Source organism: Bacteroidota bacterium (assembly GCA_016715945.1).
GTDB lineage: Bacteria > Bacteroidota > Bacteroidia > Bacteroidales > F082 > JALNZU01.
The window spans coordinates 692056-749726 of the sequence record JADJXJ010000003.1 but is presented as its reverse complement, the minus strand read 5'-3'; the positions used below and the strand labels follow the sequence as shown (position 1 = coordinate 749726).

54 protein-coding genes (2 of these 54 only partly in view) are annotated in these 57671 nt (G+C 51.3%); 25 read left to right on the top strand and 29 right to left on the bottom strand.

Going from position 1 to position 57671, the window contains the following annotated elements; translation table 11 throughout:
* Window positions 1-1899 carry the 3' portion of a hypothetical protein gene (locus IPM52_13545; GenBank protein MBK9292631.1) on the top strand. The gene continues 576 nt to the left of window position 1, outside the view, so 1899 of the gene's 2475 nt are visible here — the last part of the coding sequence; its start codon lies off the left edge, out of view; its stop codon occupies window positions 1897-1899.
* A gap of 205 nt (window positions 1900-2104) precedes the next feature.
* Here the strand turns inward: IPM52_13545 and IPM52_13540 are convergent, their stop codons facing one another.
* The 3 genes from IPM52_13540 to IPM52_13530 all read right to left on the bottom strand — a co-directional run bounded on the left by IPM52_13540 (window position 2105) and on the right by IPM52_13530 (window position 4085).
* Window positions 2105-2746, bottom strand: coding sequence for a deoxynucleoside kinase (locus IPM52_13540; protein ID MBK9292630.1), 642 nt, complete (start codon window positions 2744-2746; stop codon window positions 2105-2107).
* Window positions 2747-2757: 11 nt separating this feature from the next.
* Window positions 2758-3255, bottom strand: coding sequence for a 2-amino-4-hydroxy-6-hydroxymethyldihydropteridine diphosphokinase (gene folK, locus IPM52_13535; protein ID MBK9292629.1), 498 nt, complete (start codon window positions 3253-3255; stop codon window positions 2758-2760).
* A gap of 74 nt (window positions 3256-3329) precedes the next feature.
* A complete protein-coding gene (locus IPM52_13530; protein MBK9292628.1) occupies window positions 3330-4085 on the bottom strand; it encodes a glucosaminidase domain-containing protein in 756 nt (251 codons plus the stop codon).
* A gap of 253 nt (window positions 4086-4338) precedes the next feature.
* On the opposite strand from IPM52_13530, the gene IPM52_13525 reads away from it, so the two are divergent.
* Complete coding sequence (locus IPM52_13525; GenBank protein ID MBK9292627.1) at window positions 4339-5085, top strand: S49 family peptidase; 747 nt, start codon at window positions 4339-4341, stop codon at window positions 5083-5085.
* Window positions 5086-5111: 26 nt separating this feature from the next.
* Here IPM52_13525 and IPM52_13520 read toward each other — a convergent pair whose 3' ends face one another.
* The 4 genes from IPM52_13520 to tnpB form a co-directional block, all read right to left on the bottom strand.
* Window positions 5112-5402 carry a transposase gene (locus IPM52_13520; protein ID MBK9292626.1) on the bottom strand — a complete coding sequence of 97 codons (291 nt, stop codon included), beginning with the start codon at window positions 5400-5402 and terminating at the stop codon, window positions 5112-5114.
* A 75-nt stretch (window positions 5403-5477) separates the two neighbouring features.
* Window positions 5478-5744 carry a transposase gene (locus IPM52_13515; protein MBK9292625.1) on the bottom strand — a complete coding sequence of 89 codons (267 nt, stop codon included), beginning with the start codon at window positions 5742-5744 and terminating at the stop codon, window positions 5478-5480.
* A complete protein-coding gene (locus IPM52_13510; protein ID MBK9292624.1) occupies window positions 5741-6553 on the bottom strand; it encodes a transposase in 813 nt (270 codons plus the stop codon). The genes IPM52_13515 and IPM52_13510 overlap by 4 nt, the downstream gene beginning before the upstream one ends.
* Before the next feature lie 145 nt (window positions 6554-6698).
* Window positions 6699-7064: an IS66 family insertion sequence element accessory protein TnpB gene (tnpB, locus tag IPM52_13505; protein ID MBK9292623.1), complete on the bottom strand. Its 366-nt coding sequence runs from the start codon at window positions 7062-7064 to the stop codon at window positions 6699-6701.
* Between the two features lie 393 nt (window positions 7065-7457).
* Between tnpB and sppA the strand changes: the two genes are divergently transcribed.
* On the top strand, window positions 7458-8468 hold the full coding sequence (sppA, locus tag IPM52_13500; GenBank protein ID MBK9292622.1) for a signal peptide peptidase SppA: 1011 nt from the start codon (window positions 7458-7460) through the stop codon (window positions 8466-8468).
* Between the two features lie 108 nt (window positions 8469-8576).
* On the opposite strand, the gene IPM52_13495 is transcribed toward sppA, so the two are convergent.
* A complete protein-coding gene (locus tag IPM52_13495) occupies window positions 8577-8915 on the bottom strand; it encodes a hypothetical protein (protein MBK9292621.1) in 339 nt (112 codons plus the stop codon).
* A gap of 36 nt (window positions 8916-8951) precedes the next feature.
* Complete coding sequence (gene nifJ / locus IPM52_13490) at window positions 8952-12485, bottom strand: pyruvate:ferredoxin (flavodoxin) oxidoreductase (GenBank protein ID MBK9292620.1); 3534 nt, start codon at window positions 12483-12485, stop codon at window positions 8952-8954.
* Between the two features lie 232 nt (window positions 12486-12717).
* Between nifJ and IPM52_13485 the strand changes: the two genes are divergently transcribed.
* Window positions 12718-13731 (top strand): dihydroorotate dehydrogenase-like protein, encoded by a 1014-nt coding sequence (locus IPM52_13485; GenBank protein MBK9292619.1) that lies wholly within the window; start codon window positions 12718-12720, stop codon window positions 13729-13731.
* A gap of 53 nt (window positions 13732-13784) precedes the next feature.
* Here IPM52_13485 and IPM52_13480 read toward each other — a convergent pair whose 3' ends face one another.
* The 7 genes from IPM52_13480 to IPM52_13450 all read right to left on the bottom strand — a co-directional run bounded on the left by IPM52_13480 (window position 13785) and on the right by IPM52_13450 (window position 22681).
* Window positions 13785-14246, bottom strand: a complete 462-nt coding sequence (locus IPM52_13480; protein ID MBK9292618.1) for a pyridoxamine 5'-phosphate oxidase family protein — start codon at window positions 14244-14246, stop codon at window positions 13785-13787.
* Window positions 14247-14248: 2 nt separating this feature from the next.
* Window positions 14249-17053 (bottom strand): hypothetical protein, encoded by a 2805-nt coding sequence (locus IPM52_13475; protein ID MBK9292617.1) that lies wholly within the window; start codon window positions 17051-17053, stop codon window positions 14249-14251.
* A gap of 7 nt (window positions 17054-17060) precedes the next feature.
* Entirely contained in the window at window positions 17061-18308 is a 1248-nt protein-coding gene (locus IPM52_13470; protein MBK9292616.1) for a 3-phosphoshikimate 1-carboxyvinyltransferase, read from the bottom strand.
* A 26-nt stretch (window positions 18309-18334) separates the two neighbouring features.
* Window positions 18335-19372, bottom strand: a complete 1038-nt coding sequence (aroB, locus tag IPM52_13465) for a 3-dehydroquinate synthase (protein MBK9292615.1) — start codon at window positions 19370-19372, stop codon at window positions 18335-18337.
* Between the two features lie 82 nt (window positions 19373-19454).
* Window positions 19455-20675: an alanine dehydrogenase gene (locus IPM52_13460; protein ID MBK9292614.1), complete on the bottom strand. Its 1221-nt coding sequence runs from the start codon at window positions 20673-20675 to the stop codon at window positions 19455-19457.
* A 9-nt stretch (window positions 20676-20684) separates the two neighbouring features.
* Window positions 20685-21071, bottom strand: coding sequence for a tRNA (adenosine(37)-N6)-threonylcarbamoyltransferase complex ATPase subunit type 1 TsaE (tsaE, locus tag IPM52_13455; protein MBK9292613.1), 387 nt, complete (start codon window positions 21069-21071; stop codon window positions 20685-20687).
* Between the two features lie 53 nt (window positions 21072-21124).
* Complete coding sequence (locus tag IPM52_13450; protein MBK9292612.1) at window positions 21125-22681, bottom strand: PglZ domain-containing protein; 1557 nt, start codon at window positions 22679-22681, stop codon at window positions 21125-21127.
* Window positions 22682-22822: 141 nt separating this feature from the next.
* On the opposite strand from IPM52_13450, the gene IPM52_13445 reads away from it, so the two are divergent.
* Window positions 22823-24058 (top strand): HD domain-containing protein, encoded by a 1236-nt coding sequence (locus IPM52_13445; GenBank protein MBK9292611.1) that lies wholly within the window; start codon window positions 22823-22825, stop codon window positions 24056-24058.
* A gap of 50 nt (window positions 24059-24108) precedes the next feature.
* Here the strand turns inward: IPM52_13445 and IPM52_13440 are convergent, their stop codons facing one another.
* Window positions 24109-25026, bottom strand: coding sequence for a TIGR01777 family protein (locus tag IPM52_13440; GenBank protein MBK9292610.1), 918 nt, complete (start codon window positions 25024-25026; stop codon window positions 24109-24111).
* Window positions 25027-25152: 126 nt separating this feature from the next.
* Between IPM52_13440 and IPM52_13435 the strand changes: the two genes are divergently transcribed.
* Entirely contained in the window at window positions 25153-26484 is a 1332-nt protein-coding gene (locus IPM52_13435; protein ID MBK9292609.1) for an MATE family efflux transporter, read from the top strand.
* Here the strand turns inward: IPM52_13435 and IPM52_13430 are convergent.
* From IPM52_13430 to IPM52_13410, 5 genes are all read right to left on the bottom strand, one after another.
* Entirely contained in the window at window positions 26477-29002 is a 2526-nt protein-coding gene (locus IPM52_13430; GenBank protein MBK9292608.1) for a hypothetical protein, read from the bottom strand. The two genes, IPM52_13435 and IPM52_13430, sit on opposite strands and share 8 nt — an antisense overlap.
* Before the next feature lie 63 nt (window positions 29003-29065).
* Entirely contained in the window at window positions 29066-29665 is a 600-nt protein-coding gene (locus tag IPM52_13425) for a ribonuclease HII (protein MBK9292607.1), read from the bottom strand.
* Window positions 29658-30647 carry a hypothetical protein gene (locus IPM52_13420; protein ID MBK9292606.1) on the bottom strand — a complete coding sequence of 330 codons (990 nt, stop codon included), beginning with the start codon at window positions 30645-30647 and terminating at the stop codon, window positions 29658-29660. The genes IPM52_13425 and IPM52_13420 overlap by 8 nt, the downstream gene beginning before the upstream one ends.
* 3 nt (window positions 30648-30650) lie before the next feature.
* Complete coding sequence (gene purD, locus IPM52_13415; protein ID MBK9292605.1) at window positions 30651-31943, bottom strand: phosphoribosylamine--glycine ligase; 1293 nt, start codon at window positions 31941-31943, stop codon at window positions 30651-30653.
* A complete protein-coding gene (locus IPM52_13410; protein MBK9292604.1) occupies window positions 31940-33079 on the bottom strand; it encodes a glycosyltransferase family 4 protein in 1140 nt (379 codons plus the stop codon). Before IPM52_13410 ends, purD begins: the two co-directional genes overlap by 4 nt.
* Window positions 33080-33141: 62 nt before the next feature.
* On the opposite strand from IPM52_13410, the gene IPM52_13405 reads away from it, so the two are divergent.
* The 5 genes from IPM52_13405 (at window position 33142) to IPM52_13385 (ending at window position 39055) form a co-directional block, all read left to right on the top strand.
* The gene (locus IPM52_13405; protein MBK9292603.1) at window positions 33142-33897 is read left to right on the top strand and encodes an FkbM family methyltransferase; all 756 of its coding nucleotides are present in this window, start codon (window positions 33142-33144) and stop codon (window positions 33895-33897) included.
* Between the two features lie 4 nt (window positions 33898-33901).
* Entirely contained in the window at window positions 33902-35401 is a 1500-nt protein-coding gene (locus tag IPM52_13400; GenBank protein MBK9292602.1) for an oligosaccharide flippase family protein, read from the top strand.
* A gap of 70 nt (window positions 35402-35471) precedes the next feature.
* Window positions 35472-36545 carry a hypothetical protein gene (locus IPM52_13395; protein ID MBK9292601.1) on the top strand — a complete coding sequence of 358 codons (1074 nt, stop codon included), beginning with the start codon at window positions 35472-35474 and terminating at the stop codon, window positions 36543-36545.
* Between the two features lie 62 nt (window positions 36546-36607).
* Window positions 36608-37573, top strand: coding sequence for a hypothetical protein (locus IPM52_13390; protein MBK9292600.1), 966 nt, complete (start codon window positions 36608-36610; stop codon window positions 37571-37573).
* Window positions 37574-37585: 12 nt separating this feature from the next.
* A complete protein-coding gene (locus IPM52_13385; protein MBK9292599.1) occupies window positions 37586-39055 on the top strand; it encodes an O-antigen ligase family protein in 1470 nt (489 codons plus the stop codon).
* On the opposite strand, the gene IPM52_13380 is transcribed toward IPM52_13385, so the two are convergent.
* Window positions 39052-41448: a response regulator gene (locus tag IPM52_13380; GenBank protein MBK9292598.1), complete on the bottom strand. Its 2397-nt coding sequence runs from the start codon at window positions 41446-41448 to the stop codon at window positions 39052-39054. The genes IPM52_13385 and IPM52_13380 overlap by 4 nt on opposite strands.
* Window positions 41449-41830: 382 nt before the next feature.
* Between IPM52_13380 and IPM52_13375 the strand changes: the two genes are divergently transcribed.
* Both IPM52_13375 and IPM52_13370 read left to right on the top strand, forming a co-directional pair.
* Window positions 41831-44740: a PAS domain-containing protein gene (locus tag IPM52_13375; GenBank protein MBK9292597.1), complete on the top strand. Its 2910-nt coding sequence runs from the start codon at window positions 41831-41833 to the stop codon at window positions 44738-44740.
* Window positions 44741-44804: 64 nt separating this feature from the next.
* The gene (locus IPM52_13370; protein ID MBK9292596.1) at window positions 44805-45035 is read left to right on the top strand and encodes a hypothetical protein; all 231 of its coding nucleotides are present in this window, start codon (window positions 44805-44807) and stop codon (window positions 45033-45035) included.
* A gap of 509 nt (window positions 45036-45544) precedes the next feature.
* On the opposite strand, the gene IPM52_13365 is transcribed toward IPM52_13370, so the two are convergent.
* Window positions 45545-45952: a helix-turn-helix transcriptional regulator gene (locus IPM52_13365; protein ID MBK9292595.1), complete on the bottom strand. Its 408-nt coding sequence runs from the start codon at window positions 45950-45952 to the stop codon at window positions 45545-45547.
* 318 nt (window positions 45953-46270) lie between these two features.
* Here IPM52_13365 and IPM52_13360 point away from each other — a divergent pair, with 318 nt between their 5' ends.
* From IPM52_13360 to IPM52_13305, 12 genes are all read left to right on the top strand, one after another.
* On the top strand, window positions 46271-48343 hold the full coding sequence (locus IPM52_13360) for a hypothetical protein (protein ID MBK9292594.1): 2073 nt from the start codon (window positions 46271-46273) through the stop codon (window positions 48341-48343).
* Between the two features lie 12 nt (window positions 48344-48355).
* Entirely contained in the window at window positions 48356-49339 is a 984-nt protein-coding gene (locus IPM52_13355) for an ATP-binding protein (protein MBK9292593.1), read from the top strand.
* On the top strand, window positions 49314-49934 hold the full coding sequence (locus IPM52_13350; GenBank protein MBK9292592.1) for a hypothetical protein: 621 nt from the start codon (window positions 49314-49316) through the stop codon (window positions 49932-49934). The genes IPM52_13355 and IPM52_13350 overlap by 26 nt, the downstream gene beginning before the upstream one ends.
* Window positions 49931-50335, top strand: a complete 405-nt coding sequence (locus tag IPM52_13345) for a hypothetical protein (protein ID MBK9292591.1) — start codon at window positions 49931-49933, stop codon at window positions 50333-50335. Before IPM52_13350 ends, IPM52_13345 begins: the two co-directional genes overlap by 4 nt.
* Entirely contained in the window at window positions 50332-50583 is a 252-nt protein-coding gene (locus IPM52_13340) for a hypothetical protein (GenBank protein ID MBK9292590.1), read from the top strand. The genes IPM52_13345 and IPM52_13340 overlap by 4 nt, the downstream gene beginning before the upstream one ends.
* A 6-nt stretch (window positions 50584-50589) precedes the next feature.
* Window positions 50590-51246 (top strand): DUF3164 family protein, encoded by a 657-nt coding sequence (locus IPM52_13335; GenBank protein MBK9292589.1) that lies wholly within the window; start codon window positions 50590-50592, stop codon window positions 51244-51246.
* Window positions 51243-51482 carry a hypothetical protein gene (locus IPM52_13330; protein ID MBK9292588.1) on the top strand — a complete coding sequence of 80 codons (240 nt, stop codon included), beginning with the start codon at window positions 51243-51245 and terminating at the stop codon, window positions 51480-51482. The genes IPM52_13335 and IPM52_13330 overlap by 4 nt, the downstream gene beginning before the upstream one ends.
* Window positions 51479-51865 carry a hypothetical protein gene (locus IPM52_13325; GenBank protein ID MBK9292587.1) on the top strand — a complete coding sequence of 129 codons (387 nt, stop codon included), beginning with the start codon at window positions 51479-51481 and terminating at the stop codon, window positions 51863-51865. Before IPM52_13330 ends, IPM52_13325 begins: the two co-directional genes overlap by 4 nt.
* Window positions 51866-51958: 93 nt before the next feature.
* Entirely contained in the window at window positions 51959-52375 is a 417-nt protein-coding gene (locus IPM52_13320; protein MBK9292586.1) for a hypothetical protein, read from the top strand.
* On the top strand, window positions 52372-52791 hold the full coding sequence (locus tag IPM52_13315) for a hypothetical protein (GenBank protein MBK9292585.1): 420 nt from the start codon (window positions 52372-52374) through the stop codon (window positions 52789-52791). The genes IPM52_13320 and IPM52_13315 overlap by 4 nt, the downstream gene beginning before the upstream one ends.
* The gene (locus tag IPM52_13310) at window positions 52779-53159 is read left to right on the top strand and encodes a hypothetical protein (protein ID MBK9292584.1); all 381 of its coding nucleotides are present in this window, start codon (window positions 52779-52781) and stop codon (window positions 53157-53159) included. The genes IPM52_13315 and IPM52_13310 overlap by 13 nt, the downstream gene beginning before the upstream one ends.
* A 165-nt stretch (window positions 53160-53324) precedes the next feature.
* Window positions 53325-53582: a hypothetical protein gene (locus IPM52_13305; GenBank protein ID MBK9292583.1), complete on the top strand. Its 258-nt coding sequence runs from the start codon at window positions 53325-53327 to the stop codon at window positions 53580-53582.
* A 64-nt stretch (window positions 53583-53646) separates the two neighbouring features.
* On the opposite strand, the gene IPM52_13300 is transcribed toward IPM52_13305, so the two are convergent.
* The 5 genes from IPM52_13300 to IPM52_13280 all read right to left on the bottom strand — a co-directional run.
* On the bottom strand, window positions 53647-54174 hold the full coding sequence (locus IPM52_13300; GenBank protein MBK9292582.1) for a hypothetical protein: 528 nt from the start codon (window positions 54172-54174) through the stop codon (window positions 53647-53649).
* Window positions 54175-54705, bottom strand: coding sequence for a phage virion morphogenesis protein (locus tag IPM52_13295; protein MBK9292581.1), 531 nt, complete (start codon window positions 54703-54705; stop codon window positions 54175-54177).
* Window positions 54706-54854: 149 nt separating this feature from the next.
* A complete protein-coding gene (locus IPM52_13290) occupies window positions 54855-55763 on the bottom strand; it encodes a minor capsid protein (GenBank protein MBK9292580.1) in 909 nt (302 codons plus the stop codon).
* 353 nt (window positions 55764-56116) lie between these two features.
* The gene (locus IPM52_13285; GenBank protein MBK9292579.1) at window positions 56117-57316 is read right to left on the bottom strand and encodes a DUF935 family protein; all 1200 of its coding nucleotides are present in this window, start codon (window positions 57314-57316) and stop codon (window positions 56117-56119) included.
* A 17-nt stretch (window positions 57317-57333) separates the two neighbouring features.
* Window positions 57334-57671 carry the 3' portion of a DUF1320 family protein gene (locus IPM52_13280; protein ID MBK9292578.1) on the bottom strand. Its footprint extends 85 nt past the window's final position, so the window shows 338 of its 423 coding nt (coding positions 86-423); the start codon falls outside the window, past its right edge; its stop codon occupies window positions 57334-57336.

The window sequence follows — 57671 nt, the reverse complement described above, 5'->3', positions numbered from 1 at the left end:
TTTAACTTTAGGGTTACCGAAAAGACAGATATCTACGCCAATTACACCTTCAACTTCGTGGACAGCGACCGCATGGACGCGTTCAGAGATACTGATTTTGGTCAGCGCCGTGAAGGCACAGTTGAAAACGATATGTTTGCACACTTCAACGTGGGTTTGCGCTACAAATTCATCAGCAACAGTGTGAAAAGCATGGTGAACAACTTTGGCCAGGTAAGCCTCGAAACCATGCCGAATCCGCTGGAAGAGCGCGGCGACTCGGTTGAAATTACCATCAAAGGCACCTTCCCTCCGAAATACTTCCGCAAGAATGCCGCAATGAACTTTACTCCTGTGCTTACTTACGACGGTGGTTCGGTGGCACTCAAGCCCATCAACTTCAAGGGTGAGTCGGTGATCGGCGAAGGACAGCTGATCAGCTGGGCCAATGGCGGCAGCTTCACTTACAAAGACAAGATTCCATACGACCCCAAGATGAACGTCAGCGAGCTGGTAGTCGCCCCGCTTATCTATCCTGCCAAAACCATCGTACACACCTCCCGCGAACAGGTGATGCAAAACGAAAAATTCTTCGCCGCCCCGCAGGTTAAACTCGCCGATGGTGTAGTTTACACTTCCAAACGCATTGAAGATAAGCCACGTACACTGGTTGCAAAAGACCGTTACGAAAAAGTGACCATCGTTTCCGATGTTGCACACATTTACTATCAGGTAAATCTGTTCAACCTCAACTGGAACCTGCCTCTCAACCGCAAGGAAGAAAACCGCAAAGCTTTAAGTGAAGTGACTCAGCATATACAAAAAGGATGGGAGGTGAAAGACATCACCATCGCCGGCTGGGCATCGCCTGAAGGTGAAGAAACCTTCAACAATAACCTTTCAGCCAACCGCGCTCGTACCGCCAGGGAACACATGGAAGGGGTTATTCGTCAGCTCCTGCGCAACCGCAACCATGGCATGGCTTTCAATAATCTGAACGAGCTAAAATTTGAAACCAGCGCCAACGGCCCCGACTGGAATGGCTTCATGGCTGCTGTAGAGGCATCGAACCTCAAAGACAAGAATGCCATCCTCAACGTCATCCGTTCGGCAGCTCCCGAACAGCGCGAACAGGAAATCCGCAATATGATCCTCATCTATCCTGAGATCGAAAACGAGATCCTGCAGCCCCTGCGCCGCAGCATCATCACCATCAATACTTTCGAACCTAAGAAAACTGATGAGGAAATTGCCCGTCTGTCCACTGCCGATCCGGCACAGCTGACCCTCGAAGAACTGCTTTATGCAGCCACCCTCACCAACGACCTGAAAACAAGGAAAATGATCTACACCAGTGGCATGGAACTCCATCCTAAATGCGCCCGCGTGGTCATGAACCTGGCTGAGATCGAATTCCAACTGGGTAACTATGCCGAATCCAAAAAACTGCTCGAGAAAGCAATGCCAATGGCCCAAAAGTCGCCAATCGTTTACAACAACATGGCTGTGCTGAACATTGTTGAGCGCAACTTTGCCGAAGCAGAAAAGAACCTGAAAAAGGCAAAAGACCTCGGAGCTGATGTGGATTACAACATGGGAATTGTGAATATCTACAAAGGCGATTATGCCAGGGCCATCAGCCTGATGAGCGCAAAAAAGTGTGACTATAACCTCGGACTTGCCCAGCTGCTCAACAAGGATTATGCAGCCGCCAAGGCCACCCTCGATTGTGCTCCGGCTTCGGCAAGCGCCTCGTACCTAAAAGCCATCATCGGTGCACGCACCAACGACAGCGCTTATCTGTACAGCAACCTCATGAAGGCCATTGAACAGGATGGCAGCTACAAGAACACAGCCAAATGGGATCGTGAATTCATCAAGTTCTTCAACGAACCTGATTTCCAGGCAATCGTGAAGTAATAACAACCTTTGATAACAAAAAGAGGCTGTCTCAGAAGTGAGGCAGCCTTTTTTGTTTTGGCATCTCATCAATTCCGGCCATCAACGGTCAGGGAGGCATTCCCGCAGGGTAACTATTGGGCGCAGGATAAGGTGGGAGAACAGGCTCGCTTTTGCCCCGATAAGGTACAGGAACTCTTCTATTGAAAGCCTCATACTATGCCGCCTAAAATGTAAACCGATGAATGCCGGCAGGATACTTCCTGAAAATGACATCAACGATTGCCTGATAATGATGTTCGTTGGCCACAAAATCGAGCTTGCTCGTATCCAGGAGCAAAATGCGCATATCAGTTTGCTGGCGGATAAAGTCGAAATATCCGGTTTGGATGCCTTCGAGGTATTCATCCTTGATGTGTTGCTCATAGCTCCGGCCCCGTTTGCGAATATTTTCCTGCAGTTTTTCTACTGGAAGGTAGAGATAGACCAGCAAGTCAGGTCGGGGCAGCGAGGGATTGATGAGGTAGAAGAATCGTTTGAACAGACTGAACTCGTCGGGTTGCAGGGTTTTTTGGGCAAAAACAAGTGACTTGGCAATGTAGTAGTCCGAGATGATAAAGTTTCTGAACAAATCGAGGCTGCCAAGCTGGTCTTTCAGCTGCTGAAAACGCGAGGCCATAAACGACATTTCGAGCGGAAAGGCATACTTCTCGGGTTCGGCATAAAACTTTGGCAAAAAGGCATTGTCCTCGAACTGTTCCAAGATGAGTTTGCCATTGAAGTCGGACGCCATTCGTGTGGCCAGGGAAGTCTTACCAGCACCAATGGTACCTTCGATAGCAATGAAACTGTATGGGATTTCGATCATCGGGACCATTTTTAAGAGTTATGATGTACCCAGACCGGGCTTTGATCGTCGAGTCTGGCCAGTAGCATGTTGTGGGTCAGACCAAGCCGGGGGTGAACCATATTCGGAGCAAGTTCTGCAAGCGGCATAAGCACAAAGCGCCGTAGGTGCAGGCGTGGATGCGGCAGGGTGAGCCTGGGATGGTGCATAACGGTGGTCCCAAAGTAAAGCAGGTCGATATCGATGTTCCGGCTGGTGTATCCTTGTCCGGGCAGGCGAATGCGCCCCATAGCTTTCTCGATATCCAGCGCAATATCCAGTACCTCGAAAGGGGATAAACCGGTAAAAAAAACAAGCAACTGGTTTAGGAAATCAGGCCCGTCAAATCCCCAGCTTTTGGAGGCATAGAGTGCCGATTGCATTTTAGGTTCGCCTAATGCCCTGATCAGCAACTCTTTTGCAGTTTGAATCGCCTCTTCCTTCAGCCCAAGATTTGTGCCCAATAGGATATATGCTTCCTGCAATTTCATCGGGCGCAAATTTAAGGCTAAGCGCCTAAAGCAAACCAGTGCACGGGATGTGAGTTACAAACAAAAGGAGAGATTTAGTCGAAAAGTATGGATGTTTTGCGGCGGACAGGCTCAGGAGTAGCTCCGTCGTAAATCCTGGAAAGCAACAGATCGATTTTTTTGCCATAAAGCGGATCGGTTGCCCATCGGCCGGTGAGCTGATGAAAACTTGGCGCGACACCCCGTTTCACCATGCCAATCCTGCTGGCCACCGGCGGATTGTTAAGATTTTCGGTGGATGCATACGCTTTCAGGTGCTGGATGTGTGCCCTCACCCCTTCTTCGAGCGTGGCAAAGCTCATGCCCGGCTCACCATTACCGGTAGCCCCGAGGCCACAAAAATTGTTCTGGGAAGCTCTGACATCCCCGTCGAAACGCAAAAACCCCGTTTCGAGACACATTTGCACAAAAGCAATATCATGGTTTACACCTTCCTGGGCCGCCTCACGCACATACGCATCGGCCAGACGCTCTGCATACTCCAGTTTAACGGAAGGATTGTGCATCCACAGGAAACTCACCAGCCTGTTTTTGGGCAACTGCCCTTTCGACATGATGTCGCTTGGTTTTTCGAAGCTTTTTGGATTCGGGAATACTTTGGTGTGGTCGATATAATACGTAACCACCGGCTCTGGCTCCGGCAGGTCGAAGCCTGAAGGCAATGCCAGTCCATGACTTACCATGCGTGTCCTGCTGTCGGTTGGCGGATTGTTCAGCCCTGCACCAATATCTGATGGCATTAACGCAATGCAGGCCGCAAGCAAGGCCGAACGCAAAACAAGCTTCGTCATAGGTAAATTTGAGATCAGCTTCGGCCGTCAAAAATCGGTCATTTTTCAAGCAAATTCCAGAACCTGTACGATTATTTTTTCACAGTTTGCTGTTCAATTCACCAGCCTGTCCGTTTTCGTGCATATGCTGTGTCAGATCGTACAGCCAGCATATTGAAAATGATTGTTTAACAATTACAATACCCTGTAAATCAGTTTTGTTTCAATTATTGCACTATTTTTGAAGCTGGTTCACAACACAAATACCAAACCCATGAAACAATTCTTCAAATTTCTGCTTGCCTCGTTCACAGGCACCATCTTATCGTTTTTGTTCCTTTTTTTCGTCTTTGCGGGCATTTTGTCGGCGCTGATATCAACTGCCGAGAAACAAGCCGTAAAACTGAAAGAAAACACTGTGCTTTACATCAGGTTTGATGCACCCATTCCGGACCGAAGCGCAAAAGACCCCTTCCAGAACTTTGACTTTATGTCGTTCAAGCCAACTCAAAGCATTGGCCTGAATGATATTCTTGCCAATATTGACAAAGCTAAAACCGACCCGAACATTGCCGGTATTTTTATGGAGCTTGGCACTGTGGATGCCGGCATGGCAAATCTGGAAGAGATACGCAATAAGCTGCTCGAATTCAAAGAGTCGGGAAAGTTTATTATTAGTTACGGCGAAACCTACAGCCAGTCGGCCTATTACCTGGCCAGCCTTGCCGACGAGGTGTATATGAACCCCGACGGTAGCCTGATGTTCAAAGGCATGATCGCTCAGCTTACTTTTCTGAAGAATATGCTGGCCAAACTGGAAGTGGAGCCACAAATTATCCGTGGTCCGAACAACAAATACAAAAGTGCGGTTGAGCCCCTGATGCTCGATAAGATGAGCGAAGCCAACCGCGAGCAGATGGAGAAGATTCTGGGCACCAACTGGGCCAACTACCTCGAAAAAATCAGCGCCAGCCGGAACATCAGCGTCAACGATCTGAACCGTTATGCGGATGAACTGTAACCCTTCGGCCACGAGCGTGTTGCTTGTTATTTTGGATTTTTTATTGGGAGTAGTTTGTACAGTTGGTTGGCCGGGTGGTCTGGAAGTACCTCGAGGGTATGGCTGAGCCAGCCAAAAGGTTCTACTTCATTGAGTTTGCAAGTGGCTAACAAGGAATAAATCATGGCTGCGCGCTTTGCTCCCTCATGCGAGCCTGCAAACAGATAGTTTTTTCGGCCAAGGGCTACAGGACGTATGGTGTTTTCAATCAGGTTGTTGTCCATTTGATATCGTCCGTCATCGAGGTATCTTATCAGTCTTGGCCAAAGGGTCAACATGTAAGTGATGGCCTGGCCAATGGCGCTTTGGGCAAGACACAGGCATGTTGCTCACTGAGCCACCGATGCAACTGCTCAAGCCACAGGTTGGGCCTGTTGCTGTCTGAGGATTTTTATCTCATCATGGTTCAGGTGATTCTCTTTTGCCATGCGCTCAATCTGGTATAGCTTGCCTATAAGCAACAGGGCAGTTTCAGCCCGTTGGCTGTCGTTATCCAATGCCTTTTCAAAATTGCGTCTGGCATGTGCCATGCAGGCAAGTTGCAAGATATGGCCTTTGAGTCTTAATCCGTTGTATGCTGCATAACCATCGGTTTGAAGCACTCCGCTAAAGTCTTTCAAAAACTTCTCCGGGCCTTCGCGTCCGCGCCCTGTTGGTAGTCGAATACCACAAGGCGCTCCATCGGATCGTGGTACACCCAGAGGTAACCTTTGTGTGTTGAGCCCGGCTTGTCTTTTGTCAATACTGCAATGGGCGTTTCATCGGCCTGAAGGTAGCCCGAGGATTGAACTTTTGCCACAAGGCTATGGTATAGCGGTTCAAGCAACTGACAGCTGGCGCTGAACCATCCGTTGATGGTTGACTCTGACAACTGAAGCTTCTGACGTTTGAACATTTGTACCTGACGGTAAAATGGCAGGTGATCTGCGTATTTACTCACTATCAGGTGAGCCAACATGCTTGCGCCGGCATTACCTTTCTCGATAGGCAGGCTCGGAAGCTCGGCTATGGCTATCTGTGTTTGTTCCTGGTTCTGACCAAGCACATACTTGGGGCGCACAATCTGCCTGACATAGATGCTGCCAGGCTCGTATTCAGGTACCTCCGTGATGGCATTACCAATGAAGCGGGCGCCCTCAGGAAGGTTCTGTGGTTCGATGACCTGCTGTTTGCGTGGCAAATGGGCCGGAAGTTCAAGACGAAGCGGTTGTTGCTTGTCTTTTTGCCCGGCTTTTGTACGGGTGTAGTTTATTTGCTGGGTCTGGGGCTCCGGTTTCTGAGGTTCCGGCAGCTCGAAAAGGGTTAGTTGATTGGGATTGGCAGCCACAAACCGTTCGCTCTTTGCACCAAATAGCATACGCTTGAGCTGGGCAAGTTCATGCTTGAGCAGCTTGAGCTCGACCACCAGCGCATCATATTCCGATACCATGTCCTTATGCCGTGCAAGCTCTGACGAAGCATATTGAGCTCGGCCAGTAAGGCTTGATGTGCTGCTTTGGAAATAGTGATTGTTTCTGTGCTTGCCATAGGGCAAAATTACAGAATCAACCTGCTGGAAATGACCGCCTTAAACCTTAGTTTCCAACAAAATCATGTCGATAAAATCGCTTGTTTTTTCTTGCATTTTCCATTGAAATACCATTGATTATCATCACCAGCTGGCTATAGTCGAGCATCTGGTTTTTCACCCCATCCATACTTTGTTTGGGCAGTTGCAGCCTGCCTTGCTCGAGTCGCTTGTAAACAGTACGAACCCTCCGGGTTCCCACCGAAGCATTTTTGATGCAGTTGCGTGGCTTGTTAATGAAAATGTACAAATCTCCGCTCATGGGGTTTTGGCCAAGCTTGCTTGTGACCAGCCCGCATAAGCCGTCGAAACTTTTACGCATGTCTGTTGGCTCAAGGTAGAGAAAATACCTTGCCGAAGTAATGGAAAACATATCATCACATCCGGATTAAACATTTGAGCAGCGATACAGGGGTAGACAACGGCACATGTAGCTCAATGCCATTGGGATAACGAATCAACAGGTTTGTGCTACATGGCCCATTCAACTGCACAAAGCCTCCAGTTGCCTGCTCCTTTGAACGATACTTATTTACCCAGTAACGAAATGTGTAAAGCTTCATCCCATTTGCCATTGCAAAACGACCTTTGACTTTGACCACTTTGCTCCCACTGCTCAACCAAAAAAAACATTTTGTCTTTGCGCTCTTTACGAATCATATCCCAAAAATTTTAAGCGCAAATATCTGCAACCCAACCCCATCCTAAAATATGCTCGTGGCCGAAGGGTTACGATGAACTTGCCACGGCATCGAACGAAAAGGCTGTGGAACTTGGTTTTGTGGACGGATTGAAGTATAAGGACGAAGTGCTGGCCCTTTTGCGCGAAAAAACCGGAAAAGGCCCGAAAGACAAGATTGAAACCGTGACACTTGCAAAATACACCAATGCGAAAGTTGGCAAATCGTCCATCTCGAAAAACAAACTTGCAGTTGTTTATGCCACAGGAGAAATCTCGGATGGTGAGGGTTCGGAGAATGCCATCGGCTCGGACGACCTCTCTAAACTGATTCGCAAGTTGCGCGAAGACGACAAAGTTAAAGCCATTGTGATGCGGGTGAACTCTCCGGGTGGAAGCGCGCTTGCCTCGGAAGTAATCCGACGCGAGGTGGAGCTGGCCCGCCAGGAAAAGCCCTTCATCGTTTCGATGGGCAATGTGGCTGCCTCGGGCGGCTATTGGATCTCGACCAATGCCGATTTTATCTTTGCCGATCCGGGAACCATTACCGGCAGCATTGGGGTGTTTGGCGTTATTCCAAACTTCAAGGGACTGTTTAACAACAAATTAGGTATTACCTTTGATAAAGTGATGACCAACCGCAATGCCGACCTTATGGATGTGACGGAACCCATCAAACCTTATCAACTGGAAGTCATCAACAGGGAGGTTAGCAGGATTTACGACGATTTTATCACTTTGGTGGCCGACACCCGTGGTTTGCGCAAATCTTATGTGGACAGCATTGCCCAGGGCAGGGTTTGGACAGGCCAGGATGCTCTGGGCATTGGGCTGGTTGATTCGATTGGCGGTTTACAGGCAGCCATTGCCTACGCTGCCCTGAAAGCGAATCTGGGCGAGGACTTCCGGGTGGTGGAACAGCCGGAGCAGATCGATCCCATCCGCCGGCTCATACAGGACATGAGCGGGGTGAACAGTGGTAAACGTGCCCTCAAAGCGCAGCTGGGCGAACACTACCATTTAGTGGAATACATCTCGCAGGTAAGCCGGATGAAAGGGGTGCAGGCCAGGCTGCCCTTTCATTTCTCAATAAACTAACCGGCAGAAACACATCAAAGAAAAGAGGCTGTCTCAAAAGTGAGGCAGCCTTTTTTGTGTAGTATAAAGAAATTTGGGCTTTCTATTGAGTCTTTTCACCTGGTCGCTTCAATCCGGATTCACAAATCTTTCGGGCGGGCCGGATGAGCGTCCGGAGAAGTCGTATTCTTCGATATCCATCTCAGGCTCAGGTTCATAGCGCCAGTACTCATATTGCAACTGCACAGGTGGGGACTCCGGCTCAATTTCCTCCCAGTAAAACGAAGCATATTCCGGAATGCTCCAGAAATCGGGTGCAGGGCGCTGATAAACCGGACTGTCGCCAAAGTAGGTGTCACGGGCGCTCTGCTCATCGTCGCAGGCGGCAATAAGCATGGCTGAAAACAATAAAGCGGAATAAAACCGGAACTTTTTCATGCCACCTGAATCGTGATATACAAAGGTCATAAAAAAACCGGGCTTGCGGCCCGGTTTTTCGGATGATTATTTTGCGTACTCCATTGCTTCGAGACGCTTGTAGTAGTCATAGCGCCATTTGGCATTTTCTTCGGCCAGTTTCGACAGGCGCTGGGCCTCCTGGGGGAAGGTTTTGCGCAGCGAAGCAAAACGCACTTCGTTGTTGATAAAGGCCTGGAATTTGCTCCAATCCGGGGCTTTCGAGTCGAGCTGGAAGGGGTTCTTACCTTCGGCTTCGAGCAGCGGATTGTAGCGGTAAAGCTGCCAGTAGCCCGATTCAACAGCCAGTTCGGCTTCGCGTTGTGCGGTGCCCATACCTGAGCGGATTCCGTGGTTGATGCAAGGCGAATAGGCAATGATAACCGAAGGTCCGGGGTAAGCCTCTGCTTCCTTGAGGGCTTTGAAGAACTGGTTCTGGTTTGCCCCCATTGCTACCTGAGCTACGTAAATGTAACCATAGGTCATAAGCATGGCACCCAGGTCTTTTTTCTTTACCTTTTTGCCCGAGGTGGCAAACTTGGCCACTGCACCCACCGGTGTTGACTTGGACGACTGACCGCCGGTATTGGAATACACTTCCGTATCCATTACCAACACATTGACATCTTCGCCCATGGCAAGCACATGGTCGAGGCCGCCGAATCCGATATCGTAGGCCCAGCCGTCGCCGCCAAAAATCCAGATTGATTTCTTGATAAAATACTGGCGAAGGGCCATGAGTTCTTTTGCCAGGTCGTCGGTAGCTCCGCTGAGCACCTCAATAAGCTTTTTGGAAGCTTCTTCCGACCTTTTGGCGTCATCCATGCTTTCGAGCCACTGGTTGAAAGCTTCGCGGCGGGCTTCGGGCATCTCACCCTTGAGGGCTTCCATCATGCGCTCGGCAATGCGGCGACGCATCTTATTGACACCCAGCGCCATACCAAAACCATATTCGGCATTGTCTTCAAAAAGCGAATTGGCCCAAGCAGGTCCTTTGCCTTCCTCGTTGGCGCAATATGGGGTGCTGGGTGCCGAGCCACCATAGATGGATGAGCAACCGGTGGCATTGGCAACCATCATCCGATCGCCATAGAGCTGGGTGATGGTTTTGATGTAAGGCGTTTCGCCGCAACCGGCGCATGCACCCGAAAACTCGAACAAAGGACGGGCAAACTGGCTGTTTTTGACCGACTGGAACTTGTCCACAATGGTGTCTTTGTAGGTCACCTTGTTTGCAAAGTAATCCCAGCGACCAATTTCGGCCTGTTGTGTTTCGAGGGGCTTCATTACCAGGGCTTTCTCCTTCGAAGGGCACACGTCGGCACAGTTGCCGCAGCCGGTGCAGTCGAGCGGACTTACCTGAATGCGGAATTTATGCGGGGCAAATTTGCCTTTGGTTTCGAGGAGTTCGGTGCCCTCCGGCATGTTGGCTTCTTCCTCGGCATTGACCAGGAAAGGACGGATGGCGGCATGGGGGCACACATAAGAACACTGGTTGCACTGGATGCAATTGTCGGCCTGCCACTCCGGGATATTGACGGCAATACCGCGTTTTTCATAAACTGTAGTTCCTGCCGGGAAGGTGCCATCCTCGCGGTTGAGGAAGGCGCTCACCGGTAGGTCGTCGCCTTTCATGCGGTTGATTGGCATCACCACATCGCGGATGAATTCAGGCAGATGTTCAAGCTCCTGTGCCTGCCCGCCTATTTCGAGCTTCGACCACTCGGCAGGTATGTCCACTTTTACCACCTCGCCTCCGCGGTCAACAGCAGCATAGTTCATCTTGACGATGACTTCGCCTTTGTTGCCGTACGATTTGAGGATGAAGTCCTTCATCTTTTCAACTGCCTTCTCGTAGGGGATGATGTTGGCCACTTTGAAGAAGGCCGATTGCATGATGGTATTGGTGCGACCGCCCAATCCGATTTCTTCGGCAATGCGGGTGGCATTGATGATGTAGAAGTTGATCTGGTTGTCGGCCAGGTACTTTTTAACATCGTTGGGCAGCTTGGCTTTTGTTTCTTCTTCGTCCCAGATGCTGTTGAGGAGGAAAGTTCCACCTTTTTTCAGCCCTTTGAGCATGTCGTATTTGCCCAGGTAGGCCGGTACATGGCAGGCCACAAAATCGGGCGTGCTCACCAGGTAGGTAGCACGGATGGGATGGTCGCCAAAGCGCAGGTGCGAGGTGGTTACGCCGCCCGATTTCTTGGAGTCGTAGGCAAAGTAGGCCTGGGCATATTTGTCGGTGGTTTCTCCAATAATTTTGATGCTGTTCTTGTTGGCGCCCACGGTACCATCAGCTCCGATGCCATAGAACTTGGCTTCGTAGGTACCTTTGGGTGTGATGCTGATTTCGGGAAGCAGGGGCAGCGAAAGGAATTTCACGTCGTCCACGATGCCAACGGTGAATCCTGTTTTGGGCTCATTGAGTTTCAGGTTGTTGTACACCGAGATGATCATGGCCGGTGTAGTATCCTTGCTGCTGAGGCCATAGCGGCCACCCACGATAAGCGGGGCATTTTCGCGGCCGTAGAACACATCTTTCACATCCAGCAGAAGCGGTTCGCCATTGGCGCCGGGCTCTTTGGTGCGGTCGAGCACAGCAATGCGCTTCACTGTCTGAGGGATCACATTGAGCAGGTATTTGGCCGAGAACGGACGGTAGAGGTGAACAGCTACCAGACCAACTTTCTCGCCTTTTTCGCGCAGATAGTCGATGGTTTCGCGTATGGTTTCGGTCACCGAGCCCATGGCAATGATGATGTGCTCGGCTTCGGGATCGCCGTAGTAGGTGAACGGATGATACTCGCGACCGGTCATGGCCGAGATTTTCTGCATGTAATCCTCCACCAGGTCGGGGATAACATCATAGTAGCGGTTGGCTGCCTCACGGGCCTGGAAATAAATATCAGGGTTCTGGGCAGTACCTCTGGTAACAGGGTGTTCCGGATTCAGGGCATTGTCGCGGAAACGCTGAAGGGCTTCCATGTCGAGCAGCGGTCGAAGTTCGTCGGTGCTGAAATATTCCACCTTCTGTATTTCGTGCGAGGTGCGGAAACCGTCGAAGAAGTGCAGAAAAGGCACCCTTGATTTGATGGCAGCCAGGTGGGCAATAGGCGCCAGGTCCATGATTTCCTGCACACTGCCGGTAGCGAGCAAAGCAAAACCGGTCTGGCGGGCGCTCATGACGTCGCTGTGGTCGCCAAAGATGGAAAGGGCCTGAGCTGCAAGGCTGCGGGCACTCACATGGAACACGCCGGGCAACAGCTCGCCGGCAATCTTGTACATATTTGGAATCATCAGGAGCAATCCCTGAGATGCTGTGAATGTGGATGTTAGCGCACCAGCCTGAAGCGAACCGTGCACGGCACCAGCCGCACCACCCTCGCTCTGCATTTCCACCACATGAACCGTTTCGCCAAACATGTTCTTCTTTCCGTTGGCAGCCCATTCATCCACATACTCGGCCATGGTGCTGGAAGGAGTAATGGGATAAATTGCGGCCACTTCGCTGAACATGTAAGCCACATGCGCAGCAGCATAGTTGCCATCGCATGTAATGAACTTCTTATTATTGCTCATATTTATATAGGTAGGTTTGTGTATGTAACTGTTAAAGAATGAACAATTGCCGTGCGAAATTACTCATTAAAGCACAATCCGGCGAGGGGTTTTGCACCCAAGTGGCTTGTAATGAAGTAATTTATAATGATTTTAGATTAGCCGACCTGCTTTGCCCCTTGCAAAAAAGCCGTACTTTTATGAGCGAAAAATGCACCTTGCAATACCAGACAATCATCAAACACCTAAGACAATGAATATCAGCACAAATTATCTTGGTTTAAAGCTTAAGAACCCCATCGTGGTTGGCGCCTGCAACCTGACCTCGGATGTGGAAATGCTTAAAAAACTGGAAGAAGCCGGAGCCGGCGCAATCGTTTACAAATCGTTGTTCGAGGAACAGATTCAACTCGAAAACCTTGAGCTTCACCAACATATGACAGACTATGATCATCGCAATGCAGAGATGACTGATCTGTTTCAGGAAGATTTGTATGAAGCCGGACCGGAAGAATTTCTGATGCACTTTTCAGAGGCCAAAAAAGCGCTGAACATTCCCCTGATTGCCAGCCTCAACTGTGTGTACGACGACACCTGGTACACCTACGCCAAAAAACTTGAGGAAGCCGGAGCCGATGCGCTGGAGGTTAACTTTTATGCCGTACCCACCGACTTCGACGTGGACGGCCGCGGCATTCTGAACGAGGAACTGGACGTGATCGAAGGCATCAAAAAAGTGGTCAGCATTCCTGTTTCGGTCAAGCTGAGTCCGTTCTACACCAATCCGCTTTACACCATAGCCGAAATGGACCGCAGGGGCGCTGCCGGTTTTGTGTTGTTCAACAGGCTGTTCCAACCTGACATTAATATTGAAACCGAAAAACATCACTTCCCTTATAACCTGAGCAACGAAATTGACAACCGCCTGGCATTGCGCTTTGCCGGTCTGCTTTATGGCAACATCAAAGGCACCATCGTGGCCAGCCAGGGCATTTTCACCGGGGCCGACGCCATCAAGATGATTCTTGCCGGAGCCGATGCCGTACAGGTGGTAAGCACCCTTTACAAAAACGGCCCGAAACAGATTACCCGCATGCTTCAGGAAATGCAAGCCTGGATGGAAACCAAGGGCTATCAGTCGCTCGACGATTTCAAAGGCAAGCTGTCGAGCAAACGCAGCTCCGACCCCTTCGCCTACCGCAGGGCACAGTATGTGGATATCCTGATGAAGTCGGGAGAGATCTTCAAGCAATATCCAATGGTTTAATTACTGTTTTAGAGTATTTTACATACATGAAGGCGGCTTAAAAGTCGCCTTTTTCAATAGCCGTAGGCTCTGGCCTCAATTTTTTCGGGCACCAGACGAAAGACGCATACATTCTCGAGTGCCGGACGGCTGTAGTTGAATTCCCCCTGGGCATACTGCCCCATGATGATGTTGAGTGCCGAGGTCTTTTCGTCCAGATCAGTGATAAATTCCACCGTACCTTCGGCCATCACCGAGCGGTATTTCATGCTGTAGCTGCACGCCACAGCTTCGTTCTGCCAGCGCAGCTGATGATCGGTGCTCATCATCAGGCAAACTTCCGGATATTCCTTCAGCAGGTTGATCTTGGTTCCATCGGGGGACGAATGAAAATAAAAAACGCCATCGCGGTATCCGAAATTCATGATGACCACATAAGGACGACCGTCGGGCCGGCTCATGGCCAGACTGCATACCTCGCATTTGCGGATGATGGCCTCTATTTCGGGCCTAAAGTCAATAACCCTTCGCTTCATGACTAATAAATTGAATTCCAGTCTATTCCGAATATGAATTCAGAAACTGCTCTGCCCTCCGGCATGAGGAAGCTCATTCTGAAGCCCATACTTACCGGGGCCTGAAGGCGAAACAGGTGCACATCGGCCCACAGTTCGATGCCCGACGAGCTAAACTGACGGTCCGGGCTTTGAAGAAAGTCGTAAAATAAGTTGGTTCTCAGCCTTTTGGTGTAGATCAGCGGACCCACACGGTGATCAGGGTAAGCCAGTGGGAAAGCGTAATCCAGTTTTGCCGCCCGCATGCTTCTGCCAAACAAGCCTGTGTAGCCCCTTGGCACCGAAATGTAAGAACCAAAATTGTAATAACCTGCCTGTTCCTCATGCATGGCTACGTAAAGCCTGATTCCGTGGTGGTTGGCCAGGCCGGGAAAATAGGCTGTGGCAGAGGCAAAAAACTGGCTCCCCGGATCTTCATCAAAAGGTGTGTGCCTGAAGATGATTCTGGCTATCTGGCCTGTGCGGGGAAAGATGTCGCGCATTTTTTTCCTGTCGAGGTTGTAAGCCAGGAGGTTATAATTAAAAACTGTACTCAGGTTCTGCTTAAACTGCAAACCCACGTCTTTGTCCATCACTCTGTGCAGGAGGTTTACTCCGGCTCCCAGTCTCAGACCTCTTTGCCAGCGGTTTCTGGTGAAGTTGAGCGGCAGCCCGAGCTGCACGCCCGCGCTTGTTTCGTCCCATCGAAGGTCGTACTCCCTGTTTTCAATGTAGGCTTTTCCCCTGCGCCTGCCATTGCTCAGCGAAGCTTCGATTTCGGGGAAAAAGCCATAATAGCTCAGCTTAAAGACGCTTTTCCCGGTGCCTTCGTTCAGGTCGTAGTCGTAGCCAGCAGTGGCCACCATGGTACTGAGGCTGTTTTGCGACATCAGGCTGAAGCCAGGCCGGATGAGCTCGCTAACTGCATCCACATAAAAAGGTGCCCAGCTGTGCAGCCGGAACAGGTTGAGGCCTTTGCGGTAAGGCCTGACAAGATACAGGCTGTCGGGAATGGGCGCCTTATCAATAGTAAAGCGTTCAGGATCAAGGGCAAAGCCAAGCAGACTGTCGCCTGCCGGCTGAGAGAAGTCAGTTCCAGGACTTTCGATAGGGCGGTAAGCCGATTTTGCCAGTTTCCACCCATCGGCAGTGTATGCAGCAAAAATCAGGCTGTCGCCACCGGACGCAAGCACCGGATCGGAGGCTGCAAAGCTGGTCGAAGTGAGGCGCTTGAGTTGTTTGGTAGCAAAGTCGAACATCATTGCTTCATGCCGGCCCGCCCATGTCCCATGGAGAAATACCTGCCCATCGCCTCCCGAAGACAAATGAAAATCGTTGAAAACGAAAGAGGTGTATTGCACCGCATGCTGGCTCCTGACATTGAGCAGCCAGATTGCTTTCCCCCGAGGCCCGGTGCACAGGAATGCAATATGTTCGTCGTCGGCAAGCCATTTGGGTTGGCTCACAAAATAAGTTTCTGAAGACCAGGCTGTCCGGGTCTCTCCGGTTTGGATATCAATAATCAGAATGGCTGATGAGCCGTCGGGCCGCACCTCCGCGACAGCAATTTTGTCGCCTGCATGGTTGAGGTCGGGGGCATAGTAATAACTTTTCCGGCTAAGCTGCCTGATTTTACCGGTATGGATATCGCCAAGCTTGATCACAGAATAGGCCCGGTTGGTCCACCTCAGGTCGGGTTGAAACTCATTCCAGGCCACCAGGTGATTGCGTGCAGAAAAACCTTCAGGGAAGATGTAATATGGGGTGAAGAGCACCTGCTCGCCCGTGGCATCAATTTTCACAATGCGGCTCAGGTCGTCGAACGATGTGCGGAAGGCCACGATGCCATGGGGTGTGCTTTGCGGATAACGGTAATTGGTGTAGTGCCTTCTGTCCGGTGAAAGCTGAATGTGTGTCATGGAATCGACCACAGCTTTGGATGCCCAGTAATTTTTCAGGCTGTCCATTGTTGCCCGGTAGAGCTTGCCTGCACCCATTCCTGTTTGTTGCCGCAGCGCTGCGCTGAAGGGATACACTTTCCAGGGTCGTGTGGCGCTGTGCTGGACGGCATTTTCCCAGAGCTTTTGGCCATGCTGCAGGCTGTTGAATGCAACAATGTGATATCCAAGCTCATAGATGTCGGGGGTAAAATCGCGGAACGAGCCAAACCAGGCTTTTTCGTAGGAATAGGCCCCTTTTTGCAGAAGCTGGGCTTTAAGTCCGGCTTCGAAGGTTGGTGTGCGCCCCCTACCCGTTCGGCTGAGGTAGGTTTCGGCCCAAACGGCATCACCTTCCAGAAACCAGGATGGAAGAAACAATCCGGCCATTGCACCCGTGGCCTGTTGTCCGAACATAAACCGCAGGCCGCGACCAAAGCCGGTTTCGAGCCGGCTGAGTTGTGCCACATGACGCAGCTCGTGCAACACCAGCTGGCTGTTCCAGTCCTGCGAGTATCCGTCCTGGGGGGGCACATGAAAAAAATCCATTCTGCGGGGTGCCCAGGCTACCAGGGCATTCGATATGGAATTCTGGTTATGGAGCACCACATCAGTTCGCAGGCTGCGGGCACCCAATCCGGCATTAACAACAGGATAGGCCGCCTCGAGCAAATTCGCCGTTTGCTGGGCATGCCTGGCATATTCCTCCGGAAAGATCAGGCGGAAATGAGTGGTATTCAGCTGTTTCCATTTCGTGCGTGCAGCATCCTGACCGGTCAGAAAATACTGACTCCTGGCGGCAAAACCGGAGGCAAGCAACACTGCACACAGCAATAGTCTGATCAGCTTCATAGGATGCTCATTCGAGCGCAAATGCTCCGGTGGCCTGCAACTGTTTCCAGTAAGCGGGGTATGATTTTACAACACAATCGGGATCGTCAATCACCAGGGTATTGATTTTCAGTGCAAGGGGCGCAAATGCCATGGCCAACCGGTGATCGGCATACACATTGAACCGGATAGGTTCGCCCTCCTTTGGCAGTTGGGCAGAAGGGTGAAACTGCCAGGTGCTTTCGTTCACCTTGACAAAATCGGCTCCCAGTTTGGCAAATTCACGCGCAATTGAGGCCGTGCGGTTCGACTCCTTGTATTGCAGGTTGTCGAGGCCGGTAAAGGTGGCTTTGCACTGAAGACCGGCGCAGGTAGCCACAAGTGCCGGCAACATATCGGGATGGTCGTGCAGGTCGAAAAAGTGGCGTTCGTCGGGCAGGCCATTTCGCACCAGGCGCAGACCATTTTCAGTTTTTTCGGTTTTCACGCCGAGGCCGGCAAACATTTCCATGGCTTTGCTGTCGCCCTGCAGGCTGTCGGCAAGCAGGCCTGGCAGATAAACTTCTGCGCCCTCGCTCAGGGCAACCATCTGATACCAGAAGGCAGCAGAACTCCAATCGGGCTCAATATCAACTGTTTGCGGTTTGTAAGCTACCGGAAGCACCGATATTTTCCGTCCGGCCACCATCACTTTGGCTCCACATTGCTCCATGAGGCGAATGGTCATTTCGAGGTAAGGCAACGAGTTGAGGCCATCGGTCAGGTCGAGGTCGAGTCCTTTTTGCCAGGTGGGGCCGGCCATAAGTAGCGAGGAGGCAAACTGGCTGCTTTGCTGCATGCTCACCGAAGTTTTTCCGCCTTTCAGCTTTTTTCCGACCACGCGTACCGGAGGGAAACCTTCTTCTTCCGTGTAGTAAATTTCGGCCCCAAGCTGCCTCAGACTTTCGACCAAACCAGCAATTGGCCGCGATTTCATGCGAACGGTACCGGTGAGCATCCAGTTGCCCGGGGTGGTTGCCAGGTAAGTGAGCAGAAAGCGGAAAACTGTGCCCGCATTGCCACAATCCACCACCAGAGGCATGGATGAGTTGATGCAGTTGCGGATATAATCGAGATTCCTGATGAGCATGCCGGTATCATCAGCTTCCGACAAGTTATTGATCTTAAAGGGGATGCCCGAATATGCAGCAATCATCAGGGCGCGGTTGCTCAGGCTTTTGCTTCCGGGAAGCTGAGCCTCAAAAGAAAACTTTTTGGCAAGTGCAGTGATTTTCATCTAAGTAACAATAAGTTCGGTGTGTTTCAGAAGGTGTAAAGATATTCAAGACTTTCGATAATGAGGGCCTCATCTGCAGGCACATCCCACACGGCTCTGCCATCGTGGCCTATCAGCACAAAGAGGATTTGTTGTCCGGCATTTTTCTTGTCGTGCTTCATGCGTTCGATCAGTTGCGTGTTGAGCGATGAATCTATGGGCGGCCTGGTGTATAGCTTGCGGTAAAGCTCCTCATATGAAGTAAGGATATGGGCTGCTGTGTGGTTCAACTGCCGGGAGAGCCACAATTCGGAGAGCATTCCGGCCGCCACTGCTTCGCCATGCAGCAGGTCGAGTTGTTGCGACAAGGCATAGGCTTCGATGGCGTGGCCGACAGTATGCCCAAAATTGAGCACCTTACGGAGGCCTTTTTCGGTTGGATCCTGCTGCACGACCTGCAATTTTGCCTGGGCCGACCGGGCAATGAGTTCGTCCCATTCCGGCGCATCCTTGCCTGACGGCATCTGAGGCACTTCCTGCCCGTTGATCAGGGCATATTTGACAACCTCCGCAAAACCTGCCCTGAGCTGACGTTCGGGCAAGGTTAGCAGAAAGTCTTTGAAAACAAGCACCTGCAGAGGCTGATGAAAAGTTCCGAGATGATTTTTGTAATGCTGAAAATCGATGCCGGTTTTTCCGCCTATGGCCGCATCCACCATCCCGAGCAGGGTGGTGGGCACATGCACAACTTCGATGCCGCGCTTGTAGGTTGAGGCGGCAAATCCGCCAATGTCGGTTACCATGCCCCCTCCCAGGCAGATAAGCAGGGCATCGCGCCCGGCTTTGACATCGGTAAGCCCCTGCCAGATGTGCGACAACACCTCAAGATTTTTGTGCGTTTCACCCGCAGGGATGGTTATCACGGGGAGTTCAGCGCTCAGGCCCTTTAAATGCCTGTGAAAGACCGGCAAACACAGCTGTCGGGTGTTTTCGTCGGTGAGCAACACCACCTGCGCTCCCTTGCTGAGGCGCATTTCAAGGGTTTGCTGCATCCACAATGCAGCATCTTTTCCGTAACGAATCATGCAGATTTGGCGGACTTAGGAAGCAAAAATACAAACTAAGCCCAAAAGGCTCCTGCTGCGCGCGATTTGTGGGATTGAAAGATCAATAAAAGGCTGCCAGGAGCAGGTCGAGGTGTTGAAAAGGCAGGTCGTGGAGCTTGCTGATCTGCTGGCTGGTGAGGGTGCCATTGAAAATATAGGCCCCGCGGGAGAGTCCGCGATTGATTTTCAGGGCATTGCTCACGCCACCCTGCTGGGCTATTTCGAGCAGCAGGGGTGCAAAAAAATTACTGAATGAGGTGGAGGCGGTTTGCGGCACGCGCGAAGCGATGTTGGGCACACAATAGTGAGTAACGCCATACACCTGAAAAACAGGGTTTTGATGATTGGTTGGGCGGGAAGTTGCAAAACATCCACCCTGGTCGATGCTCACATCGATGATGACTGAACCTGGTTTCATCCGGGCCACCATGGTTTCGGGGATAAGGCAGGGCGATACACCTGTGCTGGAGTGTTTGGCAGCAATGACCACATCGGCTGTTTCGAGGGCTTTTGCAATCAGGTGTGGCTGCATGGTGGAAGTGTAGAGGTGCGGACCGATTTTTGCCTGCAGGCTGCGCAGTTTGTACATGGAATTGTCGAACACCTTGACGAGGGCGCCCATGCCGGCAGCCACGCGTGAGGCGTTTTCGGCCACGGTGCCCGCACCTATGATGACTACTTCGGTGGGTGCCACCCCGGGAAATCCGCCCAGCATGATGCCTTTGCCATATTGCGGATGGCAGAGGTATTCGGCAGCTATAAGGATGGTGGTATTGCCGATGATCTCGCTCATGGAGCGCACCAGCGGCAGGGCACCGGTTTTGTCCTGAATGTTTTCGAAGGCAAAGGCGTGCACCTTGCGTGCCATGAGCTGCTGAAAGTAGTCGCGCGTTCGGGTGGGCAGGTTGAGCACCGAGATGATGGTGCGTTTTTTTTCGATGAGCTCGATTTCTTCCCGGATTGGAGGGGCAATTTTCAGGATGATGTCGGCCTGGAAGATGGTTTCGCGCTCGCGCACGATGCGGGCGCCGGCCTCGGCATATTCGTGGTCGGAAAAATGGGCTTTTTCGCCTGCCCGTTCTTCGATAAGTATCTGTTGCCCGTGCTCGGTTAGGAGTTTCACCGCAGCAGGGATGAGCGCAATGCGGCTTTCGTTGGGCGAGAGTTCGCGCGGTATGCCAATGGTCATCTGCGAACCACGCACTGCGGTTTCGAGCAGCTCTTCCTGCGGCATCATCGCGGCAGCTGCGCCAAAGCTCATCCCATGTGGCTGTTCGTTCATAAAGCTGTCCTATTTCGGAACTGGCAAATATACCTCGATTATGCGGTCGTCGGGGAGCGCCCCATGTGTGATTATCACTTTTACGCAATCGTCAGGCAAAAGTTGCCCGATCTTTTCCGGCCATTCAATCAAACAGGGATAACCGCTGAAAAAGTAGTGCTCATATCCGATGTCGAATACCTCGGTCAGGCTTTCAATGCGATAGAAGTCAAAATGATAGACCGGGACAGCTTCTGCGGTTTCATATTCGTTGACCAGGGCAAAGGTGGGACTGTTCACACTTTCGCCCACTCCCCAATGCAGGCAAAGCGCTTTGATGAGGGTGGTTTTGCCTGCCCCCATCGCACCGTAGAAAGCAAAAATGCTGTAGTCCGGCCAGAGCTGCGAAAGGCGCATGGCTACCGGACCAAGTTGTTCTGTGCCTGATATTTCGAAGCGGTCGTGGAGATTCATCTTGCCTTCAGGTAAGCCACCGGCACAAGCATCTCCTGAAGCGAGATGCCTCCGTGCTGGAAGGTATTGCGGTAATAATTCACGTAATAGTTGTAGTTGTTCGGATAGGCAAAGAAGTCGGCCGAGCGGGTAAACACATAGGCAGTGCTCACATTGGGCCGGGGCAGGAAGATGGTTTCGGGGTCTTTCACCTCGAATACTTCCCGCGAATTGTATTTCAGGTTGCGTCCATATTTGTAACGCAGGTTGGTATTCACCGTGCGGTCGCCCAGAATCTTGACCGGATCTTTGACGTAAACCGAACCGTGGTCGGTGGTTACGATGAGGTCGCACTTTCTGGATGCGATAAACTGAATGATGTCGTAGAGCGAGGAATGCCTGAACCACGAACGCATAAGCGAGCGGTAAGCCGGTTCGTCCTCGGCCAGTTCGCGGATCATCTCCATCTCGGTGCGTGCATGCGAGAGCATGTCCACAAAGTTGTACACAATGATGTTGAGCTTATTCACCATGAGGTTGGCCATGCTTTCGGCCAGCTTTTTTCCGGCATTCAGGTTGAGCACCTTGTTGTACGAAAACCGGATGTCCTTGCCATAGCGCCGGAGCTGCTCGGCAAAAAGCTCGGCTTCGTACTGATTTTTGGTACCTTCGTCTTCCTCGTCGGTCCAGTATTTGGGATACAAGCGTCTGATTTCGGAGGGCATCAGGCCGGCAAACAGGGCATTGCGGGCGTATTGGGTTGTTGTAGGCAGGATGCTGTAATACAGCTCGTCGTTCTCCACCCGGAAAAACTCTTCCAGCATGGGCTGAATGGCTTTCCACTGGTCGTAACGAAGGTTGTCGATGAGCACCACAAAGAGTGGCCGGTCCGACTGGTCAACCCTTGGCAGGATGCGGTCGCGCACGAGCGTATGCGATAGCACCGGTTTGTCTGAAGTTTTGCTACGCAGCCAGTCCACATAATTGCCCTCCACAAAACGCGAAAACTGCCGGTTGGCTTCGTCCTGCTGCATGCGAAGCACCTCCATAATGCCCTGGTCCACCGATTGTTCGAGTTCCAGCTCCCAACGCACCAGCTTTCGGTACAGCTCAATCCACTCGTTGTGGCTGAGCTTGTTGGTGAGCTCCATGCCAATGTTTCTGAACTCCTGCTGGTAGGCTATGGTGGTTTTTTCGCTCACCAGTTTACGGTTTTCCAGGTTGCGTTTGAGCGAGAGCAGGATCTGGTTGGGCTTGACAGGTTTGATGAGGTAGTCGGCAATCTTGCTGCCAATGGCGTCTTCCATGATGTGCTCTTCCTCGCTCTTGGTAATCATGACCACCGGCAGGTTGGGCATCCACTGTTTTATTTTTTCGAGTGCTTCGATGCCCGACATTCCTGGCATGTTTTCGTCGAGGAAAACGATGTCGTATGGGCGTGAGCGAACCAGGTCGAGAGCCTCGTCGCCATTGTTTATGGTTTCAACCTCGTACCCCTTTTGCTCAAGAAAGATGATGTGCGGCCGGAGCATGTCGATCTCATCGTCGGCCCAAAGAATGCGTACTTTTTCCATGTGCTTAGCAATCAATTTATTGTGAAGGGGTAAAGGTTTGGCTCATGCATGCTATTTTTGCACTAATAATGTGCCGCAATGGTATGTTATTGCCCGGCAGCCGGCCGGCAGAACAAATTTAACGATTTTTAGCCCTAAGTTATGCCAAAGCGCAGCAAAATCATTAACGATCCGGTGCATGGGTTCGTGAGCATACCGGGAGAAGTTCAGTTCGGATTGATATCGCATCCATGGTTTCAACGGCTCAGGCGGATCAAACAACTGGGGCTCACCTATCTGGTCTATCCGGCTGCCCTGCATGCCAGGTTTCAGCACAGCCTGGGCGCCATGCATCTGATGCAACGCACCCTTAATCACCTCATTTCCAAAGGCCACAACATTGATTCTCAGGACATTCAGGATGTCCTTAATGCCATTTTGCTGCACGACATTGGTCACGGGCCTTTTTCGCACACCCTGGAACGTGTCGTTGTGCCCGGCCTGGATCACGAGAAGCTTGGCGGAGCCATCATCCGTTGCCTGGATGAAGAACTGCATAGCGGTTTGCAGGGCGCACTGGCCATACTTGAGGGTCGGCACCCGCGCAGGTTTTTGTGCCAGCTTGTATCGGGACAAATGGACATGGATCGGATGGATTACCTCAGGCGCGACAGTTTTTACACCGGCGTGGCGGAGGGATTCATCAACCTCGACAGGTTGCTGGCCATGCTCGACCTTGCCGATGATGAACTTGTGATCGAAGCCAAAGGCATTCATACCATCGAACATTTTCTGGCGGCACGCCGGATGATGTACTGGCAGGTGTATCTGCACAAAACCGTGCTTTCGGCCGAGTTTATGCTCAGCAATGCCATTGGGCGGGCAAGGCTGCTCGTTCAGGAGGGCACGGCGCTCGAGGCCAGTCCGGCGCTCAGGTATTTTCTGCAAAACAGCCCCGCGGCCAGCGATTTCAGCAACGGAAGCACAAGCCTGAAAATGTTTACGATGCTCGACGATGTGGATGTGCTGGCCGCGCTGAAAAGCTGGCAGTTTGCCAACGACCGCGTACTTTCGGTGCTGGCTTCGGGCATTCTGAACCGCAATCTGTTCCGGATTGTCCTGAGCGATGAGCCATTCGACACAGACTACCTTGACAAGCTGAGCGAAAAGATTTCTTCGGCCTATAAATTAGACAGGCAGGATGCCCAATGGCTGCTGATCAGCGGAGTATCGGCCAATCAGCTCTACAACCCCAGTCATTCGCCCATCAGGGTGTTGTTCAAAGACGGCACATTGCGCAATCTGGATGAAGTTTCGGCTGTGATCGGGCAGGCCGGATTGCTGGCCAACGAGACCAAATATTTTGTGTGTTATCCTAAATCGCTGGATACTATCTGAACCGGCATTTGGTACGGGTCATTTCCGGGTAATCAACCCAAGCGTAAGGCTCAACGTATCGAAAGCTTATCTTTCACACTATCAGCCACATGCTCAAAATGAAACTGAAAGCCTTCGGCCTGCAGGCGCACGGGGGCAACCCGGGCACCTTTGAGCAGCAGTTCGTCGGCCATTTCGCCAAGCAATATTTTGAGCACAAAATCGGGCATTGGCAGCCAGGAAGGTGAGTGCAAAGCTTTGCCGATTGCACGGGCAAGATCTTTTTGCTGCACCGGGTTGGGCGCTGTCAGGTTGTATGCCCCCAGGCTCAGGGGGTTGTGCAGCAGGTGCAGGATGGCTTCTATTTCGTCCTCGAGGTCGATCCACGACACCCATTGTTTGCCCGAACCCACCGGACCGCCATTCCAGACCTTAAAGGGCAGGGCCATGCGCGGCAAAGCACCACCTTCGCGGGCCAGCACCACGCCCGTGCGCAGCAACACCAGCCGTTCGGCAATGTCGTGCCAAACCCTGGCTTTTTCTTCCCAACGTTTGGTAACATCGGCCAGAAAACCCTCGCCCGGGGGATCGTCTTCTGTGAAGACACGGTCGTCCGAAAAACCATAATAGCCTATGGCAGAGGCTTGTATAACAAGGCTCGGGTTAATTTCGGCTGCCTTGAAAAGCTTGTGCAGCATCTCGATACTTTGCAGCCGGCTTCCGATGATGGCATGCTTGCGTGCCTCGGTCCAGCGGGCATCGCCTATGCCTGCACCAGCCAGATTGACGATCACCTGCGTGCCATCAATAAGCGCAGCAAGGTGCGAGGGCGGTTGATGCCAGTCCGCATAATGCACACCGGCACCGAGAAATTTCTTGCGCGCCCTGGGCACATCGCGGGTGAAAATGACCAATTCGTGCTTATCAATCAATCTCTTAACCAAGGCTTCCCCTACCAGACCGGTGCCGCCTGCAATGACTATCTTCATCAAAAAAACATTTACTCCACCTTCTAAACAACCAGTCCTAAAGATTGTTTGTCGCAAACCGCATTATTGTGCCCTCCTGTGCGACTTGGCAAATCGGACTAACTTTGCACCCAATTTCGGAAAACTTTGACTGCCGACATCTCATACAAGCGAATCTGGAGTATTGCTTATCCCATCATTCTGGGCAGCGTGGCCCAGAATGTCATCAACGTAACCGACACAGCCTTCCTGGGTCATGTGGGAGAAGTTGAACTCGGCGCTTCCGCCCTGGGCGGCATGTTTTATTTTGTGCTCATCATGCTGGGTCTGGGCTTTGGCACAGGCATGCAGATCATCATGTCGCGACGACATGGCGAGGGCAACGCCCACGAGCTGGGGCGCACTTTTGCACATGGCAACTATTTCATGCTTCCGTTGGCAGTGGTTTCTTTCCTGGTTATGCTGCTGTTTTCGAGGCCCTTGCTTTCGTTGCTCATTCAGTCCGACAAAATATACGAGGCCAGCGTTCAGTTTGTCGATTACCGCATGTTCGGAATTTTTTTTGCTTTTGGTCAGGTAATGTTCCGGGCATTTTATGTCAGCATTGCCAGCACAAGGGTGATCACCTGGAGCACACTGGTCATGGCGGTGATAAACATCATCCTCGATTATGGCCTGATTTTCGGTAAGTTGGGTTTGCCGGCAATGGGACTGCAGGGTGCCGCGCTGGCTTCGGTGATCGCCGAGCTGGCTGCAGTGGCCTATCTTGCTGCCGATGTGCTTTTGCGAAAATACCATCTCAAATATCCCCTGTTTCGCCTCAGCGGTTTCGACAAACTGCTTTTCCGGCGCAATCTGGCCCTGTCGGCACCCATCATGTTTCAGAATTTTCTGTCGCTCGGGGTATGGTTTGCTTTCTTTCTGCTCATTGAAAAACTGGGCGAGCAGGCCCTGGCCATTTCCAATATCATCCGCAGCATCTACATCGTGTATATGATTCCCATCTGGGGCTTTGCCTCTGCAGCAAATTCCATGGTGAGTTACCTGATTGGGATGAAACACGAGCACCTGGTTTTTTTGCTCATCCGGCGCATCATTCTGCTCACGCTTGGCGGGGTGGCGTTGCTGATTCTGCTCAGCCTGATTTCGCCTTCGCTCCTGATCAGGCTTTACACCAACGATGCAACACTGATTTCCGGAAGCCTGCCGGTGTTGCTGGTCATCATGCTTGGCGCCCCGTTTTTTGCCAGCGGCATCATCCTTTTCAATGGCGTGATGGGAACAGGAAAGACAAACGTATCGTTTGTGATTGAAGTGATTACACTTGGATTGTATCTGGTTTACGTCTTTATTCTCGTGAGCCAATTCAATGCAGGAGTGGTGATGGTGTGGACTTCCGAGATCCTGTACGGACTGATTCTCACGACATTATCCCTGGGCTACCTGAAATCGGGCCAATGGAAACGGCAGACTAATTGACGCGGTAGAGGGTAAGTTTGTTGCCATTGTATGCCCCCAGCAGCAATGGACCATCCGGGTCGGCATAGCCGAATCCGTAGCTTTGGCCCTTTGGCAACCCTTCGAAATTCAGCGTACCCGTACCAGCCGAGACAATAGCTGCCTGACCTGCAGCTGGATGCTGAAAACACCATACCCCTCCTCCCGAATTTCTTCTGATATACAAAGGCTTACGATCCGGCTCAAAAGCAAGGCGACCTTCGAAAACAATCCGGTTGAAACGATCGAAAACAGCCACTTCTTTCCCGTCGGCAAATATAAAATCGGGGGTGCGATCCCCATCGAAATCGTCGTAATGAAAATAAAATGTCGGGCTGAGGGAACGCAAGGCAGGAGAACGGCTTAAGCCGGCTGAGCCAATATAGACTATTTCGCCTTTTGAGGTGGCGGTGAGAAAAACTCCCCTGGCATTGGTGCGGTTGAGGTGATAGTCTGCACCGGCTGCCTTGTCGGGATCCTCACGCAGCCGTATTCGTTCGAGGCCGTTGTCGTCGAGAATTTTTAACCGCCCGTCGATGGAATGAACCAGCACAAAAGACTGATTTCCAGCGGAGACCACTAACGGCGGGCTGTTCGAGATATCCGACGCAAGTGGAGGTTCCCACGATGAAAGCGCCTTTCCCGAAAAGTTAAAGCCGTAGGTGCGGCGATCGGCACAATTCACAAAAAACATCGGCCCGGCGGTGGAATCATACCCCAGTGCGGAGGTGGCGACTGATGGAAGCTGAACCGGAAAGCCGGGCGCCTGATTGCCTTTCGGATCAGTCAGGAAAATTCTTCCCGTAGTATTGAAAAGCATCATCGGATGCTTGCCTCCCGGCATCGAAACAACCAAAGGCTGCATGAGCGTCAGCCCTCCGATCGGCCGTTTCCAGAGCTCATTTCCTTCCGGAGAGAAACCATACATCCATCCGGCGCTGTCGAAAACGATGACCCGCGACTGGCCGGCTGCGTTAAATATGAAAGGCGCCGAAGCACCCGGGGCATTGAGCCGGGCAGACCACTCCGGAATAAGCTGCCCCATTGGGATTTCGTTGCCCCTGATCAGCACACTGGCGTAAACTTCGGAACCAGTTTTGCTCAGCTGAACGCTGATGGATTCGAAGCCATGCAAAGCGGCCGCGTCGCGCATCAACCTGAATTTCAGCTGTCCGTCCACAATATCGCTCAGGCTTCCCGCGGTCTTGCTCACCTGGTGATACAACACCATGTCCGAACGTTGGGAAATTGAACCGGCAACTGCGCGCCAGCTGAAATCTGTTATCTCTTTTTGTTTGTTTTCCAGATAGTTGCGCAATAGCATCAGGTTTCCCGAAAACAAAAATATCCGGCCATTGGTGGTTACAAAATAAGGTTGATTATGTGCCGTAAAACCACTCCCCTGGAGTCCCATTTGGTTGATATCAGCCCGAACAGGCGCACTCCAGGCTGAATTCCAGGGTGAGGGCACCATGGGTAAGGCAGAAAAGATCTCCGAAAGCACGGCTTCGGGTGATTGTGGCACAAAGAGTAAAAAATGGCCGTCGCTGCCCGAACCGGCAAGTTTTCCTGATATCCTGATTCTGGATAGCGGACTTCCGGCGTATGAAGCCACAAACGACATCGTTCCCACCGGCAACCACTGAGCCAGACTGTCCGGAAGGATGTGCTGACCGGAATAAACCAGCTCGTTTATCCCAGTACCGGTGAGCAGACCACTTAAAAAGATTTCGTGCTGCCTTAGGTGGACATCCAGCGCAAGCCAGGGACCAAGTAGCCGGGCCGAAGCGCCTATCTGTTTGCCGTATGCTGCCGCAAACAACCCCTCCAGCGGCCCGGCAAGCAAAGGCGGCCTGACGTACAATACCGCGTCGGAGCTTGCATTTCGCTGTTTCTGGGCCAATTCCAGAAACTGTTTTTCAGGAGGTGATTCCAGTGCAATAAGCGCAGCCTCGAAAGCCTCGCGACTGAACGAAGCTATGGCCAGGCCCCGCACAAAGCCATAGTTCATTTGCCGCCGGCTTTGTCGGTCAATTAACACAAATGTTTGGTATCGAGACGTTTTTCTTTTAATCAGTTCAAACCGGTTTCCAAATGCAGGCAAAGCTTTTTCGTGCAGGTTCCAATAGGCAAAATTTCTTCCCGGCCTGGCGTAAAACACAAACTGATATGTGTTTTGCAGTTCCAGCAACACGAATGCAGCCTCAGTATGTTGAACTTCCTGCTTCAGGCCGGCCTGAACAAGCAAGGTATCGAGCAATGCCAGATCGTCGGACAGCCTGCTGAAGTATTCTGCCTTGCGGAGCGAAGCCCACCAGCTTGTTTCGGCCAGCCGCGCTGCAAATGAGGAGCCCGACGGGGTGTGAAAGACCCCGACGGCCTTGTCTGGCATGGCTTCCCACAAAGATATTTTTTCAGTTTTTCGGAAAAGCAGCACAAACACCAGCATTGCAAGCAGTGCAAGAACTGTGGCAAACAATACCAGCGACCTTAACCTCATCGGACTTGTGCAGAATGATTGTCAAAAATACGCTTACAGGGCATCCAATGGCCAAAGGAAGCTTTAAAAAGGCAGGCTTAATTGCATACCTGTGTTAAAACTGCGTCGGTGATGCGGACTGAGACCGTGCATGCGGATGGCCTCACGATGTGCTTCTGTGGGATAGCCTTTGTTGCTGTCCCAGGCATAAAATGGAAATTGCCGGTGAAGTTCAATCATCAGTTGGTCGCGTTCGGTTTTGGCAAGGATAGATGCAGCGGCAATGGACATATAAAGCGCATCACCATGCACAATACATTGATGTTGAATATTTTGGAAAGGTTTGAATCTGTTTCCGTCAATGAGCAGCAGTTGCGGTTGTGGCTCGAGCCGTGCGATGGCCCTGTGCATGGCCAGAAATGAAGCATTGAGGATGTTGAGTTTATCAATCTCCTCAACGCTCGCATGGGCCACGGCCCAGCTGATGGCTGCTTCTGTGATCAGCTTACGCAAGGTGTTGCGCTGCGGTGCGCTGAGCTTTTTGGAATCGTTGAGCGCCGGGTGGGAAAAATCTTCAGGCAGCATGACGGCAGCTGCTGTGACTGGTCCGGCAAGGCAGCCTCTGCCGGCTTCGTCGCACCCGGCCTCGGCAATAGCCGTTCCGCTGAATCTGGCTTTAAGCATTGGTTGAGAAATACAAAATGTTGTTGGCCAGCGCCAACAGCAAAAACAACCAAACCACGAATGAGGGTCTTGCAGTGCGGCTGAGCGAGCCGGCCCAGATGGCGAGATGTGCACTGATGGGCAACATTGTAAACAAGGTAGTGTGCCAATGGCCGCCACGCATAAAAAAAGCACCCAAAGCAATGATCAGAAAGGAATTGAGCATGGCCTTACGTTTGCGCATCGCAATGTTGCGGTCGGCCGAAAGGCTGTAGTTAAAAGATAAAGCATTGAAAAACAACATCAAAAGAAATGCAAACATCACCAGCTGAAACGTGCCCGGCGTGGCAGGTACAATTAGACTGGCTGCAAAATCGGCAGAAAACAGTTTGAGGTTGAAAACCAATTTGTTTTGTAAAAACCAGAAAATGAGCAGGTAGATTATGGTGGTTAGCAAGGCCAGCAGCGGAATCAGCCATTCGCGAAGCCTGGAAAGCCTGAGGATGAAAAGCACCGAGAAAATCCAGATTACAAAAACCCAGGCAGCCTGATTAATCAAGGCAGTGAGGGCCACCCATATCCCAAAGTTGAACAATTGAAAATTGATGTTTTCCTGTTCGTACATCCTGAAAGCCAGGTTAAAAGCCATCAGCAGCATTAGCAAAGCCGGCCAGAGCGGCTGAAAAATCATGGCTGCAGGCTGGCTTCCGCCAACGATTACCCAAAACAGGAGCCCATAGGTGGAGGTGCGTGGAATAAGACCATGGGCGCTCAATATGGCATTGAACATAAATCCTGCGGCAAGCATCAGCAGGAAAGCCAACAGTACCGAAATCTGCGGATAGTTTGCAACAGGGCTGGCCAGCAAACTGTATAAGGGTTCGCCGGCGAATGCAGGCTGAGCTTTTCCAGCCTTGAGTATTGCAGGGAGCCACAATGCCAGGGCAAGCGCAATAAGTGCTACGTACTGAACAAGAAAACTGCTTTTAAAAAAACGGATCATGAATCAGAGGTAATTGCGCATGATCAGGTCCAAACCGATATCGCGGCGGTAATAAGCTCCCTCGAAACGTATTTTACCCAGGCCGGCAAGCGCTTTGGCTCTTGCATCCTCAATGGAATAATCCAAGGCGGTGACGGCCAGCACCCTGCCGCCCGATGTTTTGATTCCTCCGTTTTCGACGCATATGCTTGTGCCGGAATGAAAAACAAGGCAATCGTCGGCATCGTGCAGGCCGCTGATGGGCTTACCCTTTTCAAAGTCGCCGGGATAACCGCCCGAAGCCATGATAAAAGTCACGGCATAGCGGTCGTCGTTTTCGGTTTTTACTTCCTGAAGTCGGCCTTCGGCGCAGGCCAGGAGCAGTTCGGCAAAGTCGCCTTTGATTCGGGGCAGGATGCACTCTGCTTCGGGGTCGCCAAGTCTCACGTTGTACTCAATCACAAACGGCTCGCCCCCGACATTGATGAGTCCGAAAAAGATGAATCCGCGATAGTCCATTCCCCTCTGGCTGATGCCCCGGATGGTGGGCTCGATGATGCGTTCCCTGACTTTTTGCATGAAGTTGCGGTCGGCAAACGGAACAGGCGATACGGCACCCATTCCGCCGGTGTTGAGACCGGTGTCGTTTTCGCCAATGCGTTTGTAGTCTTTGGCCGTGGGCAGCATTTTGTAGCTTGTCCCGTCGGTAAGCACAAACACCGACAATTCGATGCCATTTAAAAACTCTTCGACAACAACAGTTTCGGAAGCCTTGCCAAATTTTCCGCGCAACATCGCTTCGAGTTCGGCCACTGCCTCATCGCGGTCTGGTATAATGAGTACGCCTTTGCCGGCAGCCAGACCATCGGCTTTGAGCACAAAAGGCGGTTGCGACTTTTGCAGAAACCCGATGCCTTCGTCAAGGTTATTGAGGTTTACCCTGAGGTAGGCTGCCGTGGGTATTCCGTACTCCATCATGAATTCCTTGGCAAAAGCCTTGCTTCCTTCAAGTCGCGCAGCCGAAGCAGAAGGCCCGATGATGGCAATATGGCTGAGCATGGCATCGCTGCGGAAAAAGTCGGCCAGCCCGTTGACCAGTGGTTGCTCCGGCCCCACTACCACCAGATTGATGTCGTGCATCAGGCAGGCTTCACGCAGCTGAGCCAGGTCGCCCATGTCGATCGGGAGGTTCTGACCCAGGGTCATGGTGCCCGCGTTGCCTGGGGCTATGAACACACGTTTGACATTCGGGCTTTGTTTCAGTTTCCAGGCCAGGGCGTGTTCGCGACCGCCGCTGCCAACCACCAATACATTCATGATAATGCGCTTAATGTTTTTTCAATGCTTTTCCAGAGCCGCACTGCTGCCGCATCCCAGGTGAATAAACGACTTCGTTCCAATCCTTTGCTTATCAACTCATTACGCAGATGCTCATCTTCAGCCAAACGCTTCATGGCTAGCGCAATATCCTGCACATCAAAAGGATTGACCAACACGGCTGCATCGCCGGCCACCTCGGGCATGCTGGTCACATTTGAAGTGATAAGCGGAACCCCACACTTGAAAGCTTCGACAATAGGTATGCCAAACCCTTCAAAATAAGATACATATGCGTAAATATGCGCCGATGCGGTGACCTTGTGCAGCTTATCGGCATCCAGGCGACCGCAAAAGACGACATCCTGCCTGTAGGTCATTTCTTCGTATGCCCGGGCAATTTCGTCGGTCCACCATTTGCGCTCACCAGCCACAAGCAGTTTCATACCGAGATTGTCGGATTGTTTGTAGATGTCGAAGGCTTTGAACAGCCTGGCGAGGTTTTTTCTCGGATGCAGCGAACCCACAAAAAGTATGTAAGGCGCGCCGCCGGTGTAGGCAGCACGAATCTGGCTGACGGTGTCGGGGCCGACGGGACCGAAGCTTTCGTTTACACCGTTGTAAACCACATCCACTTTTGATTCGGGCTGCTTGTAAAGCCGGCAGATGTCTTGTTTTGAGAACTCCGACACAGTGGCAATCCTGACCGCCTTGCGGGCAAAGCGGGGGAAGAACCAGCGGTAATACCAACGCACAAGCCACGGAAGATCAGCAGGATAGTGCTCAAAATTGAGGTCGTGCATCACGGCCAGCGATGGCACCCTGGTGCCCAGGCTCAGGTAACCGTCGGGCGAGAGGAATAAATGAGGCCGGATACGACTGAGCGCCCTGCGTACCGACCACTCGAACCAGATGATAAATAAAAACGGGTGACGTGCCTGGGGGCCAATAACTACCGGTTTCACGTTGGCCGCAAAAAGAAACTGCGGGTCGGGCCTGCGATCGAACAGAAACCAGAACTCGACTTCGGGGTGTGCAAGCACGATGCGCCGGAGTGTTTCGTAAGTAAACCAGCCGATACCCTCGAGCCGGCCGGCAAGCAACAAGCGTGTGTTTACAGCAATGCGGAGGCTCATCGGGCTTTGGTGTTCTGGCTTGTGAATAAGTTCTAAATTTGCGGCAAATATCCGAAAAATCGATGAAGCAGAGGTTCAAATTGTTGCTGCAGCGCCTGCTGGGTTTCGACAATTACCTCTTCGTCTTCGCACTGTTTATCACCGCCACCCTGCGCTGGAACAAAAACGAGCGCGACTTTCTTCATTTTGTCAGCCTGATCCCCGACGGACACACCGTGCTCGATATCGGCGCCAACATAGGTGTGATGTCTGTCTGGTTTGCACGCAAGCTGCCCGCATCGCGCATTGTGGCCTTCGAGCCCATACCGCACAATGTGAAGGCGCTGCGAAGGGTATTGCGTTTTTTTGGCATCCGCAACGTAGAGATTGTTGAGAAAGCCCTCGGCAACGAGCAAGGTACAGCCACCATGGTTATGCCCGAGGTGGAAAGAGTCCCCATGCAGGGCTTGAGCCATGTGGTGCACCATAGCATCACCGAATTCAATGAGGGTGAAAACTTCAGCGTGAGCATGATCACCCTCGACGATTGCGAACAGCTGGCTGCGGCCGACTGGATTTCGGCCATAAAGATCGACGTCGAAAACTTTGAGTATTTCGTGCTGGCCGGAGCTACAAAGCTGATCCAGAAGCACCGGCCGCTGGTGTATGCCGAGCTGTGGGACAACGAAAACCGCCTGCGCTGTTTCGGCTTGATGAAATCGCTGGGCTATAAGGTGATGGTGCTGCAGCAACATCGGCTTGTCGATTTCGAAAAAGCAAAGCATTTCACGCAAAACTTCTTTTTCGTGCCATCGAAAACTGCTCTTCAGCCGAGCTAAGCCCATGCAAAACCGCTTTGTCAAAAACCTTTTGCTGCTGCTCTCGCTCAACCTGCTCATCAAGCCTTTCTGGATTCTGGGCATCGACCGGAGCGTGCAAAACAGGGTTGGCGATGCAGACTATGGACTTTTTTTGTCGCTTACCAGCTTTTCCTTTCTTTTCTACATCCTGCTCGACCTGGGTATCACCAACTTCAACAACCGCAATATTGCCCGAAACCAGAAGCAGCTTCGGAAACACTTTGCCGGCATCATGGGGGTCAAAATCATTCTGGGTGTGGCCTACATACTTTTCCTGTTGCTCCTGGGCAAGCTTATCGGTTACGAAAAACAACAGATGGCCCTGTTGTTCTGGGTTGGCATCAACGCCCTGTTGCTTTCGATGATCATGTATCTGAGGTCGAACGTCTCGGGCCTGATGCTTTTTGCGGCCGATAGCCTGCTCTCGGTGCTCGACCGCCTGCTGATGATCGTATTTTGCAGCATCCTGCTTTGGACAACATGGTTTGGGAGCGTGCTGACGATTTCGGCATACATCTACGCTCAGACGCTGGCATATGCCCTCACTTTTGTGGTAGCCCTGCTTGTGGTGATGCGGCATGCCGGCAGGCTTGTGCCGGTTTTCGACCGCCGATTCATGTGGCTCATTCTCAGGCGCAGCGCACCTTATGCCCTGCTTGTCCTGCTTATGAGTTTTTACAACCGGCTCGAACCGGTGCTCATCGAACGGCTGCTGCCGGGCGACAATGGCCTCACGCAAACTGGTATTTATGCCAAGGCCTTCCGGTTGTTCGATGCTGGCAACAACATCTCCATGCTTTTTGCCGTGCTCCTTTTGCCCATGTTTGCCAACATGCTGAAAAACAGACAGCCCGTGTTGGCACTGACAAGGCTTTCGTTCAGTATCATCTTTAGTCTTTCGGCAATAGTGGCCATAAGCGGCATCCTGTATGCCGAACCCCTCATGAAATTGCTTTACGGTTTGCGCCCCGGCGAAGACCCATTGACATTCGAAATCCGTATCGCACAGTCGGCCCTCATTTTTCAGCTGCTTATGCTGGCCTATGTGGCCGTTTCAACCACCTATGTGTTTGGCACGCTGCTCACTGCCAATGGCAACCTTCGCCTGCTCAACACCTTAGCGGCTTCGGGAGTGGCCTTGAGTATTGTGCTGAACCTGCTGCTCATTCCGCCTTACAAGGCCACAGGAGCGGCCATTGCCAGCCTGAGCGTGCAGTCAATCATGGCCCTTGCCCAATATCTCGCCGCAAGAAAGGTGGCTCAACTTTATTTTGGCAAAACATTCGCTTTCAGACTGTTATTGTTTACTGGCCTGCTTTTACTTCTTGCTTTTGGGATCAGCCTGATGCCATTGTCGTGGATGATGCGTTTGTTGCTGACAGGGCTGACAGGGCTGCTTGTGCCACTGCTGAGCGGTCTTTTGCCCCCTCGGGAAATCATTTCCTTTTTTTCGGCAACAAAGCCAGATGCCGAAAAAGCCTGAATTAACACCGAAGCTGTTTTTTGAAGAGGATAATTTCTATTTTTGGCTGATCAATTAAATCAGCGGGTAAATGCACGACCCCTCAACACACGAGATGCACACTTTCAGCCTGGTGGATCTGGCATTCAAACACAGGAAACCACTGATCACCGTTGCAATTGTAACCATCGCGCTGTCATACATTTTCACCAGTCCCTGGTTTATTACACCCCTCTATAAATCAACGGTCATTCTCTATCCTACCTCGACCAACTCCATCTCGAGGGTATTGCTGAGCAGCAGTCCTTCGACCAACAAAGACCTGCTTGAATTTGGTGAAGATGAGCAAACTGAGCGCATGCTTCAGATTCTGAACTCAAACAAGATACGCGACAGAATCATCGAAAAGTACAACCTGCTCGAGCATTACAGGATTCCGGCAGGTAGCCGCTTCCGCATGACCAGGCTTCACGAAACCTACGAGAGCCGGATAAAATTCAGGCGAACGGAATACATGGCTGTCAAGATTACGGTGCTCGACCACGACCCTCAGCTTGCCAGCGACATAGCCAACGACATAGCCGAACTCTTCGACAGCACCATGAATGCCATGCAGAAAGAAGTGGCGGTGAAGGCATTCCGGATTGTGGAAAACGAATACAACAACCAGCGGGAATACGTCAGGCAGATGGAAGACTCGCTGAACGCCATCCGGCGCATGGGGGTGCACGATTACGAGAGCCAGGCCGAGATGATCAACCAGCAGCTGGCCATAGAGATTGCACGAAACAATCAGGCTGGCGTAAAGGCACTCTATCAAAAGCTTGAACTTCTGTCGCAATACGGAGGCATCTACGTTTCGTTGCGCGACATGCTGGAACATGAGCGGAAACAGCTTTCGCTCATTAAGACCAAATACGACGAAGCCAAGGTGGATGCCACCGAAAATATTCCACATAAATTTGTGGTTTCGAGCGCCTTCCCCGCCGAACGAAAATCGTATCCCATCCGTTGGCTGATTGCACTCATCGCATTGTTTTCTACACTCTTCCTGGCTTTGATCATCCTGATCCTCACCGAGAAAGCCGATGAGTCGAAAAAAAAAACTTCCAGGCAATATTCCCCAAATTCAACACCTTCGGCAAACGCCTCAGGCAACATTTGAAAACGCTTCAACCAATCATATCAGAAGAAACTGAAAAAAATAACCAGCATAATCTGAGCAATATGGACAATAGTTACAATAGCACATCACTGGTCAGACTGGTGTACCGCTGGCGCCTTCATCTGGCTATTATCACCATAGGGGCGGCTTTGCTCGGGGCCATATTTTCGGGTCCATTTTTCATTACTCCACTTTTTAGGTCGGAAGCTATTGCTTATCCGGCCAACATCAACAGCTATTCGGACGAAAGCGAAACCGAGCAAATGCTGCAAATCCTTCAATCGCAGGATATTACCGACTCCATGATTGCTCGTTTCAACCTGATGGAGGTTTATAAAATCAGCCCAAACTACAAATACTGGCGTTCGGCCCTGCTCGACGAGTTCAGGCAAAACGTGAAGGTGCGCAAAACACCTTACGAGGCTATTTCGATTACAGTTCGTGACCGCGACCCGGAACGCGCATCAGCCATGGCCGATGAAATGCTCAGACTGTATGACCAGAAAGTGGCCAGCCTGCATAAAGCCAAATACAAGGAAGTGGTTGAGATGTATGAAATGCAGCTCAACAAAAAACAAGCTGTGATCGATTCGCTGCAAAACCGGCTCTACCAATTGGCTACTGAACACGGATTGATTGACTATGGCGCACAGTCACAGGAGATTATGCGTGGTTATTTGCGCACTGTTTACGGTACCACCACTGCAAACATCAACACAAAAGCTGTTGAAGAGCTGAAGAAAAATATTGAAAAACACGGAGGTGAACTGATTACGGTTACACAGATGCTGGTGGAAGAATCGCGCACCTACGTAACCATCAAACTCGATTACGAGCAGGCGCTGCGCTTTTACAACGCCAAACTCACCTACAGCAACATCATCAGCAAGCCTTTCCCCTCCGATAAAAAAGCCTTCCCTGTGCGATGGGTCATCGTGGCTTTCTCGGCCCTGGGCGCATTGTTGTTGTCGCTAATGGTATTAGTGATCGCCGAGCGTAAAAACGAACTTTTTGGAATCAAGGCCTAATCATCTGACACTTTGACCGAGCAAAGCAAGACAGCCTTGGTCTATCTGGGCACTGCGGCATATCTGGCCATCAGCATGTATCTGGTGGTGCAGAAAGACATTTGGCTGTTTTTTGCCTTACCTCTGGTGCTTGGCGTGCTTTTGCTCTACATTTATGCGCTCGACAAGGTGCTGTTGCTGGTGAGTTTTATCACTCCCCTATCGCTCAACATCGAAAACATGGATGCCGGCCTGGCCATCAGCCTTCCTGCCGAGCCTATGCTATTTGGCCTGCTCGTAGTTTTTCTGAGCAAACTATTGTATGATGGTCATTACGACCACAAGGCAGCAAAGCACCCCATCAGTCTGGTGATCTACCTGATGCTGTTCTGGATGCTGATTACGACACTCACCAGCGAGCTGCCCCTCGTTTCGGCCAAAGCCCTTATTGCCCGGCTTTGGTTTGTAGTACCCTCCTATTTTCTGGCTATCCTGGTTTTCAGGGAGAAGGAGAACATCCACTGGTTTATCTGGCTCTACAACATTGCCTTGATAATTGTAATTGGCTACACCATATACAGGCATTGGACTTTCGGATTTTCTGATAAGTCGGCCCACTGGGTGATGTCGCCGCTTTACAACGACCATACCGCATATGGTGCCGCCCTTGCGCTCTTTTTGATTCTGACCATCGGCTACATTTTTTACCCAGGACTGAGCAAGACCCGGAGATTCTGGGTAGTTAGCATGGCCGTTCTGCTTGCAGTGGCCACTTTGTTGTCGCTGAGCCGGGCTGCCTGGATCAGCCTGGTGGCTGCTGCAGGAGTATTTGTGGCGGTTTGGTTACGTATCAAGTTTCGTTACATTCTTGCCGGATTTGCAATTCTATTAGCTTTTTTTGTGAGTTTCCAGCACCAGATTATTGACGTGCTCGAAAAGAACAAGCAGGACAGTTCCGCCGATTTTGTGGAGCATGTGCAATCGATCTACAACATCAGTTCCGATGCTTCCAACCTTGAGCGCATCAACCGCTGGCAAGCCGCCCTGCGCCTGTTCGACGAGCGGCCTGTTTTTGGATGGGGGCCAGGCACTTACCAATTTGTTTATGGCCCGTTTCAACGATCGAAGGAAAAGACCATCATCAGCACCAATGCAGGCGATGGAGGCAATGCCCATAGCGAATATATCGGGCCATTGTCGGAAATGGGCCTTCCGGGTATGCTGATCGTATTTCTACTTGTTGGCGTAATGATCTATCACGGTCTAAAAACCTATAAATCAGCTAAAAACAAACAAGCCAGAATTTTATCCCTGAGCGCAACACTTGCCCTTATCAGCTATTTTACCCACGGTTTGCTCAATAATTTTCTTGATACCGACAAGCTTTCGGTGCCGGTGTGGGGATGCATGGCCATCATTGTCGCCGTAAAACTTTATCATTCGGGTGGGGAGCAGGAACAACAAGCAACAGCCGAAAACAAAAACCAAAGGCCTGGTATTTAGCCCCTTAGTTTTTCTATCTCATTTTTCAATGCCGGTACCGCACGATTAAAGATTTCTTCGAGTTCGGCAACGATGGCATTGCGGTCAGCTTCGGGCAGGTCGTCGCTGCGCTTTTCGAGCAGAAAGAAAAGCTCTGCGGCCCGTTCCATGCCAAACTGGCGGGCTGACGATTTGAGTGAGTGCGCATGGCGCGACAACGAACGGGTATCGCCTGATTTGTTGGCCTGCAGCATATTGTCGAAGGTAGTGAGGCTGTGTTCGATAAATACCTCAAGCAATAGCACGAGGTCGTCGGTGTTATCGCCTATCACTCCTTTCACGGTGTCGAGGTTGTAATCGGGTTTGCGCTTGTCCTCCGGATCACCCGATGATTCTTCCGGTTCTTTTTCGACCTGTCTCGGTGGATGCTTCTGATGCAACAGGTTGTTGATTTTGGTGGCAAGTTCCGGGGCGGTGTGATAGTTTTTCAGAATGATGCCATCAATACCGGCCTGGGCACACATTTGACGTGTTTCTTCCGAGTCCTCACCCGAGTAGGCGATTATGCACACGTCGTTGTCGCTTTTGCGAAGCCCGGCAGCAATGTCGAAACCGCTGCCATCCGGCAGGTTCAGGTCAAGAAGCACGAAATCAAACCTTTCCTTAGACAATATTTCAAGGGCACTCTCAACGCTATCGGCCAGGCTGGCCTTGCATTCCACATCGCGAAGGAAGCGCATGGTGAGCAGCTGAAGCATGCGGTTGTCTTCAACAAGCAATCCTTTCAGGCCTGTAAGCTTGTCCATGGGACGCAGACGAACGACTTCGGGCTTGGACTGGCGGAGCATTTCGCAATTGAGCAGGATGGCCCGCAACAACTGGTCGCGTTCGTAGGGTTTGGAAACAAAAGCATTCATGCCGGCATCGAAGCATTCTTCGATGGTGGTTTCAACGGTTTCGCCAGATACTGCCAAAATGACTGCTTCCGAACCGAGTTCTTTCCGGATAACTCTGGTGGCGCTGATCCCGTCCATTCCCGGCATGCGGATGTCCATAAGCACAATCATGGTATCGGGGTGGTTCCGCATGTGGTTGATGGCCTCCAGGCCGTCGGCAGCAAAACTCAGTTTAAAATCTTCGAGCATCACAGCTGCCATTTTGCGCTGATAGGGGTCGTCGTCGGCAATAAGCACGTGCACCTGCTGAAGCATTTGCCGGGGTGGCAACAACTCGAGCACATCGTCGGGATGCTGGTTTTTGCTGGTTGCGAAACCAAGCTGAAACGTGAACACAGAACCCTGCCCTACCGCACTTTGAAGACCAAGGCGCCCGCCCATCCGGCGCACAAAATTATCGGCCAGTCCAAGGCCAAGTCCGAGCCCCCCGTAGTTGCGCGTAATGCTGCCATCTTCCTGGTTGAAGAATTCGAATATATTATCCTGCTGAAAGATTCCTATCCCCTTGCCCTGATCTTTTACCGCAAAGCTTAACCTCAACGCATCTGGCCGGGGCGACTCAACTTGCTTTACCTCAATTTCCAGCATCCCGCTGGTCGAAAATTTGATTGCATTTTCCATCAGGTAAAAAAGCACATCGTGCAGCTTATTCATATCCCCGTTCACCCAGGTGCCGGTGAGGCTGTCGAGGTTTGAGCGCCAGCCCAAACCTTTTGCAAGCGCCAGAGGTTTCAGTTCATTCTCAACTTGTTGCACAACGTCGCGTATCCTGAAATCAATCATCTCGTCCACAGGCCGCTCCATGATGATGTTCAGAAACTGAAACACTTTCTTCACCACCTGAAACAATCCCTGGCCCGATTCCCTGATTATTTCAAGGTATTCTTTATGCGATGCGTTCAGGCTCTCGGCCTTCAACAGATCGGCAAATCCAAGTATGAGGTTGAGGGGGTTGCGGAATTCGTGGCTGAGGGTGGCCATCACCTTTTGCTGCAAAGTTTTCGTGGTCAGCAATTTTTCGAGCGGGCGCAGATTTTGCTCGCGGGTTAGCTTTCGTTTCTTTTTGTCCAACAACCTGTTGTATATAAGCACAAACTTATCGAAGGCCGGTTTGATGTGGCCAACAAAGTCGGCGGCATCGCCTGCAACGGGTTTCAGTTCGAGCAAGAATAGCTCGTGGTTGTTTATTTTGAAATATATGTGCCTGTCGTTGATCCACAAATCGTCATTCCAAAGGGGCACTTCTACTGCATCAGCAGAAGGCTCACCTGAAGCAGCCGCAGAATTCGCAGGCACCCATTGGCTGGTTCCCTGGTTGCTGCGAAAATATTTTCCTGCTGATTCAACATATCCGCTGTCGTTGAGGATAGCAAGAAACTTATCCATCTCTTTATCAACATCTTCCGACAGTCCGACAACATACAACAAGCGATACAACAGATCGTGCAAGCTGCTCATGGCTGTTTTTTTGGTAAAAATAAAAACTTGTGAAAGCACCTGAAGCGCGAAGTTCAGGAAAAAGCATCTCTTCCTTCCAATTATTCTGGAGCTGACACAACAAACGAAGAAATCCAAAATAACTCCGCCACCAAAACAGGCACGTATCAGAGGGTTAACAACCTTTTCCTGTCAAAGGCCACAATGACAAACTAGAAGATGAAGAAAACCATTTATTCATATAACAATTTGATTTTGAAGATTTTAACTACATTAATTAAGAATGTTTCCAAATTTATCGCATCCGTTGATTTTTTAAAAAAGGCAGCCTAAATTTGGCGTAGCTGGTAAAAACTCCCGCTCGGCGGCCGTTTCCAGCACATATATCAACACCGATACCTGCATGGCAACCAAATCAACCCCAGAACAACAACAAACAAACTCCAAAACCACTGCGCCAGAATATGTGGTAGGCCTGGGCGCATCGGCAGGTGGCCTCGAAGCGCTGCAAGACTTCTTTAAGGCTGTGCCTCACAATACCGGGCTGGCTTTTGTGGTCATTCAGCATTTGAGTCCCGACTTCAAAAGCATGATGGATGAACTCCTGGCCCGCTACACCAAATTGCCCATCCGGATAACCACCGATGGGATGCAGGTGGAGCCCGACACCATTTACCTGATTCCACCACGTAAAAACCTCACCATATTTCATGGCAAATTATTGCTCGAAGATCAGGGGGCACGCAATGGGCTTAACCTTCCCATTGATTTGTTTTTTAAGTCGTTGGCACTCGATTATGGTAAGAAAGCAATCGGGGTGGTGCTTTCGGGCACGGGATCGGACGGTTCGCTTGGAACACGTGCCATTAAAGAAGCCGGTGGAATGGTTATGGCACAGGATGAGCGTACAGCCAAATTCGATGGCATGCCGCGCAGTGCAATAAAAACGGGTCTGGTGGACTACATCCTGCCCCCTGGCAAGATGCCTCAGGCCATTGTGGATTACATCAAGCATCCTTTCGTGCACTCGTCGGATGATGAAGGCTTTTTGATACCAGGAAGTGGCGACACCCTGAGCAAAGTGCTGATGACCCTGCGCGACCACACCGGTACCGACTTCAGTTATTACAAAGAAAACACCATCATCCGAAGGCTCGAACGCAGGGTGAGCATCAACCGGCTGAACAATCTGGACGATTATCTTAAATTCCTGACCGAAAACGAAAAAGAGAAGGACATCCTGTATCGGGAATTGCTCATCGGGGTGACAAGATTTTTTCGGGATGAAGAGGCTTTCAACCTTTTGTTCAATCAGTTATCGGACAGTCTCCTTTCGCTGAACCCGAGGAGCCTAAGGGTATGGTCGGTAGGCTGCAGCACGGGCGAGGAAATGTATTCCCTAGCCATGATGTTTTCGGAGGCTATCGAGCAAAAACGCCTGAACACGGAGGTAAAGATTTTTGCCACCGACATCGATAAACGCTCCCTTGAAGTTGCCGGGCAGGGCTTATATCCCGAGAGCATGGTAAGCGATGTGGAAGCCCCCTTGCTCGCGAAATATTTCAGCCGCCGCGAAAACGGTTACCAGGTGAACGAAAACATCCGCAAAATGGTCATCTTTGCCACCCACAATGTGCTCAAAGATCCGCCATTCAGCAAGCTCGACCTGGTAGTCTGCCGCAACCTGCTCATCTACCTGAAACCTGAAAGTCAGGACAAAGTCATCAGCTCTTTCTACATGTCGCTCAAAACCAGAGGTTTACTGTTTCTGGGCAGTAGCGAGTCGCTCGGAACACATGCCGACGCCTTTGATGTGGTAAGCTCAAAACACAAGATTTACACCAAGCGACCCGGCTACCAGCTTGCAAATTTTCTGGACCTCGACATCTCCCGGAAACACTCATTGAACGCCCTGTCGTCCAGAGAACCACGCCGCAAAGGCCAGACCAACGATGTCATCCTTTCCAGAATACTCGAAAATTTTGTTCCTCCCTCAATTGTCATCGACGAAAACCTGAATGTGCTTCAGGTGATCAACGACATCAATCCCTACCTGAGCCTGCGTACAGGTAAATTCTCGCAAAACCTCTCCGGGCTGGTTAGTCCTGAGTTGCAAATGATTATCAACAATGTGGTCCGACGCATCAAAAAAGGCAGCCAGAAAGTGGTTTTCGAAGGCGTCAAGATAAAAAAAGAAGACCTGAGCCTCATTTTCGATATTGTAGGCTACCATCTGATGTCGGACGATGAGGTGCATCACTTCCTGATCAGTTTTATTCACAACACGCTCGACAACTACAAAAAAGACGATCAGGATGTCGTAAACCTTGAAGACCAGTACCAAAACCGGCTCACCGAGCTGCAACACGAACTGCAGTTTACCAAGGAAAACCTTCAGGCCACCATTGAAGAACTCGAAACATCGAACGAAGAGCTCCAGGCAAGCAACGAAGAACTGATTGCTTCGAACGAAGAACTGCAAAGCACGAACGAAGAGCTTCAGTCGGTAAACGAGGAGCTTTACACCGTAAACTCTGAATATCAGAAAAAAATAGAAGAGCTCATTCAGCTCAACAACGACGTGAACAACCTGCTCAACAACACCAATGTTGGCGCATTGTACCTCGACAACAAGCTCTGCATCCGCAAGTTTACGCCTAATCTATCGGACATCACAAACCTGCTCGACAACGACATCGGGCGTCCTGTCTTCCACATCACCGGAGTAAATCTTTATCCCGAGTTTTTCGATCACATCCGCCAGGTGCAGAAAAACCTGCAGGTGATCGAGTCGGAGAAGAAACTTTCGGACGGCAAACTTTATCTCGTACGCATCTCACCCTACAGAACTGATTTTCATGCGGTTGACGGCATTCTCGTGACACTTGTCAATATTTCGATCCTGGAAGCCGAACGCCGGAAACTTCAACTCACCACCACACGGCTGAACGACGCCCTGGAGCTGGGCAATATGGCCTGGTGGGAGTGGGACATCCCGAGCGGCAAAGTGTATATGCACGAGAAAAAGGCCACCATGCTGGGCTACAGCCTGGAGGAATTTCCCACCGATGTGTACGAAATATGTAAGCTGATTCACCCCGACGACTACGAGCAAACCATGCAACACATGCGCGACTACTTTGCCGGCAAAGTGCCTGCCTACGACATCGCTTACCGCATCCGTACCAAAGACGGTGATTACAAAATATATCACGACCGGGGTGGTGTAGTGGAATGGAGCAGCGACGGCAAACCACTTAGACTCATCGGACTTGTGATTGATATTACGCGGCTCAAGGCCCCAAATGAGTGACAATACCAATGAACCTGAATGACCTGTTGATTATCTCTTTTCACTCTGACATCATCCTTGACCCATGAACCCGGAAAACAAACACATCGTTCAGTTGATTGAGGCATACCTGAACGATCCGGAAAAGCGACCGGAGCAGTTGTCCACCCGTTCGCTCACCGAAATCATGCACGAATTCAGCAACCTCTACACCGAAATAAGGCTGCAAAACGAAGAATTACGGCGAACTATGGGCACAAAAACAAAATGTACAAGCGTAAATTTAATCTTTGCCGATCAACAACTTAATTATTAGATGCTTACAGCTGATTTAAAAAATGTATCAACAAAAACCAAATGTATAATTTGGGCTAATCGGTGTTAAATTTTTCCTCTTTATATCCATCAGGACTGGTTTTATAGGCGAATAAATTATTAGTGCATTTTCGCTTTATAGCTCAACTAATTGGCTTTTATGGCATCGTTAAATCGCACATGCAGCCATTTTCTGAGGTGTTGTCAAACCTGTTTTTAAACCCCTCAAAAATATGTTAATGAAATGTTAAATTTGTTAATGGATAGACAAATGGGTGGACAAATGGGTGGACATGAGCCTGTATTTTTTATCGTGATAAAGGGGGGTGTATTTCCACTAATGGAGCACTAAGGCAAAAAAATCATGAATTGAAGGGGATAAAATACACCACCTTTTCTATATTATTATACGCTAATGTTATTCAATCTTTCTATTAGAACACATTGAATATCAATATACAATTAGCTTGGCAGAGATAAATATCCTCTAAGCTTACGTGTGGGGCCTTTTTAAGGGTTTTTGATGCTTTCCACGGACTTGGATTTTAAGGCCTCGATGGCCAATTCCTGTGCGTGGATGATTTTGTCGCGCAGGGCACATTGCTGACACGGCCCTGCCGGGAGGCTTGCGGGCAATACATTTGCCACTGTAAATATTGATTTGAGCGAAACAGATGGGGCATTACCAAAGAGGCTGTTAAGATCGACGCCTGCACCATGCAGATATTGAATCAGGGGTGTGGGGATAAACTCGCGTTTGTTGTTTTCGAGCTGACTGATGTCGCGCTGGGTGAGGCCACAGGCCTCGGCCAATTGATGCTGGCTCAGGCCAAGCAGCTCACGCGCCTGCCTGAACCGAGCGCCAAGCCCCACCTCTGGTGGCGGCTCTGCCACTTCCAACCCTACCCCCCTGTACATGCTGCCCTCACCGGTTAGGAGCCAGAGAGGGTTGATGTTGTATTTGGTTATTATTTTGACTATTACATCACCTCCTAATTCTGACCTCGCGGCCGTTCCTTTGAAATTACTGGGACTGATTCCGATTTCCTTAAAAAAACTAACCTGCGTTATTCTCTCATTTTTTAGGTATTCTACCAATCTTTTTTTTATTGGGGATAATATTTTATCCATAATATGTTTGAACAGTTATATTTTTGACTATTATTGCACAACACCATCACAAATATAGCATAAGGGGAACATGTTATGGCAGAATACTACAAAAACCGACTGTGTGTGAGCAAACCCGAGCTGTGCGGTGGGCACAGTCCCATACTATCGCAAGCGGCCTACAACAAAATGGTGCAACGCCAGCGGAAGCTGCGCCTGCGCAGGGGCTCGCCAGCTGGGCCGGCACTGCTGGCCTGGGACATGCTGCGCGACGATGTGCGCCGTGCCTATACTGAGCGATATGGCGACCCACGCCAAAACGGCATGGAACAGGCCCTGCAGGCCCTGCTAAAACCCGACGCCCAGGCCATCGATTACTTTGCCAATTACCGCCTGAACGACGGGCGCGCTTTGCCACCAAAAAATGTGGCCGAATATGTGGCCAATGCTCAAATGCTGGATGTGCTGGCCCGCGTGAGCACGCAGTCAGTGCAGTTTATCAAAGCCCTCAACGGCAACAACAGGCAACTGTGGCCCAATCTGGCTGCTGCTGTGGCCCGCCTTGCACCCCAAACAGGACACAACCTGCCCGAAAACCCTGCACGCCTGCGACAGAAGGTGATGGCCTGGGCACAGGCCACAGGCAACGATCGCTATGCCATGCTGGTGCCCAACAAGTATGGCAACGACAACGCACGCAAACTAAGGCAACAGGAGCAGGAAAGCCTGTTAAGGCAGCTGTTGCGCAAGCATCAGAATTTCGACAACGAGCAGGTGCGCACCATGTACAACATTGTGGCCGAAAAGCTTGGCTGGTACAAGCTGAGCGCTCAAACCATTGCCAACTACCGCGAAAAGTGGAACCTGCACACCATACCCGGGCGTAAAGGCGAACAAGCCTTTGACAACACCAAGGCGATGCTGGTGAAACGCAGCAGACCCACACGCGCCATGCTCTACTGGACTGTTGACGGCTGGGAAGCCGAGCTGCTGTATCAGAGCCAAAGCCTCAACAGCAAAGGCTTGACCACAACCACCTACCACAACAGGCCCACCATAGTGGTGGTGCTCGATCCCTCGGTGCGCTACCCTGTTGGCTATGCGATTGGGACGCACGAAACTCCTGCCCTCATCAGGCAGGCCCTGCGCAACGCCGTGCAGCACACCAAAGCGTTGTTTGGGCAATATTACAAGGTGTTGCAATTGCAAAGCGACCGCTATGGCGGAGGTGAGCTGAAAAGCTTATACGAATTTGTGGCCGAAAAATATACGCCTGCACGGGCGCACAATTCCAAAGCCAAGGCCATTGAACCCTGGTTTGGCTGGATCAACAAAAAGTATTGCCAGCTTATGCCCAACTGGAGTGGCGTTGGGGTGGCCAGGGGCAGCCAGCGTCAGCCCAATGCCGAATACCTCAACAAAATCAGGCACAGCTTTCCTGATTTTGAGGGGGCGCGCAAGCAGTTGGAACAAATTGTTGAAGCCGAACGTGCACGGCTTAGGGATGATTATTTACAGGCCTGGAATGCGTTGGCCGAGGCCGAACGCCGCCCCATGAGTATCGACGAATACCTGATGGTGTTTGGCGAAACAACAGGTTATGTAAATAGCCTGAGCCCCATGGGCATAGTAGCCACCATTGAAGGGCAGGAAATGGTGTTCGACAGTTTCGATGCCCGGCTGCGCCAATTACAGGGGGTGCAGTGGTGCATAAAGTATGACCCTGCCAATACAAGCCAGGTGCTGGCACTGAGCGCCAAAGGCCACAACGGCAGGCTTGTTGAGGCTGACGGGCAGCATCGTATCATGCTCGAAAAAAAGCATGTGCAGCCCATGGCCCTGCATGAGCGGGCCGAGGGCGATGTGCACGAGCTGCAACGTATTGCTGCCTTCAACCGAAACCTTAAACAAGATATCATGCGGGTTTCGGCCGACGATTATCAGCACACCCTCACATTGTTTGAGCGGCATCCGGAGCTCAGCGATACCCTCACCAAGCTGGTGCTGGTGGATAGCCGGGGCCAGCACAAAGACCGCCGCAACCAGCGCCATGTGCAGGCTGCCGCTGCAAAGGCTCAGAAGCTGCAACAGAAAGAGCAGGATCAGATAGGCAAGACCTGGACAGAGCAGCAGGAGCAATGGCTCGATGCCAAGATAGACCTTCAGCGATACATACAACAAGAAAATCAACAACCCTAAAAACCGAGGCCCATGGACATTTCTACAAAGCAAAAAGTGATGGCTGCCGTTGAGCAGTATCTTGCCCGCCACAGCATGACCGCGGCCGAACTGGCCCGTAAAAGCGGTGTAAACAACAGCTATCTGAGCCTGATGCGGCAAGGCAGCTACGAAACCGATGCCGGAAACGGCAAAAAAGTGGAGATAGCCGACCGCTATTTTGAGATGCTTGCCCGCTTTGTGGGCTATACCTTACAAAAAACCTATTGGGAACCGGTGCCCACGGTGCAGATGAAGCAAATTCTGGCAGCGCTTGAAGATGCGCGCGAGTTTGGCAGCACCTGTGTGATAACGGGCGAAACCGGCTCGGGCAAAACTTTTGTGAGCCGTATGTTTCAGCGCAATTATCCGCTGGATTGCTTTTTGGTTACGGTGGGCAGTGCCGACAATATAGGCGACCTGCTTGAAAAGGTGTGCGAACAACTGGGAGTGGCCACCGAAAAAACCAAGAGCAAAACCCTGCGGGCGGTTGCCAGGCGCATGCAGACCCTGCGCTTCGACGGCCTGAAGCCCTTGCTCATTTTCGACGAGGCCGAGTATATGAAGCAGCCCGCACTGTGCAATCTCAAAGAGCTTTACGACGCCCTCAACGGCCAGGCCGGACTGGTGCTGCTGGGCACCGACCAGTTAACCCGCAACATCGAGCGCATGCGCCGCAAAAACCGCGACGGCATTCCGCAGCTTTACCGCCGTATCAAATTCGGCTACAGGCCCCTCAACAACATCGACCGCACCTTTCGTGCATTTTTGGAGGGTAAGGACTATTCGACGGATGTGAAAAAATTTCTGCGCGAACATTGCGACAACTACGGCGAACTGCACGATGTGCTTGTGCCGGCACTGCGTGAGGCAGAGCGTACCGGCCAGGCATTGAGCGTGCAGCTCATACGAACCATGCTCAACATGCCCGAACCTGCAAACACATTGAGCTATGCCACGCGCACTTTCGGTAACTGATATGCTCAGGCGCAAATACGAGCTGTTTGAGTTCGACGGGGAATGGCACGATGCCTTTGGTAATCCGGAACGTGCCGGCACCTGGCTCATCTGGGGCAACAGCGGCAATGGCAAAACCAGCTTTGTGCTGCAGTTGTGCAAATATCTTACCCGCTTTGGCCGCGTCGCCTACAACAGCCTGGAGGAGGGCGGCGCACACACCATGCACGAAGCTTTTGTGCGACACAATATGGCCGAGGTGCGCCAGCGCTTGATGCTCATTGAAGGCGAAACTACCGAGCAGATGATGATCAGGCTGAAAAAGCCCCGCAGCCCCGAATTTTATGTGGTTGACAGCCTGCAATATGCGGCCATAAGCTACGACGAATACAAAACGCTCAAAGACCGCTTTGGCCGACGCAAGCTCATCATCTACGTGAGCCATGCCGACGGACGCGTGCCCGATGGCAGGGTGGCCCGGCGCATCATGTATGATGCCACCATGAAAATATGGATCGAGGGCTACAGGGCCATCAGCAAAGGGCGCTACACAGGCCCCAACGGGGGCATTTACACCATTTGGCACGAGGGAGCACTAAAATACTGGGGACAATGAAAACAACCGTAAAAGACCAACGAACACAACAGCAGCAGCAATTGCAGCGCCAAATTGAAGAGCTGCTTGGTATGAGCACCGAAGAGATGCAACAGCTCATCTTCGAAACCGGGTGCCGCTACATGGAGGATATGACCAATATGGCCGAGGTGGCACAAGAGTTTTTGCTGCAGCCCGTATATTGGAACTGGTGGCGACAGCAATGGGCCATCATTGATGCCCAGTTTTTGCTGCAGCATGCCAATGCGCCGCTTCAGGCTGCCACTATGCGTGCATTGTACGAAAAGATACACAACAGTATCGACACCTGGCCCGACAGGCTTGTCTGGATGCAGGTGCACAGCGCTTACGAACAAATGGTTCGCAGGGTGATTGAAAACCAACACAATGATGCCCTATGAACGAACTGCTTTGTCAGCTGAGCAGCCTGGAGCTGCAAAGCGCCCTTAAACGCCGTATAAAAACGCTTGAAAGGCAAATTGAAGAAGTGCTTGAAGACAACCATACCAATTTGGAGGAGCGGCAGCGAAGGGCTGGCATCTTGCAGCACAAGCTACTTTTTGCACGCACACGCCTGCGCCTGCTCAACGGGGCAAAGATGCCCGAATTGGCCAAAGTAAACTTTTATCAGACAAACCAAAAAAAATGATGTACGATGGACACAACAAACCTTAGCCTGGACGAAAAAAAGCGCCTGATGGCCGAGCTCGAACGCGAGCTGCGCGCCGAGGAAGAGCGCCGCAAAAAGGAAAAACAAGCTTACGAGGCCTTGCGCGACCGTACTGTGAGGCATGTGTTCAAAAAGCTCGAAAAAACCAGCGAGCAACTGTTAAAGACAAAAAACGAAGCTTTTGAAAGTTTCGAAACCTTGCTTAAACTCAAAAAAGACCTCTACCAGGTAGGCGACGACCGCTGGCAAAACCAGCAAAGCCACACCTTTACCACCGACGACGGCCAGCTGAGCATCATCATTGGCCACAATGTGATTGACCGTTGGGACGAAACCGTGAGCGCCGGTGTGGAATTGGTAAACCAATGGCTGGGCACTCTGGCCAAAGACGACGAAAGCGCCGTGCTGGTGGACATGATACGCGATTTGCTTAAGCCCAGCAAAGACGGCCAGCTAAAAGCCAGCCGTGTGCTTGAGCTGAGCAAAAAAGCCGACGAAATCAACGACCCGCTGCTGCTCGAAGGGGTGCGCATCATACGCGATGCCTACCGTCCTGCCAAAACAAGCACTTTCATTAAAGCCAAAAGCAAAGATGAACTCGGACGCGATGTATGGCTTCCGCTAAGCATGAGTGCATTATGATACGATTGTTTGCCACAGCCTGGCTTCAGGTGGCCCTTGTTTCGGCCAACACATGGTTTACGGCCCGCGGTGCATGGGCAGGGGTGGCTGTTTGCTCTTTCGGCATCAGCTATGTTTGGACGCTCAATGTGCGGCACATCAGTGTGAGCACACAGGCCGGACGCATGGCTTATGCCGGAGGGGCCACCGCAGGAGCGCTAACAGGCCTAATCATCAGCAAATTGCTTGCCCCATGAATGCAATACAACACATCAGCCCTTATGCCGCACCCGGCATCAAGCTGCTCAACAGGCCTACCCTGGAGGTTATTGAGCACCAAGTTTGCAGCTACTACCGCGTGCCTACAAATGTAGTTTACACACGCACGCGCAGGTTCGACCTGGTTAAGGTGCGCCGTGCCATATTTCTCATCGGACGATACTATGGTTATTCGCTGCCCCTGTTGGGCAGGCGTGCAAAGCTCAACCATGTATCAGTTTATCACAACTCGGTGCGGCTGCTCAACGAATTAGAGGTGATGCCCGCTGTGAGGCGCGATTTCGAGGCCCTTTGCCAGCAGATGGAGATTGATGCACAACAGATTCTGCAACGCAAACGATTTGACCAAACCAGCCTATGATCAATATGCTTTACACCCTGGGTTTTATGGTGTTGGCCTTCGAACTGCTGATTGTAGGCTGGCTTATTGCAAAACACTTTGAAATAAGACGTTATGAATGCAAACGCAAAACAAAAACGCATACTGCACGCTCTGCTGGCCAAACGCGGCCTCATGGACATGAAGGCTGAACTGGTGCTAACCCACACCGGAGGACGCACCCAAAGGAGCAGCCAGATGAGCCAGCAGGAAATAGCAGGCCTCATCAATAGCCTGCAACAGGGCTTTGCCGACCAGCAACCCTACGAAGCCGCAAAGCGCATGAAACGGCGCATCTACAGCCTTTGCTACAGCCTTGGCTGGACGGTGCCCGACCATCAGGCAGCCCGCCTTGTGGTTGACAATGCCCGGCTGGATGGCTGGATGCTTAAATACGGATATCTTCATAAGCCGCTCAGGCACTACAAATCAGCCGAATTGCCCAAACTGCTCACCCAATTTGAACGATTCGTAAAAAGCACCCTGTTATGATTACCTACAGCCTCACCTCGAGCGCCTTTGAAGGCGAAGTAATATTTGATTTCGACGACAATGGCCTGCTGGTGCGCTACGACGCCTCGGGGGCCAACCTCACCGAGGGACAACAGGTGTTTTTGCTGCGCCGACTTCCTCGCGAGCTGGCACAGATTAAAACATTTCTCGAAAACTCTCCCACTGCCAGGTTTACACCCATTGAGCAGGAAATCAGCTTCGAAATGTTTTGGAACCGCTACAACGAAAAGCTGCGTAGCAGCAAAAAAAAGGCCTTGAAAATTTGGAACCGCCTAAGCCGGGCCGACCAAATAAAAGCCTACCGATACATTACTCGCTACGAGCAAAGTGTCTATCCCGGAACACCCAAAAAATATGCCGAAACCTATCTAAATGCAGAACTATGGAACAACTAACCGAAACCCATGCAGCTAAATGGAAAGCCGAAAGCCTTATGGTGCTTTTAGGTAGTAAAATTGAGCTCGAGCTTAGCCGCGACGAGACGGAAACCCTCAAGAACATGCTTGCCATGTGGGTATTCAGCGGTATTGAGCATGCCGACGATTTGGCCGGCAAAGCCCATTTGCAGCAATGCCTGCGCATAGTGGAAAAAAAGCTCAGGCCTGGCTTGCTCAAGGTGAGCCGGAAGCAGAAGATAAAGCTCGACCTGATGCAGGCTCATTGTCTGATGCAGGCATTGGACGAGATGATGTTTTTGCCTGCAGCCAGTTTTGAGCTCAACACAGCCAGGCGCGTGATTAACCAGATAGACCGGCAAACATGAGCGCCGAAGCCAAAAAACACCTGGACGAGGCAACGGAATATTTATGCGATCTGCTTGCCGAACTCGGGCGTGTGAGCAGCGGCAATCTGAGCCACCACATTGCCCGTATGCACGCCACGGCAAGCTGGTGCAGTATATTGATTGAACGAGCAAAATTAGCAATCAATGAGAGTGAGACACGAGAAAATGGCCCAGACACGTGCGGCCAACACCATGCGTAAGGCCAGGCTGATCCGTCAGATGGTTGACGAGCATTACGAGCCCGGCCGTCAGGACAGAAACCGAAAATGGGTGTATCGAAACATAGTGGTGAAGATATATCCCATGAGCCTGACCACTTTTTGGCGCTATATGAGGCTAACGCGCAACGAGGCCGACCTAACCGACAAAGCCAATAATGCAGGGCAATTGCGTTTATTTTAGTTCCCCGCTTTTTTACACAACACCAGCCCTGCCTTGCCGCCCGCCCGGGCGGCTTTTTTATTGTTCATTCGATAACAAGCTGGGCTGATTGGGTGATGTTAGGCCAATGGGCAATGCTGTCGGTGGCCAGGGTGGTGTAGGTTTCTACAAGGTGTGCCAGCTCGTCTAACTGGTGATCGGTTTCACTCAGGGTGTTGGTAAATGTAGCGAAGGAACCTGTTTTGAAGCCGTGCAGGCACAACTGCAGGCCATCGGGCAGTGCAAGATAATCCGTAGGCATCGATTGTCCCTGTGCCGGATTGCGCGAAGGTTGCCTGCGGCGTGCCACAATGTGCAGGCGCAAGGTGATGGTGGCATCTCGAATGCCCTGACTTTGTTGCCGCCATTGGATGGGGGCAAACTCAATGAACAGTGCAGGCAGGGCAAAGGGCGGTTCTTCGTCGAGCCACTCGAGCATGGGGCTCCAAAGATCGAAATGTCTGAACACCTGATGTTCATGGCCGGCCTGGCTGTGCATGTAGAAGCTGCCGTTGGGATGCCGGCACAACAGTTGCAGGCGTTGCACCAGCGCAAGAAAGAGTTGCTGTCTCATTTATCTGGGTTTTAAAAGCTGTTTAAGCATGGTTTGAATGCCTTGCATATGCTGGTCGGCCACTTGCCGCACAATGTTGTCAACCTGCGGATGCGGGCCAATGAAGCGGCGCCGGGGCATGTTGATGCTGCTGCCGGTGCGCATCAGGGCAAGATTTTGGTAATATTGGGCCTGCTCGCCCAGGCTCAGGCTTTTTTTGCCCGGCTTGCCGTCTTTGCGGTAGCGCATGCGCGAGGCAAACCTGTAGTGCATGGCCCAAAAAAAGCGTTTCATTCGCTCGGTTACAACAATGCTTCCGCCCTCGTTGTGCAATGCTGCATGGCGTTGATGACTGCTGAATGTGATGCTGTTTTGGTTGATTTGTGCCCGCAACGAACCGCGCAGCCCACCGCCACCACGCACTACAAGCAGGCTGCCTCGGGTGTTGAGCCTGCGGGCCGGCCAAGGCTGATCGAAAAAAGCCTTTCGCTCAAAGTTGCGGTCGAACTCGTCTAATAATCCAACAGAAAGGTCTTTTAGTATTTGCTTCACCGGATTATACATTATTTTTGATTTTTACGAAAATTTATTCAATTTTTTCTTGACTTTTGTTTGGCAGTTTATCTATCTTTGTATCACAAGAAAAGTAAAGCCCCTCAAGTTATCCTCAGCGCAAGCACGGGGAAGGCGACGGAGGGGATTTACTTTATTACTAAGTGATGTAGGAAGTTGCCATCTTTGGTAATTTTCACCTTCATAATTACGAGTAGGCCGTTGTGCGACGTGGTGTAAACATTGAATCTGTTGTTTCCGTGTCTGGCGTCTTCCTGAGACACGAAATCGGCTACCCCAATTAATTCATGTGCCTTTTTTGCTATTTCCAGTTTTAATATGTAGCGTTTGTCGTTTCTGTACTTATAAATGAGTTCGTTGTAAAAATTTGCATTCACAACGACCGGCTGATCCAACATAGCGGCTTTTACTTCAAATCTTCTTGCATCGAACTTTCCAATCTTTGTGGTAGGCAAGTTTTGCTTATACCAGCTTACAAGTCCCTTGGCGGCTTTTGCTTTTTCCGAATAGGATGTTAACAGTGAATCTATCACATCTTTCACCCTTTGCTGCACCTTGAAATATGGATGGTTTTGGGGGAAGATGACCTTTTGCTTGCCGGGATTGAAGCGAAACATGGCGGCCCGATTGACGCCGTTTTTATCAATACGTGTGGTGGCTGCTTCGCCGTTTCTGATGGCCTGGGCGCTGTTGGTCAGTGGATATTTGTTTTTGAGCACCTGCACCACGGTGCAGCGGCAGTTCCAGTCGAGGGGCGGTATGTAGTTGTCCCAGAAGGGATCGGAGGGCGGGAGTGTGGTGTTGTGCAGTGCAGCGTGCGATGCCCTGACCTTTTCATCGTTGGAGGTGCGAAACTGCAGGTTGTACTGGTCGCCGTCCTGTTCGAAGTCGCTCCATTTGGCTGCCATTTGTGCTGAGGCAGCGGCAAAGTTGTATTCGGCCTCGAGGTAACGAACGTTATAGGTTTGATAAAGGCTTGTTATTTCCTGTCTGAAGCGGCTGAAGGGTTTGATGTTGCCTTTTTCGTCTTTGAGCATTTGTGAGGCCTGCCTGAGTTGGTGATAGGTTTTGAGGCCGGAGAAAACGAAGATGTTTCGGTCGAGTGCTGCAGAAAGCGCTTGCGGAACATCGTGCCTGATGCCATTCTGAAGCCCTGTTTTGACCGCCCGTTTAAAAACGCGGTAAATTTCGTTTACGAGGGCTGCTGGTGGTTCGTCGGCGAGGTTTTCAGGCTCGAAACCCTTATTGTTATGCAGCCATTCGATTGCTGCATCAAAAATTTTCTTGTTGATAGAAGAGCCTTTTTTGTCGGCTAATTGGATATGATGATGGTGGTTGTGATACAGTTCATCAATGGCTGAATGCAGCCCCCGGTAGTAGCATTGGGGGTTCAGAAAAAAAAAGCCGCAGGGTCGGTTTTGCGGGCACTGACGGGGATGTTGTATTTTTCAGTAAAGTATGCCGGGTCTATTTCATAGCCGGCGTCGAGCAGCATTTGTTCGATGTTTTTTTGCTGGTCGGGGCTGTAGTCGATGCTGTCGTCCCATTCGAAGCGCAGGCCCTGCACCTGAAAACCGTGCATGAGCATAAAGGGCAGCAGGCGGTTGTTGACCAAATCGCGCAGCATATCGGCATCGGCTTCGATGACATTTTGGAAGATTTGCAGGTGTACCTGGCTTTGGCTGAGCGAGGCACCTTCGTCGATGGTCATGGTTTGGTTGAGGATACCTTTGCTCATTTCGCTGTTACAGCGTTCGATGCGTTGGTCGTACACGTTGAAGGCATCGCCGCGCGAGCTTTCGACGATTTGTATTTCGGTGCCTTCGGGAAAGAGACCCCAGGCGGCGGCGCCCATATCGCCCAGCATTTGCTCTATTTTGCTTATTTCGTTGGGGTCGCGGCTGATGGTCTTGCCTATGCGTATGGGCATGCCAAAGAGTTCGCCAAAGCCGTCCCAGAAGGCCATCATGTTTTTTTTGCTTAGGGCATGGGGTGCACATTTGAGCAACAGGCCCAGGTCATGAGGTTTGCCTGCTTCGATGCACCAATTGGCCAGGTTGCTGTTTCGGTAGCTGATGCCTTTGCTGTGTTCGTCGTCGGCATTGCGCAGGATGATGCCATGTTCGGGCACCACGTGGCGCCTTGGCACCAGGCTCACCTGCTCGAACATGCGTTTACCCCCAAGGGTGATGATGTCGCCAAACTGTATGAGCGAGTGCCCCCAGAAGCGGCTGTCGAGGGCATGGCTCATAAAATCTTTAAACCATTCGGTTTCGAGCAGTTCTGTAGCCTGGCGCACTTCTTTGCCCGAGGCATCCACCAGCCTGAAAGCCTTTTTGAGCACCATGTTTTTGCGTTGGGCTATGGCACCTGTCAAGTGCATGTCCACGTCCACGTCGGTATAAACGTCGTAGAGGTGTGAGCGGCGGGGGTTTTCGGTATTGATAGCCAGTTGCCATGCCTGCCGCCAGGTGCCTATGTCTTTTTTAGTGAGGTGCTGGGTGCGCACGGCCAGTTCGATGAGCATGCTTTTGATGCGTTGGCGTTCGTTGGCATTTTGCATTGCCAGGAGCATCTCCTTTGTTTTCATGGCTTTGAGCTTGGTTTTTAGTACTGATGTGTGGCAGGTTTCCACGAGCCGTATCGGATGCCGTTTTGCGGATTGGCAGTGGTGGGCTGGATGAGTGGAGGCAAGTTAGGGGTTGCTCTGCCGGCCTGTACTGCTTCGAGCCATTCGATGGCACGTTTGTAGCGTATTTCGCGCATTTCGAATCCCATGCGTTTGGGTAGCCATGCCACAAGGTGATAAAGTGCAATGTCGGCAGCTATCATCACCAGTTGCGGGTTGCGCTCTGCTCCAGTGGCGCTGAAGGCGGCTGTCATGTCGTATTTGGCGCGCAGGTAGCTGCAGATTTCTTCCAGGGCATAGGTTTCGGCACGTTGCA

What these genes read in the sequence shown, in the direction of transcription:
- IPM52_13430 (MBK9292608.1), bottom strand. Translation starts at nt 29,002, where the DNA reads ATGAGGTTAAGGTCGCTGGTATTGTTTGCCACAGTTCTTGCACTGCTT.
- IPM52_13405 (MBK9292603.1), top strand. Translation starts at nt 33,142, where the DNA reads ATGAAGCAGAGGTTCAAATTGTTGCTGCAGCGCCTGCTGGGTTTCGAC.
- IPM52_13290 (MBK9292580.1), bottom strand. Translation starts at nt 55,763, where the DNA reads ATGCTCAAAGACGAAAAAGGCAACATCAAACCCTTCAGCCGCTTCAGA.
- IPM52_13325 (MBK9292587.1), top strand. Translation starts at nt 51,479, where the DNA reads ATGAATGCAATACAACACATCAGCCCTTATGCCGCACCCGGCATCAAG.
- IPM52_13305 (MBK9292583.1), top strand. Translation starts at nt 53,325, where the DNA reads ATGAGAGTGAGACACGAGAAAATGGCCCAGACACGTGCGGCCAACACC.
- IPM52_13410 (MBK9292604.1), bottom strand. Translation starts at nt 33,079, where the DNA reads ATGAGCCTCCGCATTGCTGTAAACACACGCTTGTTGCTTGCCGGCCGG.
- IPM52_13520 (MBK9292626.1), bottom strand. Translation starts at nt 5,402, where the DNA reads ATGTTGACCCTTTGGCCAAGACTGATAAGATACCTCGATGACGGACGA.
- IPM52_13400 (MBK9292602.1), top strand. Translation starts at nt 33,902, where the DNA reads ATGCAAAACCGCTTTGTCAAAAACCTTTTGCTGCTGCTCTCGCTCAAC.
- IPM52_13320 (MBK9292586.1), top strand. Translation starts at nt 51,959, where the DNA reads ATGAATGCAAACGCAAAACAAAAACGCATACTGCACGCTCTGCTGGCC.
- IPM52_13480 (MBK9292618.1), bottom strand. Translation starts at nt 14,246, where the DNA reads ATGAAGCGAAGGGTTATTGACTTTAGGCCCGAAATAGAGGCCATCATC.
- IPM52_13345 (MBK9292591.1), top strand. Translation starts at nt 49,931, where the DNA reads ATGAAAACAACCGTAAAAGACCAACGAACACAACAGCAGCAGCAATTG.
- IPM52_13530 (MBK9292628.1), bottom strand. Translation starts at nt 4,085, where the DNA reads ATGACGAAGCTTGTTTTGCGTTCGGCCTTGCTTGCGGCCTGCATTGCG.
- IPM52_13485 (MBK9292619.1), top strand. Translation starts at nt 12,718, where the DNA reads ATGAATATCAGCACAAATTATCTTGGTTTAAAGCTTAAGAACCCCATC.
- IPM52_13300 (MBK9292582.1), bottom strand. Translation starts at nt 54,174, where the DNA reads ATGAGACAGCAACTCTTTCTTGCGCTGGTGCAACGCCTGCAACTGTTG.
- IPM52_13315 (MBK9292585.1), top strand. Translation starts at nt 52,372, where the DNA reads ATGATTACCTACAGCCTCACCTCGAGCGCCTTTGAAGGCGAAGTAATA.
- IPM52_13395 (MBK9292601.1), top strand. Translation starts at nt 35,472, where the DNA reads ATGCACGACCCCTCAACACACGAGATGCACACTTTCAGCCTGGTGGAT.
- IPM52_13540 (MBK9292630.1), bottom strand. Translation starts at nt 2,746, where the DNA reads ATGATCGAAATCCCATACAGTTTCATTGCTATCGAAGGTACCATTGGT.
- folK (MBK9292629.1), bottom strand. Translation starts at nt 3,255, where the DNA reads ATGAAATTGCAGGAAGCATATATCCTATTGGGCACAAATCTTGGGCTG.
- IPM52_13380 (MBK9292598.1), bottom strand. Translation starts at nt 41,448, where the DNA reads ATGAGCAGCTTGCACGATCTGTTGTATCGCTTGTTGTATGTTGTCGGA.
- IPM52_13420 (MBK9292606.1), bottom strand. Translation starts at nt 30,647, where the DNA reads ATGATCCGTTTTTTTAAAAGCAGTTTTCTTGTTCAGTACGTAGCACTT.
- IPM52_13340 (MBK9292590.1), top strand. Translation starts at nt 50,332, where the DNA reads ATGAACGAACTGCTTTGTCAGCTGAGCAGCCTGGAGCTGCAAAGCGCC.
- IPM52_13390 (MBK9292600.1), top strand. Translation starts at nt 36,608, where the DNA reads ATGGACAATAGTTACAATAGCACATCACTGGTCAGACTGGTGTACCGC.
- IPM52_13440 (MBK9292610.1), bottom strand. Translation starts at nt 25,026, where the DNA reads ATGAAGATAGTCATTGCAGGCGGCACCGGTCTGGTAGGGGAAGCCTTG.
- IPM52_13510 (MBK9292624.1), bottom strand. Translation starts at nt 6,553, where the DNA reads ATGGTATCGGAATATGATGCGCTGGTGGTCGAGCTCAAGCTGCTCAAG.
- IPM52_13355 (MBK9292593.1), top strand. Translation starts at nt 48,356, where the DNA reads ATGGACATTTCTACAAAGCAAAAAGTGATGGCTGCCGTTGAGCAGTAT.
- IPM52_13310 (MBK9292584.1), top strand. Translation starts at nt 52,779, where the DNA reads ATGGAACAACTAACCGAAACCCATGCAGCTAAATGGAAAGCCGAAAGC.
- IPM52_13425 (MBK9292607.1), bottom strand. Translation starts at nt 29,665, where the DNA reads ATGCTTAAAGCCAGATTCAGCGGAACGGCTATTGCCGAGGCCGGGTGC.
- IPM52_13475 (MBK9292617.1), bottom strand. Translation starts at nt 17,053, where the DNA reads ATGAAGCTGATCAGACTATTGCTGTGTGCAGTGTTGCTTGCCTCCGGT.
- tnpB (MBK9292623.1), bottom strand. Translation starts at nt 7,064, where the DNA reads ATGTTTTCCATTACTTCGGCAAGGTATTTTCTCTACCTTGAGCCAACA.
- IPM52_13370 (MBK9292596.1), top strand. Translation starts at nt 44,805, where the DNA reads ATGAACCCGGAAAACAAACACATCGTTCAGTTGATTGAGGCATACCTG.
- IPM52_13330 (MBK9292588.1), top strand. Translation starts at nt 51,243, where the DNA reads ATGATACGATTGTTTGCCACAGCCTGGCTTCAGGTGGCCCTTGTTTCG.
- IPM52_13445 (MBK9292611.1), top strand. Translation starts at nt 22,823, where the DNA reads ATGCCAAAGCGCAGCAAAATCATTAACGATCCGGTGCATGGGTTCGTG.
- nifJ (MBK9292620.1), bottom strand. Translation starts at nt 12,485, where the DNA reads ATGAGCAATAATAAGAAGTTCATTACATGCGATGGCAACTATGCTGCT.
- tsaE (MBK9292613.1), bottom strand. Translation starts at nt 21,071, where the DNA reads ATGCGCCTTTCGCAGCTCTGGCCGGACTACAGCATTTTTGCTTTCTAC.
- aroB (MBK9292615.1), bottom strand. Translation starts at nt 19,372, where the DNA reads ATGATTCGTTACGGAAAAGATGCTGCATTGTGGATGCAGCAAACCCTT.
- IPM52_13365 (MBK9292595.1), bottom strand. Translation starts at nt 45,952, where the DNA reads ATGTACAGGGGGGTAGGGTTGGAAGTGGCAGAGCCGCCACCAGAGGTG.
- IPM52_13460 (MBK9292614.1), bottom strand. Translation starts at nt 20,675, where the DNA reads ATGAACGAACAGCCACATGGGATGAGCTTTGGCGCAGCTGCCGCGATG.
- IPM52_13350 (MBK9292592.1), top strand. Translation starts at nt 49,314, where the DNA reads ATGCCACGCGCACTTTCGGTAACTGATATGCTCAGGCGCAAATACGAG.
- IPM52_13450 (MBK9292612.1), bottom strand. Translation starts at nt 22,681, where the DNA reads ATGGAAAAAGTACGCATTCTTTGGGCCGACGATGAGATCGACATGCTC.
- IPM52_13495 (MBK9292621.1), bottom strand. Translation starts at nt 8,915, where the DNA reads ATGACCTTTGTATATCACGATTCAGGTGGCATGAAAAAGTTCCGGTTT.
- IPM52_13335 (MBK9292589.1), top strand. Translation starts at nt 50,590, where the DNA reads ATGGACACAACAAACCTTAGCCTGGACGAAAAAAAGCGCCTGATGGCC.
- IPM52_13285 (MBK9292579.1), bottom strand. Translation starts at nt 57,316, where the DNA reads ATGAAAACAAAGGAGATGCTCCTGGCAATGCAAAATGCCAACGAACGC.
- purD (MBK9292605.1), bottom strand. Translation starts at nt 31,943, where the DNA reads ATGAATGTATTGGTGGTTGGCAGCGGCGGTCGCGAACACGCCCTGGCC.
- IPM52_13525 (MBK9292627.1), top strand. Translation starts at nt 4,339, where the DNA reads ATGAAACAATTCTTCAAATTTCTGCTTGCCTCGTTCACAGGCACCATC.
- IPM52_13470 (MBK9292616.1), bottom strand. Translation starts at nt 18,308, where the DNA reads ATGAAAATCACTGCACTTGCCAAAAAGTTTTCTTTTGAGGCTCAGCTT.
- IPM52_13375 (MBK9292597.1), top strand. Translation starts at nt 41,831, where the DNA reads ATGGCAACCAAATCAACCCCAGAACAACAACAAACAAACTCCAAAACC.